This is a genomic window from Mesorhizobium sp. WSM4306 (assembly GCF_007003975.1).
Lineage (GTDB): Bacteria > Pseudomonadota > Alphaproteobacteria > Rhizobiales > Rhizobiaceae > Mesorhizobium.
Genome location: NZ_VFTC01000027.1, coordinates 1 through 57,671, shown reverse-complemented (window position 1 = coordinate 57,671; position 57,671 = coordinate 1). Strand labels below are relative to the sequence as shown.

Here is a 57,671-nt window from a genome sequence, read left to right as displayed (position 1 = left end):
ATCAGGTCGCCACCGTCCGGAGCCGCGCCGGGCGCGGCCTTGGCCGGCTCGGCGCCGCCATACTGCACGGACGTGGTGTACTGGCCGGAATTGCCGCCGAATTGGCCGCCAAACGGATTGTTGTTGTCGCTCATGTCGTCGCCCTTCCGGTCGCGCCCCTCGCCAGCGGAGCAGGCGCGACGTCCTTGCTAGAGCAATTCCAGGAAAAGTGTGAGACGGTTTTCCGCCCGGAATTGCGTTGAAACAAAAAGTCAGTTTTCGCCATCCATGTGGCGATCAAGCCGAGACTTTCAAGATAGCAGCATCATGGCCGGTTGCCTCGACGAATCTGATGAGGTCGGCGGAAGCGATCGATGTCGTCGCCTCATTGGTCAGCGGATGCGCATTGATGACGTCATGCGCCATCAAATCCTGGTCGAGCACCACCTTGACCTGTCTTTGGGTGTCGTTGATCAGACCGAACACGGTGACGGCGCCCGGAGTAACGCCGAGCAGCTCCATCAGCAGCTCCGGCTTGCCGAAGGAGACACGGCTGGCGGCGCCGATGATCGTGTGGATCTGCTTCAGGTCGACGACCGCATCCTCGCCGACGCTGACCAGGAAGAAATTGTCCTTCTTGTCCTTGAGGAACAGGTTTTTGGTGTGCCCACCCGGAATCTCGCCGCGCAGCGACTGCGAATCGGCCACCGTGTAGAGTGGCGGATGGCGCACGGTCGACACCGATATGCCGAGATCGGCAAGAAAGGCGAAAAGCTCGGCTTCTGTCTTCGGCATCGATGGTCTTCCCCTGTCTGGTCCAGTCTGGCCACGCGCAAAGCCGTTTATGGCCAATGATGCCGCCGAGACAAGAGCGTCATGCGGCAAGTCAATGAATCACCAGCGTGGCCGACGAGGTTCGACCAGGCGATTTGGCGCGACCAAAAAGCCCGTCATTTCCCTGTTGCAATCGCCGCGCTCTTCAGCCATATAGGCCCGGCTTGCGGCCCTAGGGCCATGTGAGCGGGTGTAGCTCAGGGGTAGAGCACAACCTTGCCAAGGTTGGGGTCGAGCGTTCGAATCGCTTCACCCGCTCCAAATCTTCTTTAGATTTGAAAAGCTTAAAGGGCCCGGGAAACCGGGCCTTTTTGCTGTCTGGCACCGGGGAGCGGAGTGGGGATTTCTGTTCTGCGGAGTCGCAGGGCCATCTGATTCAGTCGTGTCAGTGCCTTTCGTAGCGCGTCCGGCGCATCGGCATAGAAAAGCAACCTGGATTTTCGCGGTGGTGTTGAAAGATGACCCCGAGTGGACCACAGAGAAGTTCCTCACCGAGCGGTCAGTCGACGGGGAGCACGAGACCGAGCTGGTTGCAGAAGGTGCACGAAAGGCCGGACTCCGGGCCTGCGCGACCGCGGCGGACCTCGAGGACAACCCCAACATGATCCACGTGAAATCGTGCGTACCCCTCGATCACCTTCATCGCCGACGGCCAGTTGAGCACATGGCGCCTCGCTGCGACTTCGACTCGCGCACGACCTGGAACCCTATGGCTGCGCTGCGCAGAATGTATTAGAGTGGCCTTATACACGTCAATCTGTGGGCGAGCGGCGCCCGGAGGGTTAGGCGATGATGGTCCCCAGGCGATTGTTGCTGCCGAAGGCCTTCCCGATGCGGGTCAGGCGTTTCGGAACCGGCTGGGTTCGTATTGCCTGTCGGGCTCTCGTCGTTACTTTCATTTCCTGGTTTGCTGCCGGGCCGGCGATCGCGGGGCCTCTTCATGATGCTGCCGGAGGGGGCGACGCCGGCAAGGTCGCCGAACTCTTGGCACAAGGCGCCGATGTGAATGTTCGCGACGAAAGCCGACAGACCCCGCTGATCGATGCAGCACTTGCCGGCAAGACCGAGGTCGCCATTGTGTTGATCGAGGCCAAGGCCGACATTGAAGCCCGCAACGACCGCGGCTTCACTGCCCTTCATGCGGCAGCCTACTCAGGAAGCCTGGACATAGCCAAAATGCTGCTCGACCACGGGGCCGAGGTCGATGCGTTGAGCACGCACAAGATTACGCCGCTGCATGTGGCAGCAGAAGAGAACCAGACGGCCATTGCGGAGCTGTTGATCGCGCACGGAGCACAGGTCGAGGCAATCCAGGAATACGGCTACACGCCTCTCAGCCGCGCGACGTTCTTTCAGAGCGCCGATGTAATGGTCTTGCTCAAGAAGCACGGCGCAAAATGCCAACCCAAGGAAACGATGGGGTCGTCGTACAAGGTGTGCATTGCCCTCGGGAACTGACATCGAATAGGGTTACGGGAGAAAGAACATGACAGAGAACCGTTCCACGTTTGACAGTTTGCTTTGCGCGGGGGTAGCCGCCTCCATCCTGCTCTTCGGCACTAGCGCATCCTACGCCGGCGACGAGGTGAACACCGGATATTTCGGCAACGTCGCTATACTGGGCTACGATCCGGTGGCGTATTTCACGGATGGTCGCGCGACGATGGGTTCGCCCAAGATCTCGAAGAAATGGCTTGGGGCGACGTGGTACTTCGCCAGCGTCCAGCACCGCGATGCCTTTATTTCCGAGCCTGTGCGCTATGCTCCTCAATTCGGCGGCTTCTGCACCGGGGGAATGTCAGCGAAGGAGGCATCTGCGAACCTTGACCCGGAAGCGTTCCGCATCGTCGATGGCAAGCTCTTCCTTTTCTCCGGAAAGGGGGGCCTGGAGGAAGACTTCGATGCCAACCCAGCGCCTGTCATTGCGAAGGCGGAAGCCGAATGGCCCGCAGTGGAGGCGAAGGAATTCGAGGTTAGAGCGGCCGCCAACTAGCCGAGGCGCATGTCGCGAGCCCGCAAGTTGAATGGTGCCCGTCACCGAGACACTGAGAAATACCAGACGGTGACGGAGTCCGGCCAAACATATTCATCCTGCGTTTCGCTGCTTCCCTGGGGGTTGCGATAGACCGGGGCGCAGAACTTGCGGCCGAGCAAGGTCGCGGTGGATTGCGTGCAGAAGAGGTTACCATCCAGGCTGGACGCGCCGGTGATGATGCTGCTTTGCGAACTCAGGGCGAAATCTCCATTTGCACTCAGCTCCATGACGAACGGCGCACCATTGTGTTCACGTCCGACCCATGTCCGATCGCCTGTCAGGGCACGTAAGAGGGAGCCGTCCAGGCGGTCCTCTTCCCGCCCGCGAAAATCGAAGCTCCGCTCGGGAATTCCCGCGGCGCGAAGGGCGTCCAGCCGATGATCGAGGTCCTGTTGCCGCCGGTGGTGGGCATAGACGACACGATAAGCGGCGAGGTTCTGCTCGGGATTTTTCAGGATTGCTGCAACCGCATCGTGCGCCTCGGCCATTCGGCCCAGCCGCGCATTTGCCATTGCAAGGGTTTCGAGGCCGAGGTCGCTGCGCTCTTCCGGCTGGACCTGGCTTAGCGCCCGCAAGGCCTTCTCGTATTGGCGGTTCATGTAGAGCACGAAGCCGTAGTAGTCGAAGACCTGCGCTCGCGGCTTGGGATCGAGTTGCAACACGCGCTCCATCGAAGCCAGAGCCTCCGGGCCCTGTCCTGCGTAGGTGAGCACGATGGCCCGGTTGAGCTCTGCCTCCGCGCCGTTCGGATCCAGTCGGACGGCTTTCTGGACAGATGCGATCGCCTGGTCCCATTCGCCATCCAGCATCTGCAGGATGCCGAGCACAGCATATGCTCTCGATGACTGGGGATTGAGCTCCAGCGCCCGCCCTGCCGCTTCATAGGCGCGCTGGCGAGCGACGGCGCTGAGCATGAGCACCTGATAGTCGAAGCCGAGCACGTCCACCGTGGCGCGAGCATAGCCCGAGTAAGCATCCGCAAACGCAGGATCAAGCTTGATCGCCTTTTGATACAGGGACAGGGTCTCGCCGAGAGACCTTTTGTCGACCACATAAACCTTCTGCTCGGCTCGGGTGTAGAAATCGTATGCCTCCAGGCTTCGCGTAGGGAGACGAGCAATCTGTGCCCTTTCGCCTTCCGTCAGGCGTACCGAGAGTGCCTCGACGATGCGCCCGATCACCTCGTCCTGAAGCGCAAATATCCGGGAGTAGTCGCGGTCGTAGCGCTCGGCCCAGATGTTGCTCCCCGTTTTGGCATCGATGAGCTGAACGTTGATCCGGACTGCATCGCCCTCCCGGCGGACACTGCCCTCGACCACGTAGCGGACGTTCAACTGCGCCGCGATCTCGTCGACGTCGAGGGATCGATCTTTGAAGGAGAACGCGGAATTGCGGGCGATGACGAGGAGCCCGGAGATCTTGGACAGATCGGTTATGAGATCGTCTGCGAGCCCCTCAGCAAAGTAATCCTGCCCCGCTTTCTGGCCGAGATCGGTAAACGGCAACACGGCGATGGAAGGCTTGCCGGGCGTTGAAGCGACCGGGTGGGAACCGTGACCAGGCAGGAGGCCAATTACATGCGGCCAAAGCATCGGGGCAATCCCCGCTGCCAGAGCCAGAAGAAGCGCCGCCGCGCCGATCACAGGCCACCGCCGAGAGCGCGACTTCCTGGCTCCTCCGGTCTGTTCCAGCAGAACGCGATAGGCGCGGACCCGTTCTGGAATGTTCTTGAGGCGCTGTTCGCCGAGTGACTTGAAGATCAGGCCGAGCTTGTTATGGGCCTGATCGTAGGCCGTTCCCGAGATGACGATGCCGCCAGGATCGCTCAGCCCCTCCAGCCGGGCCGCGATGTTGACGCCGTCGCCGTAGACGTCGTCCTTGTCGATGATCACGTCACCAAGGTTGATCCCGATGCGGAACACGATCCGACTATCTTCGGGAAGACTGAGGTTCTGCTGCGTGGTGACCCGCTGGATTTCGACGGCGCAAGCCACCGCATCGACGACGCTGGCGAACTCGACCAAAGCCCCATCGCCCATGAGCTTGACGATGCGGCCATGGTACCCCTCGATCGACGGTTCGATGAATTCGCGGCGAAGCGACTTGAGCCGGGTGAGCGTGCCCGTCTCGTCCAGCCCCATCAGCCGACTGTACCCCACAACGTCGGCGGCGAGGATAGCGACTAGCTTCCGTTCGAGATGTTGAACCTGTTCCACCACGCATGACTATAGCGAAAGCCCTATGGCAAGACCATATGCGCGGCCAAGGACCGGAAAATGCGCGTCGCAGAGGTATGGCGTCCGCGCGCGGCGCTCGGGGACCGGCCTGGCCCCGGCATACTCCCAGCAAAGGTTGGGGTCGAGCGTTCGAATCGCTTCACCCCGCTCCAAATCTTCTTTAGATTTGAAAAGCATAAAGGGCCGGGTAACCGGGCCTTTTGCTTTCTGGCGCCGGGGAGCGGCCGGGGGAGTTTTGCGGCCTAATGGTCCACCCACTTCTCACACACGACGTTGGCCTGTTCCATCACGAGATCGATGGCCAATTGCTGTAGGTCAGGCGGATATCCGCAATCGGTGTGTCGCCCAAATGCGGCACAACGTGCAGGCGCAACACCCGCTCGACGTTGGGCCAGCTCGATATCGTCCTTGCCGCGTCCTGCCTTATGTGTCGCTCCAACACCGCCGAAAATGTATTCGCCCCGCGCTCTCGAACGCTAGACGCCAGCTCGGCTCGCGGGTCGGCGCCTGCACCGGACTTCGCTAGGATCGATCGGGCCCGCTCTCGCGCGTCTCCCAGGCTGACTACCGGCCATCGGCCGAGCGTGATCCTGTGTTGCTTGCCCGTCAGAGGGCGGCCTGTGTCGGTGATGCCGCCTTCGCCGAGAACCCTGTAGATCACGGAGAAGGATTTCGCCCCTTGTTCAGAGACCCGCAGGATCAAGCCGGGGCATAAATCGTCCCGATCTCCAGGCGTCCTGTTTTGGGCGACGTCATGCATTCAAGTTCCTGGTTCGTCAGTCGCTTCTTGGTTGTCGTAGCCATTTGCTCCCCCGCGCGTTCGGGTTTAATGAGTGAATCGTCCACCGGGCTTCCGACGGGAGCCGCAAAGGACAGCGTTCCGCTCCCTGGGGCGCTGGACAATCATTTTCTGGGCGAACAGGTTGCGGCTTGCGACGAGAAGTGTCGTGGAAACAATGGCTTGCCAAGGTTTTGGTCGAGCGCTCGAATCGCTTCACCAGGCGCGGGTAAGACGGCGTGGCGCATAATCCCTTGGTTTCCAGTTCGGCGAACGGCGGCACCGCTGCCGAAGCACTCGCGTGGCTCGCGCTGCGGAACGCCGCGTCGGATTGCGGCTCGGGTTTGCGCTCGATCGACCCGCAGTCCCTGCGCGCGCTCCCGGCAGGACGCAAGTGGGCGGGTGAGATCGCCAAGGTGATCGTCGATGGCCTTGTGGCGGGAAGCCTGTCGGCGCCGGCGCAATTGGCTGCCGGATGGGACAGGTTCGGCGGCGCCATCACCGAGCTGATCGTCGGACTCGGCAAGATCTGGGACAATCCTGCGGCAGCTCGCCGCATCCAGTATCAGCTTGAGCAAATGCTTCTCGACGCCGACGATCTTGCCGCGCCGCGCAGGCTGGCGCGGACGCTTGGAATTCGCGTCGACGCTCGAAACCCGACCGCAACCGACCTGCCTGAAGGGATCGATCAGATCCACGCCCATCTGATGATGGATGGCCGGATCGAGGCTGTCGCGCAGTTCGGCGTACTCGGGACAGTGACAAGGAATCATTGGATTGAATTGATCCGGAATGTCGTGCCCGCTGGGCGGCTTGGCCTTGCAGCCGAGGCATTGTCGACCTCAGCGGAAGGCGGGCCTGATCCGGACAGCCATTTCGGCAAACTCGCGCAATTGGCCGCGCAAGCGCGGGAGCTGGTTCGGTCGAGCGCCGAACCTGCACAGCCTCCCTCAGCGCCGCGCCGAGCACGGACCGCGGACAGGAATGATCGCACGGCGTTCTGGAACAGCTATTTCGCGACCGAGGATCCCTGGAACTACAGTTCGCTCTATGAGCAGGAAAAATATGAACGGCAGCTCGAAATTCTGCCTGCCGGTCCCATCGCGCGGGCGCTGGAGCTGGCCTGCGCGGAGGGTCACTTCACGCGGCAACTGGCGCCGCGCGTGGGCCATCTGACCGCAACCGACATCTCCGCCATAGCCATCGAGCGGGCTCGTGCGCGATGCGGCGATCAGCCGAATGTTGAGTTCGGCGTGCTGGATTTCGCTGCCGACACGTTGCCGGGTGATATGGATCTGATCTTCTGTTCGGAAGTGCTCTATTATCTGGACGATCTCGCCGAATTGCGGCGCATCGCCAAAAAATTCGCTGCGGCGTTGGCGCCCGGCGGCAGTTTCATCAGCGCACACGCATTCGTGCTGCGTGACAATGTCGAAAAGACGGGCTTCGACTGGAACACATTCGGTGCCCAGGCGATCTCCGAGACGCTGGCGGCGACCGAAGGCTTCGTGCTCGAGCAATCGATCCAGACCGAGCTCTACCGCATAGACCGCTTCCGCCGCCTGTCACCGGACGATGTGGCGACGGAACCGGTGATCGATCAGGTGCCGATCCGCGCGCCCATCGACATCGGGGTCGCGCGAAATATCATCTGGGGCGGGGCGCGGGCCTTGCGCCGCGACGTCGCACGCAGCGAGCGGCGCCAGCGCATCCCTGTTCTCATGTATCACGGCGTCGCCGATGAAGGTCCGGCAGCGCTCGCCCGTTTTCGGATGACGCCCGCCGCATTCGCCAGCCAGATGGCATGGCTGCGCGCCAATGGCTTTCACGCGATCGGGTCCGAGCAGTTGGAAGGCTTCATCGCCAACCGTCAGCCTTTCGCTGGCCGCCCGGTGGTCATCACCTTCGATGACGGCTTCCAGAATTTCGCCGACCACGCCTGGCCGATCTTGCGCGCCAACGACCTGACCGCGGAAGTGTTCCTGGTGACGGACCTGGTGGGTGAAACTGCAGGATGGGACGCCGACAGCGGTCCGCCGGCGCAGCTTATGGGCGCCGGGACGGTGCGACGCCTCGCCGCCGAAGGCGCGTTCTTCGGCAGCCATATGGCGACGCATCGCGCGATCGATGGTCTGTCGAGCGCTGACCTGGCCGCCGAACTCTTGCGCTCTCGCCTGTTCATCGAACGGTGGACAGGCCGGCCAACCACTGCGTTCGCGGCACCCTTCTCTGTCACCGACCGACGGCTCGGCCGGCTGGCCAGGGAGTGCGGCTATCGAGTGGGCTTCGGCCGCAAACACGGGCCGGCGGACCTCGATAGCGATCCCATCGACCTTCCGCGCATCGAGATACGCGGGGACCGCACGCTCGATGACTTTGTTGCCAGTGTCGAGGGCGTGCTCGGATGAACGCTGAGCTTGTCAGTCCCCGTTGGAATGGCGCCTGGTCGCGAGGCCGCGAGCAACAGATCATGTCGAACATCTTATCCCGGACCCACGCCTCCACATGAAACCCTGCAGCTCGGTGCGTGCAAAAGTCGGCTAATGACCACCCGACGCCGCCATTCACAGCGTCAGAACCGGTGTGGCGCGTGCCGCCTCAAGTCCTGAGACACGCGAAGGATTTCCAGCCATTCGCATCGAGCAGGATTTTCTAGTAGGTTGCCGCAAGGCAAATCGGGGATTTCGGCGTGATGGTGGTCAACGATCGCCTTCTCGAAGGCAAGATGACCGAGATCGAGCAAGCGCGAGCATGGAGCCCGCGCGTCATCTCGAAATTCGAAACGCTTATCAGGAGCGGCGACGACCAGGCGCTCTATCGCGTCAATCCGCTGGCCTTCGCCCGCGACCGCGCAATCGCCGAGCCTGAAGCAATCGACCTTTTCCTTTACGCGGCCCGCTGCGGCCTGTTCGATATGAGCTGGGACGTGCTCTGTCCCCAGTCCGGGATGGTGCTCGACAGTTTCGGCGCCCTGCGCACGCTGCAGACGCATTACGTCTGTGGCCTGTGCGACGTATCGGGCGATACCGACCTCGACGACTTCATCGAGGTCTCCTTCTCCGTGTCGCCCCATCTGCGGCGCCTTCCGTTCCACGAGCCCCAGACGCTCTCTGTCGAGGATTTTCACTGGAAGCTGCGCTTCGGCAATGACGGGCGGCTGCCCGGGCAAGACATACGCTTTCTGGATGTTCTGCGAGGCTTCGTGCGGGGCATGACCTTCCTGCCGCCGGGCACCACAACCATGCTGCGCGCCGATCTCGGTCCGGGCTCCCTGTCGGGCGTCAACGTGCAGACACAGGCGGCATTCGCTGTACCCATATCAGGCGATCCGGTGTTGGAGCCGACACTTCTCAAGATCAACTATGACGGCAAGCGTTTCCTGCCGTCATTGCCGGTCGTGCCGCCCGGTCCGGTCGTCATTGAGGTTGCGAATACTGGACCCGGTCGTGGCGCGTTGCTTCTCATCAACTGGCCGCCCGAACTTGTCGCGTTGACGACCAAACCGACGCTCGATTTCGACCCATACGTTTCCGGCGGGGCGCTGCTTGCGCGGCAAACCTTCCGCCACCTTTTCCGTTCCGAGCGTGTCGACGAGAAGGAGGGGCTCGGCATTCGGCAGATCACCTTCCTGTTCACGGACCTCAAGGGGTCCACCGCCATGTATGAGCGGCTTGGCGACCTCAACGCCTATGCCCTGGTCCGCGAGCATTTCGCTCTGGTCAACGCGGCGGTTCAGCAACATTCCGGAGCGGTGGTCAAGACTATTGGAGATGCGGTGATGGCAGTATTTTCGCGGCCATCGGATGCAATCTCGGCCGCCCTTAACATTTTTGAAGAAATCGATCGCTTCAACGGCGACCACGACGGGCCGGGGATCATCCTCAAGATCGGCGCCCACTGTGGACCGTCGATTGCCGTGACGCTCAACGACAACCTCGACTATTTCGGCCAGACCGTGAATGTCGCCGCGCGCGTGCAGTCGCTAGCGGAAGCCGGACAGGTCTGCATCTCAGAGGCGTTCTATTGTGCGCCCGGCGTGAGCGACCTGCTTGCGGGCCGAAGCGTCGTCGCGTTTGATGCGCCTCTCCGAGGTGTAGAGGGCGATGCAACTGTCTATCGCATCATGCGAGGATAGACTGCGTGCCGCAACCATTGCCTCGGGCCCAGTAACCTGCCTGTTTGCCTCGTTCACAAGCCTATTGGGCGACCTGCGACACGGCTGTCATCAGCTCCTTCGGGTTTGGCGCCGCAAACATGTATCGCCCACCCTCTGGGACCTCCGTGAAGCTCCAGCGGACGATGCCCTGCCGGTCCAGCAGGAACTGACCGATCAGTTGTCCGTGTCCCGTCGCCATCATCTGTTCGTCGGCTTCGGTCACTTCGTAATGGTCCCTCTTGTCGAGGAATTCGCTGGCCGCAAATGGATCCATAGGACCGGGCAACTCGCCTGGTATGTCGACCCGCATTCCCTTTGCCGCTGCCATCGAGACCTTGTACGGCCAGTTCGTCTCGTCTTGGGTGAATTCGAGATTGGGCAGTCCAAAAGCACGATGTGAAGCGCGTTCCGGGTCGGAGGCCGCAAGCAGGTTCGGCATCGGGTGGTAGCGGAAATAGAGACGCGCCCGTTCGATCGGCGTGTTGACCACCGTCAGGCTCCCCACGCCCTTTTCGCGCAGCTCCGGATCAAGCCGCGCCTGGGCGGCGATATGGCGCCGGCAAAACGCACAATGCAGGCCTCGAAACAGGCCGACCAGCACCGGTCTTTCTCCGCGAAAGTCGTCAAGCGCGATCTTGCCTTCCTGGGTAATGGCGTCGAGGACCAGGTTCGGCGCACGGTCGCCCGGCTGAAGCGGCAACAAGTCACTATGCGCGGACATTTCCAACCTCCCACCCCGGCTAGTCGAGAAACGGCAGCACCACAAGCCCTTCCGGGTCGAGCCCGTGCTGGGCGCATATACCCTGCGCCAGGGAAAAGTACCGTTCGGCCTCGGCCAGATTGTCGAGGTCGAGATTAAGCGTTGCAAGACCATCATAGCACGGAAACAGCAGTTGCGGTTCGCCCGTTTCGCGGGCTACGTCCAGTGCTTCGTGGAACAAGCCAACCGCCAGGTCCGGACGGCCGTTGCACTGGTGGATCTGCCCAAGCACGATCAACGGCACCGCCAGGTGTTCGCGCTGGTCTAGCGCCCGGTCGATCTCGATGGCCTTCTCGGCAGCAGGCACGCCCTCCGTTGGGCAGCGATCCGTGAAAGTACAACAAGCCACCGCCAGATTGACGAGGAGGCGCGCCTGGAAGCCCAGATCACCAATACGGCGCGCCACTTCAAGACCGCGCCGACAGACCTCCATCGCCTTGGCCGGGTCGATGGTCGTGTAAAGCACGCCGAGATTGGTGTAGCCGCGGCAGGCCGCGCCCAGCAGACCGGCGGCTTCGGCCAATTCAATGCTGCGCTCAACCTCCCGCACGGCTTCATGGTTGCGCCCAAGGCGAGCCAGCGCAACACCCTTTGTATTGAGTGCCTCGGCGGTCACGAGAGTGGCATCCTCGGGGACATGCTCGGTTGTCAGAGTGCGTAGGCAATCCAGCGCCGCGTCTGCCCATTTTGCAGCGAGCGCGTGATCTCCGCTACGGAACGCCTGTCGGCCACGTTCTTGCCACAGATGCGCCTGCTCGACCGGGGCGTCCGCTCCATCGAGGAGCGCTGCCGCTTCGGCATAGCGGGTTTCTGCGTCGGCCCGCTTGCCGACGTCCCAGAGCAGCCGACCTATCTTGCGCAAAACGCGCGCCGCAGCAACGCGATCGGCTGACGCTCGGTATGCCTGCAGCACCGTCTCGTAGTGCTGGTGCGCGATCTCGCGACGGCCTGCCGGGCCGCTCAAATCGGCAATGCGCTCTGCAATTGCCAGTTTGAGCGGTGTTTGTGCCTTCTCGCCCAACGCGGTCAGCGCGCGCTCGTAGAAACGAAGGGCGTCGTCATTGGCGTATATCATGCGAGCGCGATCGCCCGCCGCCTGCAGGTAATGCGCCCCTCTCTCGCGCTCGGCGCTCAGTGCGAAATGGTGACCGAGCACGGTCAAATCCTCGAGCCGTTCCGGCTTGTCGGCGCACAATCGCTCCAGGGCGGCGCCGACCCGCCCATGGATGTCGGTCCGGCGTTGCAGGAGCAAATTCTGGTAGATCACATCCTGCAGCAATGTTTGCGTAAAGCAGTAGCTTTGCGACGAGACAGAACCCGATCCGGCAACTTCCTCGATGATTTCCGCATCGCAAAGCAGTTCGCAGCCGGCCTCCAGGCGGCCGGGGTCGGCCGTCACGGCCTTCAGAAGGGTTGCATCGAAGCGTGGGCCGATTACCGCGGCCTCTTGGGCCAACCGACGCACCTCCTGGGGCAGGCGGTCGATGCGAGCAAGCAACATTGCCTGGATCGTGGCGGGGATGCCGGTTGCGACTTCGCCTGCCACGGTCCGCCATTGCTGACCCTCGCGCGTCAACACACCGCGATCGATAAGGCCGCGAACGATCTCCTCGATAAAAAGCGGGTTGCCGCCAGCGCGCTCGAGGATCTGGTCGAGAAGCCCTCCCGCGGAGTTTACCCAGCTCTCACCGAAAAGCGCCGCCACAAGGCTGCGTCCGTCATCCCTGTTGAGCGGCGAAAGCCTGAGCGCGGTGTGACTGACCCGACTTGAGTCGAGCTGGTCGTTGTCCGGCGCCGGACGATGCGTGACCAGCAACATCAACCGCGTGCGTTCGAGCCTGTCCATCACGAAACGCAGTGCCTCGAGCGACACGGCGTCGGCCCAGTGAAGGTCTTCCACGACAATCAACAGCGGCGACAACGCAAGCCGCCGTTCGACGATTGTGCGGACTGCGTAGAGAATTTGCCGCCGCAGCTGCTCAGGCTCGACATGCTGCAAGGTCGCATCGGGGTCGCCAAGGCCAAGCACATGGTAGAGCAAAGGCATCAGCCGCTTCGCCTCCTCGCCCTGCAGGCCGAGATCGGTCAGCAAGGCTGCGAGCTTGTCCCGCATTTCGTCGCCATTGTCGTTTTGCATCATCCCGGCGGCGCTGCGCACCACAGCGCCCAGGGCGCCGAATGATTGTTCGCCCAGGGGTGAGCACGTCGCCTGCCGCACGGCGACATTGCGAAAACGATCCTCGTCGCCGACGCGGGCGACGAACTCCTTCACCAGCCGCGACTTCCCGATACCGGCTTCTCCGACAAGGCGGACAAGCTGGGCCGAGCCGCCGCACGCCTGGTCAAGGCTCGCCAGCATTCTGTTGAGCTCCGCATCACGGCCTATTATCGGCGCACTGAGGCCGAGCGCCTCGAGCCCACGCGCCGCACGCGGCGCGGCCAGCGGCGCATCCAGTCGATGGACGAGCACACTGCCGGCCTTGCCGCGCAAGACGACATCGCCCAGCGGCTCGTAAGAGAAGGCATGCCGGGTCAACCTGTGCGTGAGCTCGCCCACCAGCACCTCACCCGGTGCGGCCAGCGATTGCAGGCGCTGCGCCGTGTTCACTGTGTCGCCGGTCACCGAATAGGATTTGGCGGTGCCGATGCCCAATCCGCCGGTAACGACCGGACCCGTGTTTATGCCGATATGGAGCAACAGAGGCGAACCGGAGTGGGCTGTGCTTTTACCGAGCCGCGCCGTCCGGGCGATCATGTCGAGAGCGGCGCGAAGCGCGCGTTCCGGATCGTCCTCATGCGCGACCGGCGCACCGAACAAGGCGAGCAGTGCATCGCCGATGAATTTGTCGACGAAGCCACCAAAGTTTCGCACGGCCGCCGTCAATTCCTTGAACAGTTCGTTCTGCAGCGCCTGCATGACCTCGGGGTCGAGCTGCTCGCTGAGTGTCGTGAAGCCGCAGAGGTCGGCGAACAGGACCGTTACCGTCCGTCGATCGGCGTCGGAGACGGGAGGCTGCCCTTCTTCACTTTCGATGTTCGGCGGCGGAGTTCGAGAGGGTGGCGCAAAGGTCCGGCCTGGTGTCGGAGCAGGCCGTTCGGCGGCTTTTGCGGACGCACCGACGCTTGCCCCACATTTCGGACAGAACTCGAAATCAGGTGCGCAGGCGTAGCCGCAACTGGCGCAAGGCACCGGTTGGCGCCTGCCACACTTCGGACAGAAGGCGTAACCGCCCTCAATCTCGAAACCGCAGCCCGAGCAGTCCATGGACACCTCACCAGAGCATGATGCCGAAAAGTGTGAAGCGGTTTTCGGACGACATCATGCTCTATCTCTTTGGCCGGGTTGTTGACGCGTGATCTCGCCACGCTCGTCACGGCCAGCACAAGGATGAACCGATCGCCGTCAACCGGCAAGCGGCAGTGTAAATCACCATCCGTGCGGCAGAGCGCTGCCGATTCGGGCGGCTGCGTGGCAGTCGTTGCGAAACTTTCCTCCTTCCCCGTCTTCCTGCTATCGTGGAGATGAGGAGGCGGACCCATGAGCGAGAACCGCAAGCTAGCCGCAATCCTGGCTGCAGATGTGGTCGGATACAGCCGGCTCGCGAGCGCGGACGAAGATCGTACTTTGGCGAGGTTGCGGGCACTGCGCAGCGACCTGATCGATCCGACCATCGCAGTGCACAACGGGCGGGTGATCAAGCGCACCGGGGATGGGGCACTGGTTGAGTTCCGCAGTGTCGTGGATGCCGTGCGCTGCGCCGTTGAGGTCCAGAATGGCATGGCTGAGCGCAATGCCGGCGTGCCGCAGGACCGCCGCATCGAGTTCAGGATCGGCATCCATCTGGGGGACGTGGTCGAGGAAAGCGATGGCGACCTGATGGGCGACGGCGTCAACATCGCCGAGCCGATCCGGGTCTATTCGCTGCAGGTCGGCGCCGGGACCAAGGCGGCCGTGACCTCGCAAACCGCGATAAGCCCTCCGGCTGCTGCAGCGCCGCCGAAACTGTCGATCGCCGTGCTGCCGTTCGCCAACATGAGCGGTGACGCCGAACAGGACTACTTCGCCGACGGCATCTCCGAAGACATCATCACGGCGCTGTCCAAACTGTCGCAGCTCTTCGTCATCGCACGCAATTCGTCGTTCACCTTCAAAGGCCAGAACGTCCATGTGCAGGACGTGGGCACGAAGCTCGGCGTGCGGCACGTACTCGAGGGCAGCGTACGCAAGTCGGGGAACAGGGTGCGCATCACCGCGCAGCTCATCGATGCAACCACGGGCGGCCATCTCTGGGCGGAGCGGTTCGATCGCGACCTGACCGATATATTCGCGGTGCAGGACGACGTGACGCAGCAGATCGTCGGTGCGCTGGCGCTCAATCTGACTGAGAGTGACCGTCAGCGGCTGGCGCCCGAGCACCCGCGCAACACGGAGGCGTATGACTGTTTGCTGCGAGGCCGGGAGCTATGGCACCGGCTTACGAAGGAGACGAACGTCGCAGCTCGCGCCCTCTTGCAACGTGCCGTCGAACTGGACCCGAAGTTTGCCTCCGCCTACGCTTTCCTCGCCCTCACGCACGGACTCGATTACCTGAACAGGTGGAGTGCATCGCCGCCGGAATCGATGGCGCAAGCGGAAGAGGTCGCAACGCGAGCAGTAACGCTGGATGACAGCGATCCATGGGCGCACTGGGCGCTGGCTATGGCCAAGCTGTACACACGACGGCACGATGGGGCCATCGACGAGGCCGAGCGCGCGATAGCCCTCAATCCGAACTTCGCCGAAGGGCACTTCAGCCTCGGCGAAGCGTTGTACTATTCGGGCAGATCCGAGGAGGCCCTCGAGAGTTTCGCCCGGGGAAAGACCCTGAACCCATACTTTCCGGATGTGCTTTTGCACTTCCAGGCTTTGGCGTTGTTTCAGCTGGGAAGGTACGACGAGGCCGTTGACCTCCTGCTGCAACGGCTGGCTCGCAACGCCGTCACCGACGTCTCGCGCGCGCTTCTTGCCGCCAGCTACGGCCATCTGGGCCGTTTGGAAGAGGCCCGCGCGGCATGGCAGGAGGTGCTTCGCGTCAATCCCGACTTTTCGCTGGAATACCGTCGCAAAGTCTTGCCTTACAAGAACCCTGCCGATTTCGAACTCATGGTCGACGGCCTCCGCAAGGCCGGTGTGGTGCAATGATCGGGTAGCGGCCCGCTCAGACGCCAAAGGCCCGGCCGATCTTGCGCCATCGGGCGTTTTCGCGAACCAGTTTCAAGTCGTCGGTCGTCTCCGCAAATGTCCGCAAACGGTATTGCCGGAGCAGATCCGCAAAGAGCGCCCCTTCCGGCAGGCCGGCAAGCTGCTCGCGGACCGAGATCTGTTCATCGATGACCCGCATGCCCCAGGCATTTTCCCGAACCTGCAGTTCCGCAGCCAGATCGCGCTCCTCCGGCGCGTTTTCGTCCAGCGCTGCCAGCAGGATCGAGTGGAAAAGCGCGACATAGCCAATCTGTCTCAGGCCACCCACAACCCGCACCCGCGGCAAAATGGCGAGCACAAGGAACATCAGGAACAAGTTGGGCAAAAGCACGCCGTCCAGCAGCGCCTGCCTGAGATGCAGCCGCTCGAACGGGATGGAAACACCATGCGGCCGGTCGGGCTCGATCAGGCGCCCGTTCTCCAGCACAAGCTTGCGCACGCGCTCTTCGCGAATGCCCCAGAAATAGTCAGTGGCATTGGGCAGGAATCTGCCGAATGGGCCCGATGCGGCCTCTTGCAAGGCATGGTCGAGACGCTGGCGCCTTGCGGGCTCAAAGAGCAGCCTGGAAAGAAGGCTGCCATCATCGTCCAGGTGCCGCGCCATGGCGGAAGCGGCGAGCCGATCGTCGATGAAAACCGGCCGGGCCATGCCGGTACGATCCCAATCGGCGACCAGGTCTTCGTTGAGTTCTGTCAGCGCATCGGCGGCGGTTGCAAACACCTTGTCCTGGCTGGCGAGCAGTGTACCCAGCCAGCGGCTGGCATCCCTCTCATCGCCCACCGCTTCGAGCGCGCGCTTGTTGAGGGAGACGGGACCAGCCGCGCAGACGCTTTTGCGGCACAGTTTGTGGCGCCCCATGCCAAACAAATTGATCTTGTCGTCGCCGACATCGAGCCATCCCGGTCCCTCCTGGCCGACGGTCTCCATGGTCATCGTCGTTCCCATGAAGCCGAAGAAGGCCGACAGCCCGTTTTCGACCGCGCCGAGCCAGGCAAGCAGCAGGGCATCGAAGGTGATCCGGTCCATCAGAAGCAGGCAGTGCAGGCCGGACTGGATCACTGGTCTGTGCTCGAATTCGTCGAGCGCCTTACCGACCTCTTCGGGCTGCATGATCGCAGCAAGGCGCTGATGCAGAACGTCGCGCAGGATCGAGCGGGCAGCGATCGACGGGCCCGATGCAGGCCTTGCCACCGGTCGCCACAGATGGCGGGCGTAGTCGGAAACCGGTGCATTCCAGTTCTGCTCGATGTCATGCACCACTTCCGGGCAGAGCAGCGACAGCACGGCCAGAATTTCCGCCGGAGGCGCAGGGGCTGGGGCAAGGATGGCGGTCATCAGAACCGCAGCCGCGCCATGCTCAGGAGGTCGTGGTACTGCCCGTCGGTAAAGCCGGCCTTCACATGCCGGCCTTCGACCTCGAAGCCGTGGCTCGTGTAGAGGCGGATGGCCGGTTCGTTGTCGGCATAAACGGTCAATTCGACCCGCTTCAGGGCGCGCCAGTTGTCGGCCACATCAAGCAGCGCGGCGAGTATGGCAGAGCCGATGCCCTTGCCGACAAAGCCATCGTCAAGGCCGATATTGATCTCGCCAATATGCGAACGGCGCGGCGAACCCTGCACGACCAGGCTGCCATGGCCGACCACCTTGCCGTCCATCTCGGCAACGATCCAGGTGGTTTCCGGACCGGACTTGGCGATGCGCCGCTCCACCTGCTCCACCATCTCGAACGGCATCCTGAGCGTGCCCCAGCGGAAGCCCGGCATGTTGAAGATGGCGCAAAGCGCCTCCGCATCGCTTGGCCGTACGGCCCGGAGCTGCGGCTGGATCTTCTCTAGGGATGGCGAAGTCATGGTTTTCCTGGCGAAGGCTATCAGCCCCGCACGATGCACCGGACATCACCTGAAAATCCAGCCGTCTCTGCAGCCTATGATGCCGATTGCGCGCCGAAATGCCGGGAGGCGGCGGTGAGTTTGAAGACACCGCTGATGCCGATCCAGCCGAAAAGGGCGAGCCAGCACAATGTTTTGGTCGCCGTCCAGTCGATCCGGTGCACCGCAGCGTCGGTGATGATAAGGCCAAGAATGGCAAGCAGGCCAACCAGAAACTGCGCCAAGCCGAGCACCAGCAGCTCCTCGCGCGGTGCACTTTTCCAGATGAGTGATGCGCCGCCAGCGCCGGCGAGGAAGATGGCGCTGTAGACTTGGGCGTGAAAGGGATCGACCGGCCATGGCCAGGTGCTGCTGACCATCAGGGGAAACAGCAACATGCCGACGCCATAGAGCCCAAGGATCGCCGTTTCTGCCAACATGTAGCCGCGCCATGCGGGGCTCAAGGTCACGCCTTTTGCTGAAGGACGGGCCCTGGCCCGCCACAGGAACAGCCCGGATACCGCGGCCGAGGCAAGATAGACCAGGAACCATAGCCAGGCCGCTTTTCGCCCGAAGTTGAAATAGCCGAGATTGATCAACGAAACCGCCGACACGATGACGGTGAAGATGAAGGCCATGACGAGCACCAGCCTGCCGGGCGACCAGCGATTCCAGAACAAGAGCGCCGCCATCACCGCCATTTCGGCGGTGTAGAAGCCGCCGAGGAAGCGGGCACTGAATGGCGTGACAGGCCAGGGCCAACGCGGCTTGACCAGTGCCGGCGCGAAAAACAGGCCGGCGCCCACGATCAGGACGATGATGACCCCTAAGGAGAAAATGCGCAGGGCCGCCGGAAATGGCGGGTTGTCGGATGTCGGCATGGAGAAAGCCCCCAAAATGCATGCCCAATGTACCATCATAATGCCGCTTGCGGCCGGTGAAAATCGGCGGACGGAAATTGAAATGTCACCAGGCTTGTCTATTCGAATGGCCGTACGGCCCGTTTCGGCGTAAAATGGTGGACTCGGACCAAGGAGCGGTCCGGCCAACACGCCTAGAGCCGGATGATTTCAGCTCTGTCCGACCTGAAATCTGAATCCGGCGCTACATCAAGAGATTAGAGCATGATGTCGTCCGAAAAACCGCTTCACACTTTTCGGCATCATGCTCTAGTGGCGCATTTTCCGGAGCCTGCACGATGAACGAAGCTCAGGATCTGTTCTCGCTTCTGCGGCAATCGACCGATGTCGATCCGCAGGCAATCGACGCGATCCGGCGAACCATCGCGGAAGGCAAGGACCGCGAACTTTGCCGAATCAACGCGCTGGCCTTCGCCAGCAAGCATGGCCTCGACGAGGAACGCACCATCAGCGCCTTTCTCCATGCGGCGCGGGTGGGCATCTTTGACATTTCCTGGAATGTTCTGTGCCCCGGCTGTGGTGGCGTGCTCGACACCAACGCCACGCTGAAAACGATGCAGAGGGACGAATACACCTGCGCCCTGTGCTCCCAGGACTATTCGCCGACCCTCGACGAGATGGTCGAGGTAACATTCACCGTCAGTCCCCGCGTGCGCAGGATTGCCGCCCACAATCCGCACGAACTGCCGTTGGTGGAATATTACCGCCAGATCTACTGGGGGTCCGGCGCCGATCTTCCGGAAGAGGATCTGGCGAAACAGATGGCATCGTTCTCGCTGGAGGATCTCGCGCTTGCGCCCGGTGAAAAGGCGGTTCTGCACATACAGCTTCCGTCCCAATTCGTCATCGTCTTCGAGCCTGTCACCCATTCGGCACAGTTCATCGACGTGAAGGGCGAACCTGCGACAGAGCGCCGAACTCTCTCTCTGGTCTTCGACCGCGACCATGTCCAGAACCAGACGCTGGAGATGCAACCCGGCCCGTTGCGCATTTCGCTGGAAAACAGGACCGATACCCGCGTGCTGCCGACGGTCTTCATCGCCGACCACGCATTGCATGATCTCCTGGGCAAACGCCGGCCCTTCGTGACCGCCAAGCGCCTGCTCACCAACCAGACGTTCCGCGATCTCTATCGCACGGATACGCTCGACATCAACCAACGACTGCAGATCACCAGCCTGACCTTCCTGTTCACCGACCTGCGCGGATCGACCGAGCTCTACGAGCGGGTGGGCGATCTTTCAGCCTTCGATCTCGTGCGCGAGCACTTCCAGGTTCTGCACGAGATCGTCGCGGCGGAGGCAGGCGCGGTTGTGAAGACGATCGGTGATGCGGTGATGGCGACCTTCGCGACGCCAGATCGTGCGATTGCCGCAGCCCTCAGGATGCGCGATGCCATGCGTGCGCTCAATGACAAGAGCGGGCGCGAGGACCTTCTGCTCAAGATCGGAGTCCATGCCGGGCCCTGCATCGCCGTGTCCATGAACGAGCGGCAGGACTATTTCGGCCAGACGGTCAACATTGCTTCACGGGTCCAGAACCTTGCCAAGGCACAGGCGATCTTCGCCACGCGTGCGGTGGTCGACGACAATCTCACCGCCGATCTGTTGCAAAGGAAGGCGCTGACGCCCGTGCCTCATGAGGTCTCGCTGCGCGGCATTGAGCGGGAGATAGCAGTCTATGCGATCCCTTGAAGACTTGGTCCCTAAAGACCCGTCTCCACCCTCACACGCGCTTGCAGAGAAAATAACGATCGGCGGGCTCCGAAGTCGGCGCCGGCAGGCGTTGCAGTTGCGGGTGATCGAGCGGCGTGCCGCTTACCGCGAAGCCGCCGACGCGAAGCATGCCCGCAATCAGATCGGGAAGCCAGGTGGCAGTCACGGCATCGCGATCGTCATAGCCGGTGCCTATGTCGGCATGGACGAGAGCGGCGTCGATGCCGATGAATCTCCTCGCCGTCTCGCGTATATCGCCGAGCACGAGATTTTCAGCGTCGGGAATTGAGCTGGCGTGTGCGCCAACTTCGCGGTCGAACACCACGATCCGGCGTCCGGGCAGGCGCTCGCGCAGATGGTGGAACGTCCGGCCATTGCCGAGGCCAAGTTCGAGCACAAGCCCCTCCATCTTCGCCACCTCGGGGCAGATTTGATTGAGAATGTCGCGCTGTGCGGTCATCCGGCTGATGAAATTGTCGAGGCGACTCATATGCGATTGTATGTCCTGAACAGCAGCCCGATCGGCGCTTGCCGCATATAGAGGCGAACGACGAACCCTGCAATAACGCACCGGCCGCCGACAAGCGTCATTCCGGGTGGAGCCGTCGGCAGGCCGCGCGGCGGAACAACGATCTCACTTGTAGGGGTCCGCGGCGTCCCGCAAGCCGTCGCCGAGGAAGTTGAACGCCATGATGACGAGGACAACGGGCAGCATCGGCAATAGCAGCCATGGATAGAACGCGATCACGCTGACGCTGCGCGCCTCGGTGAGCAGGATGCCCCAGCTGGTGATCGGCGCCCTCAGGCCGAGCCCGAGGAAGCTCAGCGCCGTCTCGCCCAGGATCATGCCGGGTATGGAGAGCGTCGCCGTCGCAATCAGATGCGACATGAAGCCGGGAATGAGATGCCGCCGGATGATGCGGCTGCTCCCGGCGCCCATCAGCTGCGCGGCCAGAACGTAATCCTCCTCGCGCAAGGCCAGAAGCTTTGAACGCACCGCCCGCGCCAGCCCGGTCCAGTCGAGCAACCCGAGGATGACGGTGATGCCGAAATAGATCAGGATCGGACTCCAGGTTATCGGCATGATCGCCGCCAGAGCCAGCCATAGCGGAATGCTGGGGATCGATTGCAGAACTTCGATTATCCGTTGAACGATCAGGTCGAAGATACCGCCGTGGTAGCCGGCCAGTCCGCCGATGACGATGCCGAGCAGGAAGCTGAAACTGATGCCGACGAGGCCGATTGTCAGAGAAATGCGTGCGCCATAGATCATGCGCGAGAGCACATCGCGCCCCAGCCTGTCAGTGCCGGCCAGAAAGAGCTGGCCGTTTTCGGCAGGGCAGACAAAATGCCTGTCACCTTCGATCAGGCCCCAGTACAGGTAACTGTCGCCCTTGCAGAAGAAATGGAGCCGCTGAACATCGTCGTGGTTCTCGATGTAGTTCCGCTTGAGCGTGTCCATATCCAGCGTCATCTTGCGGCCATAGACGAACGGCCCGACGAACTCGCCGTTGTGGAACAGGTGAACCTGCTGCGGCGGCGAATAGATGTAGTCCATGTTGCGCGTGTGCAGATTGTAGGGCGCCAGGAACTCGCAGATCAGTATCCCGAAATACAGCACTGCCAGGAATATGCCGGATATAAGCGCAAGCCGGTGCTTGCGGAATTTCCACCACATCAGCCGTAACTGCGACGCCTGAAAGACCTTCGACTGCTCCGGCGTCATCGCCTCGACCGACTGCAGGTCAAAGGGCTCGATGGAAATGTAGTGCTGCAGGGGGGCGCCGGGAGCCGGCAGCGGCGATTGCGTGTTCATTTGGTGCTGCCGCCCTGCAAACGAATTCGTGGATCAAGCAGCGCCAGCGCCAGGTCGGAAATCAGTACGCCGATGACCGTCAGGAAGGCGAGGAACATCAGGAACGACCCAGCCAGATACATGTCCTGGCTTTGCAGCGCCTTGATCAGCATCGGCCCGGTCGTTTCCAAAGACAGCACGATCGCCGTGATTTCGGCGCCGGAGATGATGGCCGGCAGGATGGAGCCGATGTCGGAAATGAAGAAATTGAGCGCCATGCGCAGCGGATATTTGACCAGCGTCTTGAACGGATGAAGGCCTTTGGCGCGCGCGGTCACGACATATTGCTTGTGTAGCTCATCGAGCAGATTGGCGCGCAGCCGCCGGATCATGCTTGCCGTGCCCCCGGTGCCGATGATCAGGACCGGGATCCAGAGATGGGCGAGGATCGACTTCGCTTTGGCCCAGCTCATCGCCTCGCCGAGATATTGCTGGTCCATGAGATGGCCGATGGACGTGCCAAACCAGATGTTGGCGAAATACATCAGGATCAGCGCCAGCATGAAATTCGGAATGGCAAGGCCGAGAAGGCCGAAGAAAGTCAGGCCGTAGTCGCCCCAGCTGTATTGATGCGTGGCGGAGTACATGCCGATCGGAAAGGCAATGAGCCAGGTGAACATGATCGTGACGAAGGAAACCAGCACGGTCAGCCACATTCGGTCCCCGACGACGTCGCGAACCGGCAGCTCATATTCGAAGGAATAGCCGAAATCGCCATGCAGCATCCCGCCGACCCAGTAGAAGTAGCGAATGACCGGCGGCTGGTCGAAACCATATTCCTTGCGCATCATCTCGATGCGATCGGAATCCACCGCTTCGCCTTGGGCACGAAGCTCGGCGACATAGCTGTCGAAATAGTCGCCCGGCGGAAGTTCGATGATCGTGAACACCAGTGCCGATATGACCAGCAGCGTTGGAACCATCACGGCGATGCGCCAGACAAGATATCGAAGCACGCTCAGGAGCCTCCAAGCCAGAATGTATCCGGCATGTAGACACCGAAATAGGAGGTCGGGTCGTAGCCGTAGAGCGCCTTGTCAGGCAGATTGCGCAGCCGCGAGGACACCAGAATCGGCTGATGCGTTCCGTTCACGGTGCCTATCGAAAACACCTGATCGGTGTAGATCGACAACATCGAATTCCAGATTTCGGCGCGCTCCGTGGTTGCGGTCGATGCGTTCCAGCGTTCGAGCAAAGCCATCAGCTCGACCACTTCAGGAAGATCGGGCGCCTCGCCCATCTTGCCATGAGATAGGTAGTACGCACCCCAGAGCGGCCATTGCAGCTGGTCGTCGATGGTGGGAGCCAGCTGATACGGGTTCATGTCGGCGGTCGCCACGCCATTGTCGATGCCCGACCACATCGACATCATGATCTGGCCGCCAAGCGCGCGGCTGCGGAAGATGTCGCGCTGCGAAGTCCGGATGAACAAGGCGATGCCGATCTTGCGCCAGTGATCGGTGATGAGTTCGAGCGCGTCGGTTTCCAGCGTGCTTTCGCCGGCCGTTTCCACGATGATCTTGGCAGAACGTCCATCGGGAAGCATCCGCAGGCCATCATCGTCACGTGCCTGAAGCCCGGCCTCGTCGAGCAGGGCATTGGCCTGGTCGGGATCATGGGCGACCCATGCTTTCGCGAATTCCGGCCGGTAGAGCGGGCTCTCCGGAAGGACCGTATCTGCACTTTCCTGCGCCAATCCGTAGAACACGGCCAAATTGATCTCGCGCCTGTCCACAGCGAGCGAAAGGGCGCGGCGCACGCGCACGTCACGCAAAAGGCCACGCCACACCTGGTCGGCACAGTTCAGATTGGGCAGCAGCGCCAGCCGCGAACCCTGAGTGCGTTTCCACAGATGCATCTTCACCGGGTAGCGCTTCTCCGCGTCCTTCAGGAAAGCGTAATCAGTGAAGTCAATTCCCAGGCCTTGCAGGTCGCTCTCGCCCGCACCGGTCTTGGCGGCGATGATCGCCGATGAGCTGACATTCATGATGATCCGGTCGACATAGGGCAGTTGCCGGCCATTCTCGTCTATTCGATGGAAGAACGGGTTGCGTTCGAAGATGAACTGCTCGGCCGGCGGCTTGGTCCGGTTCTGCCAGGGATCGAGCGTCGGCAGATCAGGGTTCTCCGGGCGATACTGCCGCGACATACGGATATGCAGGAGCGTCCATTTCTTGGCCCGGTTCTCCTTCATCAGGCCGGCGAGCCGGAATGGATCCTGGTATTTCTTGTGGAACTGCTTGAGATAGGCGGCCGGCAGAACCAGCGATAGCGGCGCAGCGGCAGCGAGCTTGGGCAGGAAGTCGGGATTGGGCGCATCCCAACTGTAGCGCACCGTCAACGGATCGACGATCTCGAAGCGTGGCGGCTTGCCATCCGCCATCAGGGCCGGAGCGAGCCCGCCTTGCGAAAGCTCATCGTTCAGCCAGACATCTTCCCAGCAATAGCGAAAATCCTCCGGCGTCAGCAGGCTGCCGTCGGACCATTTATGTCCTTCCCTTATCTTGAACGTGAAGATGCGATCATCCGCTACGTCGAAACTTTCAAGAATGTCGGCTTGCAAGCTAAGCTTTTCGTCATAGCCGACCAGCCGAGAATACCCGTAGATCGTCATCATCCGGATATCTTTCTGGCTGCCGATGATCGTCCGCAGCGTGCCGCCATACTCGCCGGGTTGCCGGCCCATGGCGGCAAGATTCAATGCGCGCGGGCTCTTGGGCAAGCGCTCAGCGAGTGCCGGCAGCGCCTTGGCCGTCAGCTGCGGCTGAAGAAAATCCGGCTCCAGATCGCCGGCGCGCGACGTGCCCGGCAGGAATGCCGAAGCCATGAGGCCAAGGAGGGTGCGACGGCTGATCAATGGCGCAACTCGCTGACGTCGGCGGAACGTCTGGCCAGCACGAGATGGCCGCCGCCAAGATCGAGCGGCGACAGCATATCCTCTTCGCCCTCGTCGCGGAATTGCGGTCCCCATGCGCTGGTGTCGGAAGCGCCGCCGAGCTTCAGCGTCTTGAAATCCATCGGCCGGTCGAGATCGGGGAAAGGGACTGCGGCGAGCAGTGAGCGCGTGTAGGGGTGGATCGGTTTCCTGAGCAGAATTTGGCGCGGCGCAAGCTCGACGATACGCCCGCCGCACATCACCGCGATGCGGTCCGCCATGTAGTCCACCACCGCCAGATTGTGGGAGATGAACAGGTAGGTCAGACCCAGTTCTTTCTGCAGGTCCTTCAGAAGGTTCAGGATCTGCGCCTGGACAGAGACATCGAGCGCCGAGACCGGCTCGTCGCAGATCAGGAGCTCAGGCCCCAGCGCCAACGCGCGCGCGATGCCGATACGCTGACGCTGCCCGCCGGAGAAACTGTGGGGATAGCGCTGGATGAAGCGCGGATCGAGCCCGATTGCCTGCATCAGGCTCTTGACCGTGGCCAGTCGGGACGCGGCATTGCCACGTTGATGGATTTCCAACGGCTCGCTCAAGATGTTCTCCACCGTCATGCGAGGTGAGAGCGACGAAACCGGATCCTGGAAGACCATCTGGATTTTCGCGCGCAGCAACTGCAGGGCGTCTCCCTCGGCGTCCAGGACGTCGATCGGTCCTTCGCGGCCGTTGAAGACCACGGAGCCGCCGCTGGGGGTGACAGCCCGCATCAGGATCTTGCTGACGGTGGTTTTGCCGCAGCCGCTTTCGCCGACCAGACCCAGGCACTCACCCCGCCTGATGTCGAAGCTCACGCCGTCCACGGCGCGAACAGAGATTTGATGGCTCCCGCCGAACCATGCGGACTTGCGGGTGGTGTAGACCTTTTTCAGATCCCTGACCGAGAGCAGGATGTCGTCCGGCCCCTTCGATTCCGGCGCCGTCTGTTTGCCCAGCAGGTTGCCGACATTCACCGGCACCTCGCGGAGCGCCTTTAGCCTCTCGCCGGGCTTCAGGTCGAAATGCGGAACGGCTGCCATCAGGCCCTTCAGGTAAGGGTGACCTGGCCGGCGGAATATCGCCTCCACAGGTCCCGCTTCCATGATCTCGCCATGGTACATGACCACCACCTCGTCGGCGACATTGGCGACAACGCCGAGGTCGTGTGTGATCAACAGCATCGCCATGTTCAGCTTGGTCTGCAGCCCGCGCAGCAATTGCAGGATTTGCGCCTGGATGGTGACGTCCAACGCCGTCGTCGGCTCATCGGCGATCAACAAAGCGGGCCGGCAGATAAGAGCCATGGCGATCATGGCGCGTTGCCGCAATCCTCCCGAAAGTTCAAACGGATACATGTCATAGGCGCGCTTGGGATTGGGAAAGCCGACAAGGCTGAGCATTTCCTCGGTCCGCGCCTTGCGCTCCGCTCGAGCCATGGGCGTATGGATCTGCAGGGATTCGCTGACCTGATTGCCGATCGTGTGCAGCGGCGACAGGGACGTCATCGGCTCCTGAAAGATCTTGCCGATGCGGCTGCCTCTCAACGCCCGGATTTCGGGTCCATCACGCGGCATCGTCAGGATATCCTGCGTCGTGCCGGGCTTTTCGGGATCGGAAAACAGGATACGGCCGCGAACATGGGCTGTGTTCGGCAAAATGCCCATCACCGCCTGGCTGAGAACCGATTTTCCGGAACCGGACTCGCCAACAAGCGCGGTAACCTTGCCCGGCAGGACGCGAAGATTTGCGCGCCTGACGGCATGCAACGGTCCCCCGACAATGGCAAAAGAGATGCCAACGTCCTCGATCCGCAGCAGATCAACGCCTGAATTCATTCTCACCCCAGCCCCCACCCTGGCGGCCTGCCGGCCGGCAGGCCCTGAGCAAGACTAGCGTATTGCCAGCCTAGAGCAACTTGGATTCTAAACGAATTCCCCGGCGGAGCCGCCGACCGGACTTACAAAGGCGTTGAGATCATCGTGGCGGTCATTGGAGCTTCCTCCGGTCGCCCGCCGACAGCCGCGCGGCATCGCGATGAAGCAGCATGACCTGCTCGGCGTCCGATATCCGGTCGTGAAAAGGCTCCAGCGCAGCGTCTTCATCGAGTGCGAGAGCGCCCGACAGGTCGGGTGAAAGCACCGTCAGCTTCTGCTTGCTGCCCGCCAGTTCCTCCTTGCCGAGCGTCAGCCAGCTGTTGGCGCCGCAGTAGCCGGCGAATTCTTTGCTGGCGAGAACGCTGTGCGGATATTTCTTGGTCAGGGTCTGGAGGCGCTGGACCTCGTTTACAGCCGAGCCGAAGACGGAGAATGTGAGCCGGTCGGTAAGCCCGACATTGCCGAACATCACATTGCCGACATGCAGGCCGATGCCAAATTTTATGTCGCCCAACCCCTTCTCTTTCCTGCGCAGATTGAGCTCCATCATGCGCGTGCTGGCCTTGTGCGCTGCCGCAAGGGCAGCCTGGCAGGCGATCTCGGACTGCGCGCGGTGCCTTTCGCAGGGATAGACGGCAATGAAGCCATCCCCCAGGAAGCTCATGATCTGCCCGCCTTTGCGATTGAAAGGTGCAGCAATGGCATCGAAAAACTGGTTCAACGTATCGATATAGAGCTCGCGGCCGGAGGTTTCGGCAAGCCTCGTCGACCCGCGCATATCGCCCATGACCAGTGCGGCCCGGATTGTGTCGCCCTCGCCGCGCTTGATCTGGCCGTCCAGCACGCGCCTGCCGGCGTCGCCACCGAGATAAGTGGTCATCATGTTGTCGGCGAGCTTGGTGAGCACCGCCATCTTGGCTGCGATAGCGAGATGGTTCTGGACGCGCAGCAGCGCCGAAATCATGCTGTCGCTGAAACCTGAAGCACTGTCGGTCGACCAGGACCCCATCATGCCCTGACTGGTGTCGCCGTTGAAGGGATGGACGAAAGCCATGTAATCGGTGACGCCCATAAGCCTGAGGTCATCGAAAACAGGAAACTCCGACCGCACCGACGGGTCGAGCCGGCGGCGCAAATGGTCGAGCTTGTTGCTGAGCAGATGGTAGTATGGGCTGGTCAGGAATCTGTCGGAATGAACGCCGTTCTCACTGCGGAAGCCTTCCACTTCCAGGCCCTGGCCGCGAAGCCACGTAAAGCCAAGCGCGTCATAAAGCGGATGAAGCATTGAAAAGCTCAAATGCACCCGCTTCAGCGGCACGCCGGCAGCAGCCAGCCGTTCACAAAAGCCTTTTACCAAGGCTTCCAGGTCGTCGCCGGCCAGCGCCGATTGGGTCAGCCAATCGGCAACCTTATCCATGAGAATGCTGGAAATTTCTGCTTGGGTTGTGCTCATGCTATCCCGAAACCCGTCGAAGACGAGCCATCTCCTTTGATCTGCCAAATCCTCGAAGTCAATGAAACCGGCTTCGGGGGCAAAAGCCGGCGAAGAATTTCCCGAATGACTGTCCTTGCAGGAAGGAAACAGGCGTAACTGCGTTCACTTCGCGAAACATTATGTGGCGAGGCTGCCCTCGGAGTGCAATCCCAATCCTGACATCGGGCAAAGAATTCGCCGGCTCAGCCGCCGTCAGGCCTTCACTACCGTCTCTCGGGCGAGTCCAAGGCGGCCAAAAACATTGCGTGTGTCGACGATCAAAAGAGCGTGATCAGCGATCGCCTGGTAGTCGATCGCGTCGTGGTCGGTTGCAATGACGACCGCATCGAACTCCTTCAAGGCCGCCTCGGTCAGCTCGACCGAGCGTCGCCCCTTGATCGCCATATGCTCGCGCGTGGTCGGAATCTCGGTAACATGCGGATCGTGGAATTCCGCCTTGCCGCCCCATTCCTCGATGAGTTCAATGAGCCGCAGTGAGGGGCTTTCGCGGATGTCGGGCACATTTTTCTTGTAGGCGAGCCCGATGATGAGAATGCGCGAGCGGCTGAGCGCCTTGCCGCAGCGCCGGTCCAGCGCCTTTGCCAGTTCATCTACCACATGACGCGGCATGGCCGTGTTGATTTCCGCCGCCAGCTCGATGAAGCGGGTTGGCAGTTCGTATTCGCGCGCCTTCCACGTCAGATAGAAGGGATCGATTGGAACGCAGTGCCCGCCAAGGCCTGGGCCGGGATAGAAAGGCATGTAGCCGAAGGGCTTGCTCTTTGCCGCCTCGATCACCTCCCAGATGTCGATACCCATTGCACCGAGCACGACCTTCAACTCGTTGACGAGGGCTATGTTGACCGAGCGGAAGATGTTTTCCGTCAGCTTGACCGCCTCGGCGGTCGCCGTGCTGGAAACCGGAACGACGGTTTTGACCACGCTTTGATAGAAAGCCTGCACAAGCGTCGCTGCTTCAACGCCGTCGCCTGCCACGACCTTGGGGATCGTCGCGACTTCAAAGCTGCGGTTGCCGGGATCTTCGCGTTCGGGCGAGAAGCCGAGGAAGAAGTCCGTCTTCGAATGCAAGCCGGTTTCTTCCAGTATGGGCTTGATCACGTCGTCGGTGGTGCCGGGATAAGTGGTCGACTCCAGCACGATCAGCTGGCCGAGGCGCAGATGCTTGGCGATGGTTGCTGCCGTGTTCCTGACAAAGGAGAGGTCCGGCTCACGGTGTTTCGTCAGCGGTGTCGGAACGCAGATGATGATGACATCGCAGACGGCCAGTTCGGCAAAATCCGCGGTGGCGCGGAACCGTCCGCTCGCCACATGACCGGCAAGGGCCGTCGACGTCACGGCCTCGATGTAGGATTGGCCGCTGTTCAGGCTCTCGACCTTCCGGGCTTCGATGTCGAAGCCGGCAACCGGGAAGCCGGCGCGTGCGATCGCAACCGACAGCGGCAACCCGACATAGCCCAGTCCGATCACACCGACTTGCGCGGCACGCGTCGAAATCCGGTTCAGAAGGCGGTCATATGTCGATCGTGAGGCGTCCAAAAATCTGCTTTCCCGTCAATTCGGACAGACTATCCGCTCCATGGCGAGGCTCACCTGGTCCCGAGAACCGTGGCCGAGGCATATTGCGGAAAACCGATTTCCGCAAGCCGTCATCAAGCCGGCGCCTTCGCCTTCAGGCTCGCGGCAGCCATCGCATAGCCGCCGTCGGCGCCATCGATGAAATGAACGTGATCGGGCTGCAGCGGCGAGATGACGAGGCATGTCATCAAGGCCGATTTCTGGCGGTGCAGGCCATAGCTGCAGATGCCCGCTTCCTCCGCCTGTTTCAGCCGGCTCTCGATCCGTTGCAACACATCCGCGTCAACGTCGATGGTCATCTTCAAGCCGTCGTCGAACTTGCGGAAATCCGAATTGCTGGCGACTTCGCGCTTGTACACCTTCGGATCGAAACGGCCGATCGTCCAGCCAACTCTGTCGGTGACGGCCGTAAGCGTCATCAGGAATATCACCCACAGCTTCGTCAGCCACCGCCGCCCTGGCGGCGCCGTGGCCCGCGCCTCGACATCGAGGCCGGCGGGCAGCAGACTGTAGGCCGGTCCGTCCACCGGCACCGGGTGGCCATCGCGTTCCTGCCTGCCGGCAAGGGCGATGATGTCGGACGCCAGAAACTGAAAACCGCGCAAATCTCGCGAAGCCCCTGGTATGGCTATGATCGAGACAATTTCGCCGTGCCGGGCTTCAATCGGGTTCCAGCGGCAGGAGAGGCCGGTCAGATCCGGCCGCGCGCCGGCCGGCGCGGGGTCGATGCGGTAGCGCCCCGCTTTCATCTCGGCTTCCGCCCAACTGCCGCCGCCGCCGGCGAACATGGCATAGAAGGCCGCTTCGGAGGCCTGGAACCTCGCCACGCGAACGTCGAAGCCTTGCGCTCTTATGTCCTTTATCGGCACGATTGCCGCACGCAAGGTCAGGTCCAGTTCGTCCGCCACCCATCTCTGGACAGAAGCCAGCGCGTTGCGGGCGATCTCCAGCGCCGGGCCGGGAAACGCCACGAGTGCGCCGTCGCCGCCGAAGACATAGGGAAGATCTTGCCGGCCCAGCGCATTGAGCAGCGCCGAAATGACACTGGCGCCGGCCATATTGACGGTTTTATAGCGCCCGGCCCCGATCGCCTTGGTCGAGCCGACGATGTCGGCGGTGGCCAGCGCCCAGCCATCGGGGAGCGGCCGATAGTTATCGATATCGGCAACGCTTTCGAACTTTGCGAAGACCGGCAAAGAAGCGACAAACGGGTCGGACGCGACAGCTGTTTCCATGAGCATCAGATAGCACATTCCAGGGCTTGAAGGTGAAGTCGATCATGCGTCGAAATTGACTTGGCACAGCTTTGCGATGATAGGATCGCGCAATGCGAATTGCCTTCTACGCGCCGCTGAAGTCGCCCAATGATCCCGTTGTCTCCGGCGACCGCCAGATGGCACGGATGCTGGTCAAGGCGCTGCAGCACGGCGGGCATAGCGTCGAACTGGCATCGGAGTTGCGCTTCTATCTACGCCAGCCGGAGCCGAAAAGTTTCGATGCGCTCAAGATCGAGGCCCGGGACGAGGCCGCACGGCTGACAAGGCTTTGGCAGCGTGACGGCAAGCCCGATCTCTGGTTCTGCTATCATCCCTACTACAAGGCGCCCGACCTGATCGGGCCCGAGCTGGCGTCGACCTTTGCCGTCCTCTATGTGACGGCGGAAGCCTCCTATTCCAGGCGGCGCAATGCCGGCTTGTGGGCCGATAGCCAGGCGTTGGTGGCGCGAGCCATCGAACAGGCGGCGCTGAACATCTGCTTCACGCAAAGGGATCGTCAAGGACTGGCGGATGTGGTTCCTGACGCCGCTCTCGGCATGCTTTCGCCCTTCATCGACACGTCGGCATTCCGGGAAATGCCGGCACGGGGTCGTCCGACGCGCCTCGTCACCGTCGCCATGATGCGCCCGGGCGACAAAGTCGACAGCTATCGCATGCTGGCGCAAGCGCTCGGTTCGATCGGCCACCTGCCCTGGACCATGTCGGTCGTCGGCGACGGGCCTGCCCGTGACGAGGTCAAAGCGCAATTCGCCGGCTTGCCCGCCGACCGTATCGAATGGCTTGGCGCGATCGAGCCGTCCGCCGTGCCGGATGTCCTTTACACCAAGGGAATTTACGTCTGGCCGGGTTACGGCGAGGCCTATGGCGTTGCCTATCTTGAAGCCCAGGCCGCCGGCCTGCCGGTGGTGGCTCAGGACATTGCCGGCGTGCCGGAGGTCGTGCGGGATGGCGAGACCGGGTTTCTCACCCCGCCGGGCGATGTGGCGGCGTTCGCTTCCGCCATTGCAAGGCTTCTGGCCGATAACGACGAAAGAACCATCATGGCAGCACAAGCCAGGCGTTTCGTCCTCGAAGAGCGCTCGCTGGGTGGTGCGGCGGCGCGTCTGGCTGAACTCCTCAAGAAGATCCCGGTCTCATGACACCCAATCCGATCTGGCAGCCCTTGGTGGAAGAACTGACGCGCCGGCAACGGGCGGGCCGCAGGGCGGAGTTCTGGCTGCGCGACGATGACGCCGTGGATCCGACGCCTGCGCTTGATCGGCTGCTCGGCCTCACCGGTGAATTCGCGGTTCCGGTCACTCTGGCGGTCATTCCGGCCGAGACCGACGGCAAGCTTGTCGTCCGGCTTGACAAGGCGCCGCATGCCACGGTCGCCATCCATGGCTGGGCGCACCGAAATCATGCCCCCGCGGACCAGAAAAAGCAGGAGCTCGGCGCGCATCGGCCACGCGAGGCGATGCTCGACGATCTGGCTCGCGGGCTGTCGCACCTAACCGGCCTGCACGCCGCACGTGCCGTTCCCATGCTGGTGCCACCCTGGAACCGGATCGACGCCGGTTTGGTATCCGACCTTGGATCCATAGGATTTGCGGCATTGTCGGTCTACGGGCCGCCGAAGCCGGCTCCCCTGGCCGTCATCAACAGCAATGTCGACATCATGGATTGGCATGGCACGCGCGGCTGCCGCGACCATGGCCTGTTGATTCAGGCCATCATCGCGCAATTGCAGCATGCATTCGATGGCGGCGAACCGGTCGGCCTGCTCACCCACCACCTCGTCCATGATGAATCGGCCTGGCTTTTCCTCGAACGGCTGTTCGCAGTCACCGCTCGGACTGAAGCATGCACATGGCTCCCGATCCGGACATTGATCGGGCGCAGCGCCGGAAAATAGCTCAACGCTTTTTGTGCAATGCGACCGGGAATTGGAGCGTCTGGCCATCCCGCGCGGCAAAAGCGCCGGCAAACCTGTCCTTGGCCAGTTTCTCCATCTCGTCCAGTTGCCCGTCAGTGCGTGTCGGATCGTGGTGAAACAGCGCAAGCCCCCGCGCACCGGCCGCCTCACAGAGCTTGACTCCCTGTTGCCATGTCGAGTGCCCGTTACCGCGGCGGCGTTCCATTTCCTTCTCGGTGTAGGTGCAATCGTAAATGACGAGGTCGGCATGGTCGATCAGGTCGAGCACCGCCTGATCGAGTTTGCCCGGCTCGTGCTCGGTGTCCGTGATCACCGCCACGACGCGGCCGGCCCATTCGACCCGGTAGCCTATGCAGCCGCCCGGATGGGTAAGGCTGCCGGTTCGCACCACCACCCCTTCGCGCGGCCGAAGCACATCTCCGGACACGAAATCGCGGCAGTCGAGCTTTGCCTTGCAGACGTCCATTTTTACCGGAAACCACGGCGGCCGTATGAACTCATCGATCATCTGCCGGGTCGTCATGCGTCCTGCAAGATGCCCGGACCAAACCGTAAGTTTGACGCTCGGGTCAAAGATCGGCGCAAAAGCCGGCAGCCCGATGATGTGATCGTAGTGGCAATGGGTGAAAAACAGGTCGAAATCGGTCACATCCGCCGCCTGAAACGCCCTGCCGGCAGACCGCAGGCCCGAGCCAGCATCGAACAGAAGCGTATGCTTGCCGCATCGCATCTCAATGCAGTTTGTGTTGCCGCCATAGCGAACGAATTCCGGTCCGGACACCGCAATGCTGCCGCGCACGCCCCAAAACCTGACCAGGAAAAAATCGTCGTCCATGCTACCTTTTGCCTACCGTAGCTTCAGCCGTTTCGTGCATCGATCAGATCCGCGGTCGTATGGCTTAGCCGATCGGCAAGAACCCGCAATATCTCGATGGTCATTTCCGGGAACTCCTTCATAAGCCTCAGGAAATGATCCTTGCGGATTCTCAAGGCCTCCAGATCACTCGCCGCTCTGACGGTGGCGGTGCGGGAGCTGTTGCACAATATGGCGATCTCGCCGACGATCGAATTTGGCAGCAGTTCGGCAACTTTTATCGGCCCGCTGTCGGAATCGACCAGAATATCCGCCCTGCCTGAAAGGATGACATAAGCGGCGTCTGCCTCGTCGCCCTGCCGGAAAAGAATCTGGCCGGCGCTGTAGTTCACGCGATCGGATGTGAACGCAAGCAGCTTGAGCTTTGCCGGCTCAATGCCGGAGAACAAGGGAACGCGTTGCAGCATTCCAACTTCATCCTTGAGCAGCATTGTCGCAAACCTTCCTAAATTCGCGTCTGCCAGACTATGACAGAAGTTCCTTGAAGATACCGTTCTCTGCCAAAAGTGTCTCGTGTGTACCGTCTTCCACCAATTGGCCTGAGTCAAAGACGATAACGCGATCGAACATCATCGCCATTGCCGGACTCGTCACCACCCACACAATTGCCGGCGAATGGTCGTCGCGTTCGGCTTGCTCGAGCACGTTTCGCAGCACCTTGTCCTGAATGCGCTGGTCGAGCGCCGACAGCGGCCGGTTGAGAATGAGAAAATCGGGACGCTTGAGCAGGGCCCGGGCAACGTCGAGCTTCTGTCGCTGTCCACCGGTCAGCCGCCTGCCGCCGGCGCCCACGTTGAAGTCCAGGCCGACATCCAGAAGCTCGGCATAAAGCCCCAGCTCGTCAAGAATGTCATAGACGATGGAGCGTATGCGGTCCGGCGCGTCGGGATGGTTGTTGCCCACACGCCCGAACAGGACATTGTCCATGACGGTGGCCGCGGCATTGTATTTGGCGGGATCATACCGTTCGATCGCGTTTTGCAGCTCGGGCGGCAGGTTTTCATAGAACTGGTTGCGTGCGGCAACGATCTTGCTCATCAGCTCGTCGCTCAGCAGGCCGAAGCGGTGCCGGGGCTCGATATAGGCAAAGCTCAAGGTGATGATCATGGCGCGGTCGGCCTCCGAAACCGTCTCGTAGGGACGGTTCTTGAGCCGCTGCAGCAAGGTCTCGTAGGCAGGGATCTCCTCGGCGCTCATGAAGGCGAGCTGCTGGAAGAACTGGTGATCGGGCGGCAGGTCGGCAAACAGCTCGATCGCCTGTTCGGCGATCTCCATGCCCATTTCGTAGAGCCTCCGGTCGAGGCCGGCCTGCTTGAGCACGGAAGCAAAATAGGGATTGGCTGCCAGTGCCTTGTCGGCCAGTTCGGGGCCCGCGGCAGCGCCGAAAAGCAGGTTCTGGCCGATCGTCGCTTCCATATTGTAGGCGCCCGGCTCGAAAGGAACCACCAGTTCGCGCAGCCCTTCCTGTTCCAGCCGGGTTCGCAGCGCTGCACGCAGTTCGACGATCCGCCCGGCAAGCTTCGTGTGACGCGTGAGGTCGGCCGAAGAGCGCAGGCCAAGATCCAGAATGTCGCGCGACAGAAGAACCGCGTCGAGCACCCGGCGCACGGCTTCAAAGAGGTCGTGCGGGCCGGTAGCGCCGGCGGAAGCATAGTCGATCCAGTCGCTGTGGATATCGAGATCCGGATTGCCCGACCGGCGTGCCTCGTCAATGTTCCAGCGCTGCTGGTCTGCCGCGGCGCCGTCATAAGTCACCGATGTGAGCGGCGCATGCTTCAACCCGTAGAGCAGGTTATCGCGCAGGCTTGCCTGGAAAAGGAAAACATCAGACGAGGCGTAGGACATGCGCCGGCCGGTCACAGCTTCGGGGAGTTCAAGCAGGTCATCGGCGCCCGAAGCGACCTTTCCGCTTTCCGGCCAGTTCAGCCGCGCGAAGGCTTCTGCTAGCGCCTCCGCTCCACCTGTTGCGGTGCTGACCAGCGCCACCGTCTCACCCGGCTGGACCTGCATGGAGATACGGTTGAGGAGCATTGCGCCGCCATCGTCTGCTATGGACAGACCTATCGCCGCCAGCGGGTTTGTCATCCGACCGGGATCGTCGATCGTCAATGCCCCGATGCTGGGTGCAATGATATCCTCGGCGCTGAACTGTTCGACGACCTGCTGATATTTGACCTGGACATCCTGCCGATCCTGATCCCAGTCGATCAGTTCCTTCATCGGTCCGGGCAGGTCCTTGTAGGCGCCGATCACAGCCACCAGCTGGCCGACGTCCAGCCGGCCCGCGATGACCAGATAGCCGCCGATCATGTAGAACAGAAAGGGCGTGAGCTGTGCGAGAAAATTGTTGAGGAACTTTACCATGAATTTCCATTGGTAAAGATCGAAGCGGATCTTGAAGATGAGCCCGAGCCGGGCAGCTATGTCGGCGCGCTCATAGTTTGACGTGTCGTGGACGTGAACCGCGCCGATGCCGTCGACGATTTCGCCAACCCGGCCCGAAAGCGCGCGCGCCGTCAATTGCCGTTGGCGCCCGAGCACGAGCAGCCGCCGTCGCATGCGCGGGATGAGCACGATCTGGATCGCCACGATCACGAACGCTATCATTCCGAGCCAGACGTTCTGGACCATGATGAACAGCATCGCTGTCAGTGCCTGGCCGCCGAGCAGCACCGGCTGCAGGAAGGCATCGCCGATGAAGCCGCCCAGCGGCTCCACCTCGTCCTTCACCATGGTCGCCACTTCGGCGGATTTCACCCGCTTGAAGTAGGTCGGCGGAAAACGCAGTACACGATCGATCAGATCGAAGCGGATACGCCGCAGCATGCGTTCGCCGAGGCGGCCCTTGTAGGTGTTGATGTAGAGTTTGAACAGGCCGTTGATGACGACCAGCAACAGGAACACAAGGCTCAGGGCAAGCAGCGTCTCCGTGCGGTCGAGTTGAAAACCGGAGAAGAACTGGACCTCGCCGATGAACGGCAGGTTATAGTGCAGCCGCATGAAGGGCAGGGTCGCGCCCGGTTGCTCGAACCCCTTGCCCTGGATCGGCCCGTTGACGATAAGCTTCGGCAGGTCGAAGGACATGAAATACGGGATCATCGAAAGCAAGACGATCATCAATATCCAGATCTGCTGCTTCCTGGTGTGCTTCCAGATATAGCGGGCTAGGCTGGGTTCCATATGCGACCGTGGGTCCTTCAGTTGGAAGGATGCAGGCAGCCAAATGGCTGGCGGCTTGCGTGGGATTTTGGCGAATAGCCTAACAGCAAGGGGCCGCCGCTGCGCGACTTGTGCCGGCGGATGGACGCCAATGGTCCGAACAGATGCAATAGGTCCCCTCCGGCATCGGGCAATGGCAAAACGACTTGCGGCATAGTCACGTCCGCAAGTCGAACAGCCTCGCGGGAGGCAAGATTGCGTTGTGTCGCCCGAAATCCCAACATAGAAGACGAATATGATGGATGTCACGCAACCACGCAATGCCGGCATGGAAGGGCACGAGCAAGCCCTGGACCTCACGCGGGGAATTGCGGCCTACGTCAACCACCCTCTCGTGGCCGCGCTGGCGCGCGTCATCGCCAAGCATCCGCAGGCCGATATCGCCAACGCCTTCAACCACAAGCAGGTCGCCTGCAAGATGTGGGCGCTCGACAAGCTGTTCGAAAGCCGCGGCGGCCGGTTCGGGCGCATATGGGTTCTGGGTGGATGGTACGGCGTGTTGCCGGCGATGCTTTTCAACGACGCCCGTTTTGACATAGCGGCGGTCGACAGCATCGACATCGATCCCGAAGTCGGCGCGGTCGCCCGGACACTCAACCGGGAAGCAGGCGACCGCTTCCGGGCGCTGACAGAAGATATGTACGCACTCGACTATGCGGCCGGGCGGCCCGACCTGGTGGTCAACACGAGCTGCGAACACATAGCCGATCTGCCCGCCTGGCTTGCCCTGCTTCCGCGGGGCACGACTGTGCTGCTGCAATCGAATGATTATTTCAGCGAGCCGACGCACATCAACTGCGTGCCTTCGCTTGCAGCTTTCGAAGCAATGGCGGCGCTGCGCGAGATCAGGTTCTCCGGCGAACTGCCGACAAAAAAATATACGCGCTTCATGCTGATCGGAACTGTTTGAAGCGCGTCGCCTGAATCCAGACGCGATCAGGTTTTCGGGGACCAGGTTCGATATCGCTCGCGCAGGATTTGCGCCGAGCGGCGCGCGCCTTCCAGATCGAGACGATGCGCGGCCGGCGCCGGTCCCGCAAGCGCCTGTTCGATCGCTTGCGCCAGACCTTCAGGCGTCAGGTCCTTTTCCGTCAGCACCGTTGCCAGGCCGAGTTCTTCGAGCATCAGGGCGCGAACCGTCTGTTCGGTTTCGCCGCCGGCCGCAAAGGGAACGAGCAAGGAGCGACACCCAGCGCCCAGGACATCGCAGACCGTGTTGTAACCCGCCTGCGAGACCGACAGCCGGGCGCCGGTCAGCAAGCTGGCGAAATCCGCGCGAAACCGGAAGATGGACAGGCCCGGTGTGGCATCGCGTGCAAGCGCGTCAAACTCGTCCTTCGGCAGGTTTGGGCCGGTGATCAGACACCATTTCCAGGCGTTTTTGGCATTCCGCGCCGCTGCGATTGTGGACCTGACAAGGCCCTTTCCCGCAGCCCCGCCGCCAACCGACACCAGAACGTCGAAACGCTCGGAGGCCGCAGGCGCCGGCGACGCGGCAACGAGCCCTGTGTAGGCAACCTCGGCCCTGATCGCTCCCGCCAGTGGAAATGTCTTGTCGATGGTTGCGAACGCCGGATCGCCATGGACCATGACGAGGTCGAAACGCCTGTTGACGAGATCGACCGTTTCCTCGTTTCGGCCCGGCTTGACGCGCTCCTGAAGTATGTCGCGCACCGACGTCGCCAGAAGCGGTCTGGGCGACGTCGCATCGATGGCTTCGATCAGCGGCAAGAGTTCGAAACGCATCTGCCGCCGTCCAAAGGGAAACGCTTCGACAATGACGATGTCTGGCCTGCAATCCCTAAATGCCTGCAGCAGCATCTCGGAACGAGATTTCTTGAAATCATCGTCGATGGGTTTGCCTTGCAGGTCGACAAGCCCGGAAAATCCTTCATCGCCGGAGGTGACGGGCGGCAGGGTTACAGATTTCACAGCAGGTCCCGGAAAACCTGCGACCGGCGTTCCGCCGGTTACGACGGTGACGTCAAACCCGTCATCGGCCAGAGCCGCCGCAATGCGGCTGGCGCGCGCGAGATGGCCGATGCCGAGCAGGTGCTGGACATAGAAGAAAGCGCGCAGCCGCTTCATTCGGCGGCCCGCCACTCCCGCTCGAACAGGTCCTTGAGCTGTCCAATGCTTGCCGTATGATCGAAATTGCCGCGCACGCGCCGCTCCGCGGCGTCGCCGAGGCGGGCGCGCAGCGCGGGATCACGGATCAGGCGCTCCAGCGCCTGTGCCAGGGCAATCGGATTTTCCGTCGGGACCAGCAGCCCGGTTTCATCCGACGACAAAAGCTCCGGCACGCCGGAAATATCGGTCGACACGCAGGCAAGCCGCTGGCTGGCTGCCTCCACCAGAACATTGGGCAGACCGTCCCGGTCGCCATCCGCGGTGATCCTGCAAGCGAGCGCAAAGATGTCGGCGCTGCGATAGTGCTCGAGCACCTCCTTCTGCGCCATCGCACCTTTCCACGAGACGCGACCCTCCAGTCCGAGCTTTCGCGTCAGCGCCTTGAGCCGATCCAGTTCCTCACCGCCGCCGATATGCTCGAACCGCCACGCCAGATCGCCAGGCAAGAGGGCGAGAGCCTCCAGCAACGTGTCGTAACCTTTCTTTGCAACGGCGCGCCCGACACTCAAGATGAGGACCGGTTCGTCCGGCGCCGAGCCGTCATGCTGTTTTCGCGCCGCGTCGAAACTGCCGAAGCGATCGAGGTCGAGCCCATGATAGCTCAGATGCACGGACGAGTTGCCGTTGGCGAGTTTTTTCAGGTGGTCGAAGCCGGTTTTGGTGCAAGTGACCGTCCAGCGCGCCGAGGAAAGCTTGCCGGCCAGATCCCAGTCCGCCGACGTCCAGATGTCCTTGGCATGGGCCGAGCAGCTCCAGGGCTGGCCACGAAGCTGGCTGGCATAGCGCGTCACCGATGCCGGCGTGTGCACGAAATGGGCATGCAGCCAACCCGCGTCTTGCGGCCATTCGGCCGCCAGCACGAGCGCTTGCCCGAAGCGGCGCACGCGATTGCGCGTAAAGTCGCGGGGAATATCTGCAGCCAGCGATTTGAGCGCGCGCCAGAAGCCCGGCCGCGGCACGGAGGCAAACAGCGAGCGAAGCACGCGCAACGGCTCCCTATGCAGATATTCCGGCAGATAATGGACGGGCGCCTTGATCTCGTCATGCACGGGGTGGCGTTTTGCGTCCGTCGGCCGCCTAAGCGCGAAAAGTATGAGGTCGAACCCCGCACGCTCGAGACCGAGCAATTCCTGCGCGATGAAGGTCTCCGACAACCGCGGATAGCCCTTCAGAACCACGACGATCTTGCGGTTTTGCAACTCAGTTCGTGCCTTCAATGACCGAAAGGTGATGGCCGGCCCGTCGGTCGAGCAGTTCAGCGACGATTTCGGAGATATGAGGCAGCCCTTCCAGCGTCAGATGTGGGTTGCTCTGCGATGGCCGCGGCCGGTCCGCCAGCACCTTCAGCGCATCGGCAAACCGTTGGGAATCCTTGGCTTCTTCCGGCAAAAGCATCTCGACGAGGCCAAGCTCGGCTGCGCGCCGGGCGCGGATCAGCTGTTCCTCGCGGGGCGTGACGCGCGGCACGATCAGCGCCGGCTTGTCGAACGACAATATCTCGCAATAGGTGTTGTAGCCGCCCATCGCCACCACCGCCTTGGCGCCGGCAATCAGGTCTTCCATGCGGTTGTCGAACTCGATGATCTTGACGTAGGGGATCTTGGCCCCCTTCCTGAGTAGCTTGTTGCGCTTGCGCGCCGGCATGTATGGCCCCAGCACGATCAACGCCCTATGCTGCAATTGCGGATCCTGCTGATAGGCATCGATGACGTCGTGGATCAGTTCAGCGCCGTCACCGCCGCCGCCGGTGGTAACGAGGATATAGTCGCCTTCGGGCCGGTGGCCGGGCAATTCATTCCGCTGCAGGCTCCGTTGCAGGAAACCGAGGAACCTCATTTTTGCCCTGACAGCCGGCGGCACATCCAGGCCGGTCAACGGATCGTAGAAATCCGGCGGGCCATAGACCCAGACCTTGTCGTAGAACAGGCCGATCTTGCGCATCACATCCCTGCGTGCCCACTCCGCTTCGAGCAGATGCGGCGCGTCCATCACCTCGCGCAGACCAAGCACGAGCGTGGTGCCCCGCGTCTTGAGGTAGGACAGCGTGTCCTCGATCTCACCGCGAAGACCGAGCGGCTCCTTGTCGACGATGAAGATATCCGGCCGGAAGCTCTCGGCGGTGTGGCGGATGATCGACTGACGCATCCTCAGCGTCTCATGCAGATCGATATCCTTTTCCAGCGAGGTGTATTCGCCGTTGCGCAGCTTGATGACGCTGGGGATCTTCACGAAGTCGACACGGGCGCGGTAGTCGAAGGCACCGGCGATGGTCGCACCCGAAATGATAAGCACCTGAAGCCCGCGGAAGTCCCCGACCAGCGAATGCGCGATCGTTCGGCACCGCTGCAAATGGCCGAGCCCGAACGTGTCGTGGCTGTACATCAGAATTCGGGCGTCTTTTGCGTGCTGTGTCATGTTGAACGTCTTTTAGAATTCTCGCCGGACGGTGGGCAACCCCGCAAGCTTCGAAATCAGCCACGGATCTAGCGATCCGTTTTGAGACATGAGGGGCGCGAGGCAGGCAACGGCATTCTTTACTTGGGCACGAATGCCAAGGAGCGCTGATTGTGGCGCGATGCCTTGTCTCCGCAGACGAAATACGACCCGAGCACAAATCTCTCTCATGAGGCTTGACCCCGTGGAATTACAGGCCTGCTGCCTGAGGCAGGCAGAGCGCATATTGCGAAAAGTTGAGGCGACAAAGGGAAACGAGGTTGCCGCACATTGTGAGGAGAACCCCGCACCTTGGGAAAATGCTTCATAATCCATTGAAACGCAACGACCGCCAGAGGCCGCACGTTGCGGCCTTTTATCCTGCCATCACCCTTGGCCGGTAGCAAGCCTCCAGTCCCTGACCGGTTCAACCCGATGCAATGGCAACGCAAATTGACCTGACCAAGGTTGGGGTCGAGCGCTCGAGTCGCTTCACCCGCTCCAGCTTCCTCCAGCGGAATCAAGCATCGAAAAGCCGCGGTCCGCCACCGCTTTTCGCATTCCCGGCCGATCGACGCGCATTCTCGAAAAGCTCGGTAACCACCAGACAGATCAGCCATCCACGGGACTTGATGCTTGCATCATAGTTCCGCCCCCAAAGCATCAGGTCGTCGTTGAAAGAAAACCGGGATGCGATACTATCCCATAAGATGTTTGCGACTGCTTGACCGGGGGGTGCAGTGGATTCGTCTTCTTTCAAGCGTTGGCCGGCAACACTGGGGGTGCGCGATCCTGCGGTCTTCCAGACTGTTTCGCGCCGTATCTTCGGGGATTTGCCATGACAGCTGAAGCCAATACTGATCAGCTTACCAGGGAAGGCGTCGAGGCGATCGTTGCGGCGATCACGGCGCGGGTCAGGGATCGTGAGGCGCTGATCTGGCTGTGGCCGCAGCTCGAAAAGCAGCTGACGTCCTATGACGGCCATCTGCAGACGACATTGTTTCCCGGTTTCGAGGCGCCTGCCGTGACGGCGTTGCCGCGGGCGCTCAGCCGGCGCGAACTGGCCGCCACGCTAAGGCTGGCGCTGCTGACGACCCTGGACAGGATCAGCCCTCTCGAGGCCGCCGCGACCACAAGTGCTGCCGACATACTGGCGGAATGGAACAAGCTTTCGGCCTTCGTCAGAAACAACATCAGCGATGGTTTTTCCGGATTTCAGAATATTCGAACCCGGCTCTATACCCAGTTCGGCGCGCCCAGCAATCCGGCCAAGGCGATCGACCGCGTCAACGCCTATTACGGCCAGCTCTCGGGTGCCGGCTTCCCCAAGGCGAGCTTCAAGTCGCCGGTGCATCCCGTGCTCAAGGCCCGGCTGGCGAACACGGTGGCGCTGCTGACGGCAAAGGGCGCCACGGCCGCGCTGACCACGATCAAGAGCGTCGGCGGGTTCAACATCAGGCCCAATGTCAATTCGCCCGCGCGGCTCAGCAATCATTCCTTCGGCTGGGCGGTGGACATCGATCCGGCGATCAACCCTAATGTCGATAAGGATAATTTGCCATTGGCCATCATCGCCGCCTTCACCGGTGTCGACCTCTACGGCGCCGAGAGCGCCACGCTGCGCGCCGGTGGTCCTTATGACACGTTGCTGCCGGCGGCTATTGTGCTGTCGAAGGCCAACGCCGCTGTCGTTGCCGCATTCGCCAATGCCGATGGCCTCAAGGCCGCCATGGGCAACGCCATAACGCGGCTGGCCGGCGTGACCCTGCCAGCGGCGAAACTCACCACGGCCCATGCGCTGGCAACCGCCGTGCCGGCCAAGCAGACCGATCTCGCCACGCTGCTTCGGGGTGCCGGCGCCACGCCTGCCAAGGCCAGGTCGACCGCGAAGCTGCTGGGCGATGCCGCCGACCTCTCCCGCCGGGCGGCCAAAGTCGCCACGCCAAAGATCATCGGCACCGACGCTTCGGTTGCCCGCTTCGGCTTCTTCAATCTGGCCCCGCAAGCCGCAGCCGGGCTCGCCGCCAGCGACGGCGGCGGCCTGCGCTGGCTGGGCGCCGCCACCGGCACCAAGGACTACATGCATTTCGAGCTTGCGCAGGCCGATCAGCCGAAGCTGTTCTGACAGTACGTAGCGTTTTCAGTTTCTCGATATTTCATTCATTAATCGAGTTTTATCGATTGTGGGCGGAACGGTCCGCCGCCTCAAAATTTAAGTGCGCTGACAAGAGGAGCGCCAATGCGATTCGCAGCCATGCAAGATCCATGTTACCACTGGCTTGTCTACGATTTGATGTCCGCCCTGCCGGCGGAGGTAGAAGGACGATTGCTGATGGGGCTGACGCGGCGCGAAGCCGAGCAGCTTGCCGCGCAGGCCAATGCGAGCTTCGTCAGGCAGGCGACCCGTTCGCCAGTTCCGCACCCCAGCTTCGCGTAGACATGCCGGCCTGACTACGCCAGCCTTGCCCTGGTCGTTCGCGGTGTCGCCAGCAGAAGGCTGGTCTCGCTGCCGGTTATGCCGGGGATGAGCCGTATCCGCCTCAGCACCGCGTCGAAATCGGTGAGTGAGGCCGTGCCGAGCTCGACCACCAGGTCCCAGCGGCCATTGGTGGTGTGAATGGTCGAAACCTCGGCGAGGCCGCCGAGCGCCCGGACCACGCGGTCGGCGGCATGGCCTTCGATCTCGATCATCATCACCCCGCGTATCCGCTGGTCGACGGCGTCGGCGCGCAGCACCACGGTGTAGCCGATGATCTCGCCCGACTTTTCCAGCCGCTCCATGCGCGCCCGGACCGTGGCGCGCGACACCCCGAGATCGACCGCGAGATCGGAGATGCTGCGCCGCGCATCGTGCCTGAGCAGCCTGACCAGCCTTTCGTCGAGCGCGTCCATGAAGACTATCCATTTTGGTCAACTTGACTGATCGGAATGATAAATCAATCTTCTCGAAATGCCAATTTCACCTGTTCAAACTGCCGGGCGAGAATGGTTCATTCCACGCATCAATCGCCCAATCAATTGCAAGGACAAAAAGAATCATGCGCTGCAGGATCGTTGGCGCGCCGGTGCAGGACGGCGCGGGCAGGATGGGATGCGAGATGGGGCCGAGTGCGCTGCGCACGGCAGGGCTTGTCTCGGTTCTCTCGGAACTCGGCCATGAGGTCGAGGACTGGGGCGCGGTGCAGCCGGCTGCGGCGCGCGCCATCGTCCACGGCAACCTTGCGCTGAAGGCGCTGCCGGAGATTTCCGCCTGGACCGCGGCGATCGCCGAGACCGCCTATGCGGCCTCGAAGGAGGCCATGCCGATCTTCCTTGGCGGCGACCATGCGATATCAGCCGGAACCGTGTCAGGCATAGCGCGCCGGGCGGACGAACGCGGCCGGCCGCTCTTCGTGTTGTGGCTCGACGCGCATCCGGATTTTCACACGCTTGACACCACCGTCAGCGGTAATCTGCACGGCGTTCCGCTTGCCTATGCCAGCGGCCGGCCGGGCTTCAACGGCTATTTCCCGGACCTGCCCGTCGCCGTCGATCCCGCCCGCATCTGCGTCATGGGCCTGCGCAGCGTCGATCCGGCCGAGCGCCGGGCGCTGAACGAAGCGGGCGTGACCGTGCATGACATGCGCACCATCGACGAGCACGGCGTTGCGCCTTTGCTGCGCGCCTTCCTCGCCCTTATCGAAGAGGCCAATGGCCTGCTGCATGTCAGCCTCGACGTCGACTTCCTCGACCCCTCGATCGCCCCGGCCGTGGGCACCACCGTGCCCGGCGGCGCCACCTTCCGCGAGGCGCATCTGGTGATGGAGATGCTGTCCGACAGCGGCCTGGTCTCCAGCCTCGACCTGGTCGAGCTCAACCCGTTCCTCGACGAGCGCGGCCGCACCGCGACCCTCATGGTCGACCTTGCCGCCAGCCTTATGGGCCGCCGCATCATGGACCGCCCAACCCGCAGCCATTCCGGAAGCATCGCATGACCCAGCCTTCCCGCCTTGCCATCGTCCCCTTCGTCAGCGTCGACCGCATGATGAAGCTGGTGCTGACCATCGGCGTCGAGCGGTTCCTGACCGAACTCGCCGCCTATATCGAGGAGGATTTCCGCCGCTGGGAGCTGTTCGACAAGACGCCACGCATCGCCTCGCACAGCCATGACGGCGTCATCGAGCTGATGCCGACCAGCGACGGAAGGCTCTACGGCTTCAAATATGTCAACGGCCACCCGAAGAACATGCGCGAGGGCCGTCAGACAGTCACCGCCTTCGGCGTGCTCGCCGATGTCGGTTCAGGCTATCCGATGCTGCTAACCGAAATGACGATCCTGACGGCGCTGCGCACTGCGGCCACTTCCGCTGTCGCCGCCAAATACCTGGCGCCCAAGGGCGCGCGCTCTATGGCCATCATCGGCAACGGCGCCCAGTCCGAATTCCAGGCCGTCGCCTTCAAGGCGCTGCTCGGCGTCGACCGGCTGCGGCTCTACGACATCGACCGCTCCGCTTCGGAAAAATGCGCCCGCAACCTCGCCGGCAAGGGATTTGACATCACCATCTGCACGACCGGCCAGGATGCCGTGGAAGGCGTCGACATCATCACCACGGTGACCGCAGACAAGCAGTACGCCACCATCCTCACCGACAACATGGTCGGCTCCGGCGTCCATATAAACGCGGTCGGCGGCGACTGCCCAGGCAAGACCGAGCTGCATCGCGCCATCCTGCTGCGCTCTGACATCTTCGTCGAGTTCCCGCCGCAGACGCGCATCGAGGGCGAGATCCAGCAGCTCGACGCCGACCATCCGGTGACCGAGCTCTGGCAGGTGATGACCGGCCAGGCGGAGGGTCGTACGTCAGCGAAGCAGATCACGCTGTTCGATTCCGTCGGCTTCGCCACGGAGGATTTCTCGGCACTGCGCTATGTCCGCGACCAGCTCCAGGCCACCGGCCTCTACGAAGAGCTCGACCTGCTCGCCGATCCCGACGAGCCGCGCGACCTGTTCGGCATGCTGCTCAGGGCAGGCTTGCAGCCGGCCGCGTGAAGACGCCTAGAAGGCTGGCTCTACTGCCGAAGCGGTGCGCAGCTCTCCCGTTCGACAAGCATTGGGGTGAGCACTTCGCGGCGTGAATGCGCCGCCGGCTCGGCAACACGCGCGAGCAGCAGGCTCACGGCCCTGGTGCCGATCTTCTCGACCGGCTGCGCGATCGTCGTCAGCGGCGGCCAGGTGGTGACGGCGTAGGGGATGTCGTCGAAGCCGATCATCGACATATCGTCGGGAACGTGCAATCCGCGCGAGCGCAGCGCGGTGACTGCGCCCATCGCCATCAGGTCGTTGCAGGCGAACACCGCGGTGATGCCGGGAGCCTGCGCCATCAACTGATCCATCGCCAGGCGGCCGCCGGCGAAATGATAGTCGGAATCGACAATCGACGACGCCGGCAACTCCACGCCTGCTTCGCCAAGCGCGCGGGCAAAACCGCGCAGGCGGGCCGGGCTGGAGCTCGAATCGCGCGGACCGCCGATGACGCCGATCTTCCTGTGGCCGAGCCCGGCCAGATATTTGCCGGCGAGATAGCCGCCATGATCGTGATCGACCAGCACGGAATCGACATTTACCGAATGGATCTCACGGTCGAGCAGCACCGCCGGCACCCCGGGCAGCACGTTGGCGAACACCCTCGCATGGTCGGACGAGCCGGCAAAGATCAGACCGTCGATCTGCTTGGCCATCAGCACCTGGAGATAGCGCTCCTCCTTCTCGGCGCTGCCGTCGGAATTGCACAGGATCACCGTGTAGCCGGCAAGGAAGCCGGCATCCTCGATCTGGCGCGCCACGCTGGCGAAGAACGGGTTGGAATTGTCCGGCAAAAGCAGGCCGATGGTCTTGGTCTCGCCGCGCCTCAGGCTGCGCGCGAGCGTGTTCGGCCTGTAGCGCAGAGCGGCGATGGCCGAATGCACGCGCTCGGCCGTCTCCGGCTCGACATGGCGCGTGCGGTTCATCACATGCGAGACGGTTGCGACCGACACTCCGGCATGGCGCGCGACATCGGCAATCGTCGTCATTGTTTTTCTTCCCCTAGCGGATGACCCGCAAAAGCCGCTCCCTGTAGGCGTCTAGGATGACGGCGAGCACAATGACAAGCCCAATCACGATCGGCTTGAAATTGTCGCCGACGCCGAGCAACTGCAATCCGGTCGACAATACCTGCAGAATGCAGGCGCCGACCAGCGTGCCGATGATCGAGCCCTTGCCGCCGCTGAGGCTGGTGCCGCCGATGATGACGGCGGCAATGGCGTTGAGCTCGTAGCCGACGCCGGCGATCGGGCTGCCGATGTTGAGGCGCAGCAGATAGACCATGGCGGCGATACCAGCGGTCAGGCCGCTGATGGTGAAGGCCGCAACCTTGTAAAAATCCGGATTGTGGCCGGACAGCCGCACCGCCTCGTCATTGGTGCCGACGGCAAAGATCATGCGGCCGAAGACGGTGAAGCGCAGCACGAACCAGCCGGCGGCGATCACCAGCACCGCGATCAGGAAGATCGACGGCAGGAAGCCGCCAATGATGAGATTGCCGAAGTCGACAAAGCTTTGCGGCAGGCCGGTGATGGTGGAATTGTCGCTGACCACGCGCGCAGCACCTGCCGCCATGTTGAGCATGCCGAGCGTGACGATGAAGGACGGGATCTTCCAGCGCGTCGATATCCAGCCATTGAGGAAGCCGCAGACGGCGCCGGTGGCCATGCAGGCAAGCAGCGCCAGCAGGATCGCCACCCCCGGCGACAGGCTTTCGTCGATCATGACGGTGGCGCCGACCACAGTGCACAGCGCCAGCACCGATCCGACCGAAAGGTCGATGCCGCCGCTGAGGATGACGAAGGTCATGCCGGCGGCGAGCACCGTGTTGATGGCGATCTGCACAAAGATCTTCAGCGCATTGCCCGATGTGGCGAAGTAGGGCGCCGTGGCCGAGAAGAACACGGTGATCAGCACCAGCGCCAAAAGCACGCCGGCGTCGCGCACCAGAAAGCGCAGGAATTTCGCCCGGCCCGGGGAAACGGGCGCCGAAATAGTCGCTTGCGACGTCTCGCTCATGGTCGCACATACTCCTGATAGGCGAGCGACAGGATGTGCTCCTGGTCGAACGCGGCGCGCGGCACGTCGCCGACGATCTTGTTCTTGGAAAAGACGATGATGCGGTGGCACATGCCCATCAGCTCGGGCAGGTCGGACGACACCATGATGATGCCCTTTTTCGCCGCAGCGAGCATCCACAGCAGCTGGTAGATCTCGCGTCGGGCGCCAATGTCGACTCCGCGCGTCGGTTCGTCGAGGATCAGCGTCGAGGTACCCCTGAACAGCCACTTCGCCAGCACCACCTTTTGCTGGTTGCCGCCCGAGAGATTGCGCACCGCTTGCTCGATCGAGCTCGCCTTGACCCTGAGCTGGCCGACGAGATCATTTGCTGCCGCACTCTCCGCCCGGCGGTTGATGAGCCCGTTGCGCGAGATTTTGCTGAGATCGGTGATGGTGATGTTCTTGTCCACCGCCATGTCGAGCAGCAGGCCCTGGCCCTTGCGGTCTTCGGTGAGCAGGCTCAAGCCGTGCCGCACCGCATCCTTGGGTGCGGTGATCGCCACCGGCTTGCCGTCGATCTCGACCACACCGTCGAGTTTCGGGTCGGCCCCGAAAAGCGCCCGCATGGCTTCGGTCCGGCCGCTGCCGACCAGCCCAGCGACACCCAGGATCTCGCCATGGCGGACGGCGAAGGAAATCTCCGGTGTCTCGGCGCTGCGTTTGAGGTTGGCGACGCTGAGCGCGACGGTGCCCGGCACGATCGAAGCATCGAAGCCATATTCGTCGGCAATGTCGCGGCCGATCATCATGCGCACCAGATGCGGCACGGTGAGGCCCTGCAAGTCGTGCGTCGCGACCAGTTTGCCGTTGCGCAGCACCGTCACCCGGTCGCCGATCTCGAACACCTCGTGCAGGCGGTGCGAGATGTAGATGATGGTGACGCCCTTGGCTTTCAGCCGCTTGATGATGGCAAACAGCCGCTCGATCTCCGGCGGCGTCAGCGTCGCCGTCGGTTCGTCGAGGACCAGCAGCTTTGAATCATTGCTCAGCGCCTTGGCGATCTCGACCAGCTGCATCTGCGCGACGCCGAGCGCCTCGACACGGGTGCGCGGGTCGATGTCGAGGCCGACCTCCTTCAGCAGCGCCAATGCGCGGCTATTGAGCGCCTTGCCGTCGACGATGCCGAAAGCGCGGCGCGGCAGCTTCTCCAGCATCAGATTCTCGGCGATGCTGAGATAGGGCAAAAGGTTGAGTTCCTGATGCACAATGCGGATGCCGCTGAGCTGCGCATCATGGGGCGTCTTCGGCCGATAGGCCTGGCCGTTGAAGGCGATCGAGCCTGAGTCCGGCTGGTAGATGCCGGCCAGCAGCTTGATCAGCGTCGACTTGCCGGCGCCGTTCTCGCCCAGGATGATGTGGGTTTCGCCGCGCGCGATCGACAGCGACACCTCGCTCAGCGCGACGGCGCCGGGAAAAATCTTTCCGACCCCTTCAAGGGAGAGAATCGCATCCATGGGCAGCGGAATCCTAAACTGCGCTCTCAAGCAATTCCAGGAAAAGTGCGCAGCGGTTTTCCGTCCGGAATTGCGTAAAAAACAAATAGTTAGAGCCCGCGAAAGCGGCGCGGGCGCGTCATCACCGCCGCCGACAGTTTGCCGGCGGCGGTGAAAAGACAAGCGGAGCGCCGGAGGGAGTCCCAGCGCGGTGCCTGCCTAGCCGGTGATCAGCTTTATGTCGGTCTTGACCCAGCCGGAGAACTTCTCGCCGGCCATTTCGCGCAGGCCGTAGTCGATGCCCATGGCGGCCATCTGCGCGCCATACTGCTCGACCGTGGCGAGCATTTTGCCTGCCTTGAGCAACGGCCCTACGGCCGGGATGTTGTCGAAGCCGACGACCTTGATCTGGCCGGACTTGCCGGCGGCGTCCAGCGCCTTGACGACCCCGAGCGCCATCGAATCATTGGCCGCCATCACGCCCTGAATGTCCTGATACTGGGTGAGGAAGTTGGTCATCAGCGTGTTGGCTTCCTCGGTCTCCCAATGCGCCGTCTTGGAGTCGAGCAGCTCGAGGCCGTTCTCCTTGATCGCGTCATCGAAGCCGAGCTTGCGCTCCTTGGCGTTGTCGGCTTCCGGGTTGCCTTCGAGGATGACGACCTTGCCGCCCTTGCCCAGCGCCTTGCCCAGTGCGTCGCCGGCAAGCTTGGCGCCGCCGCGATTGTCCGGGCCGAAGAAAGCGAGGTCGATGCCGGCCTTCTTCTTGGCTTCGGTATCGAGCGCGACGTCGATGTTGATGACCTTGATGCCGGCCTGCAGCGCCTTGGCGATCGGCGTCACCATGGCCTTCGAATCGGCCGGCGCGACGACGATGATGTTGTAGTTCTGGGTGATGAAGTTCTCGATGGCGTCAACCTGTGCGGCAAAGTCGCGCTCGTCCTTCATGCCGACGGCGGCGAAATCGAACTTGTCCTTGTTCTTGGCGGCATACTCCTCGGCGCCGGCCTGCATCTGCTTGAAGAACTCGTTGGCGAGCGACTTCATGACCAGCCCGACCTTCGGCTTGTCGGCGGCAAAGACCGGCCCGAGCGGCAACGCCAGCGCACCGACTGCCAGCGCACTGGTCTTCAGGAACTGACGGCGCGAAAATGGGCCGAGCCCATCCGTATTTGTTTTCTTGCTCATGATCTCCTCCTCTGCGGTCCCTAGTAATCGGTTACGTAACCGATTACGCCACAGGTTAGTGCTTGGCTTCGCCAGGTGTCAATATCGGCGGCGGGCAACTTCCAGCGCCGGCGATCGGACTCACACCACAGCGTATCCGTATCGACTGCCGCAGGAGCGCTGTATCGTTCCCAATGCCCAATGATTCCCGGCCTGGTGATTCTCGACTTGGTGACCCGGCAGACAGGAAGCCTTCATGCATGGCCTGACTCCCATACTTTCCACCGTGACCGCCTCGTTCCTCGCCTCTTTCGTCGAAGTGGTCGAGGCCTTCACCATCGTGCTGGCGGTCGGCGTCACCCGCAGTTGGCGGCCGGCGCTGACGGGCGCCGCCCTTGCGCTGGCGCTGCTGGCGGCTTTGGTGCTGGCCTTCGGACCGCTGCTGGCGCTGGTGCCCATCACCGTGCTGCAGTTCGTCGTCGGCGTGCTCCTGATCCTGTTTGGCATGCGCTGGCTCCGCAAAGCCATCTTGCGCGGCGTCGGCATCATTGCCCTGCATGACGAGGACGCCGCCTTTTCCAAGGAGACCGCCGCCTTGCGGCAACAGGCCAACGATCGCCGCGCCGATTACCTGGCCGGGCTCGCGGCTTTCAAGGCGGTGCTGCTCGAAGGTGTCGAGGTGGTGTTCATCGTCATTGCCGTGGGCGCCGCGCATGCGCAGACCTTCTATGCCAGCCTTGGCGCGCTGGCAGCATTTATGCTGGTGACGATCATCGGCCTTGCAGTGCACCGGCCGATGGCCCGAGTGCCGGAAAATGCGCTCAAATTCGCCGTTGGCCTGATGTTGACCAGCTTCGGCATTTTCTGGACCGGCGAAGGCCTTGGCGCCGACTGGCCGGGCGCCGATCTGGCTCTGCTGGCCATCTTCGCCATCATCGCCGTCGCGTCCTTCACCATCGTGCACTGGTTGCGCGACCCCGAGGCTGCACAAGGAGCTACCCGTTGAGTATCATCCGCCTCATTCTGAAGGAGTTCGTCGGCATGTTCATCGACGACGGCAGTTTGGCGACGCTGGCGCTGCTGCTGATCGTGGCGATCACCGCGGCGGTGAAGCTGCTGGCGCTGCCGCCGCTTGCCGGTGGCGTCCTGCTTCTGCTCGGCTGCCTCGCCATCCTGCTTTACAGCGTGCGCCGCGCGGCGCGACGTTCCGGTCGGTAGAGGGGCTCCGGTCAGTAGAGGGTGAAAAACACCGGCAGCACGCCGCTGATCCGCAACTGCTCGATCGTCTCGACGACCGGGAACAGCGCCAGGAAATAGAGACCGTCGACGAATGTCCGCCGCAAGGCCTTGGTTGAAAACCGGCGTTCGGCCTGATCGTGAAACAGCAGCGGATTCGGCCAGAAAGGCGGCGTGCGCTCGGCATAGGCGCTGTAGGCGGGGCCGAACTTTCCAAACAGGAACTCGGCTTCCTTGCGCGCCGTCACCAGGAACACAAGGTAGCTCACCAGAGCGAGCGCCGCTGCCACCAGCACCGAGCCATACATCAACCCGATGCCCGCTGCGCCGACCGTGGAAAAGAAATAGAGCGGGTTCCGGCTCATCGAAAACGGACCGATGGTGACCAGTTCGTCGTTCTTCCTGCCGCCGACATAAAGAATGCTCCACAGCCGGCCGAGAATGCAGACCAGCACGAAGCCGATTCCGAGCGCTTCTATGTATTCATGCCCGTCCGAGCCTTCGACGAGAAAGGGTTTTGTGAACAGCAGCGGCGCAATGGCGAGGACTGCGGCCACCTGCACGACAAACAGGCGCTTGTGCTGGTTGAAGGCTTTCGCCGCCGGCTTGGGGGGAGCGTCGCTCATCACAGTTCCTGCCCTCCGGCAGGGGCCATCGCCCCGGTGTCTCGCCATCCACTATCTCTTCCGTGCGGCGATGGCGAGGCGTCAACCGATGATTCCAGGAAAAAGCATGAAACGGCTTTTCGGCCGGAATTGCGCCAAAACAGGGCATTAGAGCGGGCTCCAATGGCCAGCGATTGGAGCAACAATGCGCCTTCTTCTCGTCGAGGACGACCCACGCACGGCCGACTATGTCGTCAAGGGCCTGAGTGAAGCCGGCCATATCTGCGACCTGCTGCGCGATGGCCGCGACGGGCTGTTTGCGGCGACCCGCGATGCCTATGACGTGATCGTCGCCGACCGCATGCTGCCCGGCCTCGACGGCCTGTCGATGATCAAGGCGGTGCGCGCGGCTGGCGTGCGCACGCCGGCGATCTTTCTGACCTCGGTCGGCGGTGTCGACGACCGCGTCGAGGGGCTCGAGGCCGGCGGCGACGATTACCTGGTCAAGCCCTTCGCCTTCTCCGAACTGCTCGCCCGCATCAATGCGCTCGGCCGCCGCCCGGCGGCGCAGGAGCAGAAAACCACGCTGCGCATCGCCGATCTCGAAATGGACCTGATCCAGCGCCGGGTCACCAGGCAGGGCCAGGCGATCGACCTGCAGCCGCGCGAATTCAGCCTGCTCGAAGTGCTGATGCGCGGCGAAGGCCGCGTCATCACCCGCACCATGCTTCTGGAACGGGTGTGGGATTTCCATTTCGACCCCAAGACCAGCGTCGTCGAAACCCATATCAGCCGGCTGCGCGCCAAGATCGACCGGCCGTTCGAGGTGCCGCTGATCCACACCGTGCGCAACACCGGCTACAGTGTGCACGCGCCGAGTTGAATGGGCCATGCTCGATCGCACCTCGCGCGTCCAACTGGCTGTCCGTATATAAGCGAAATGTCGATGCTGGACTCTGCAAAGCGATGGGCGCGCGGCATCAAGCGCGACACGGTGGCATTGTGGCTTGCCGCCCGCGACCCTCGTGTGCCCTGGTACGCAAAGGCCGTTGCCGGAGCGGTTGCGGCCTATGCTCTGAGCCCTATCGACCTCATTCCTGATTTTATCCCGGTCATCGGCTATCTGGATGATCTGCTGATCGTCCCGCTCGGCATCATGCTTGCGGTCAAGCTGGTGCCAGCCGGTCTCATGCAGGAATTCCGTGATGCGGCCACGCGCCGCGCTAGGCCGGTTGGCAAGGCCGGACTGGTCTTCATGATTGCAGTCTGGATTTTGGGAGCGCTGGCGCTGCTATGGCTATTCTGGCCGAAGTCCGCCTAGGGCGATGAAGGAAACAAGCGCCAGCCTGCTGCGCAGCACGCCGTTCCGGCTGGCGCTGACCTTTGCCTTGCTGTTCGTGCTCGCTTTCATTCTGTCCGGCGCCATCGTCTACCAGTTGATGAGTGCCGACCTCGCCGAGCAGCTCGACCAGTCGGTCAAGGAGACCTATTCGGTTGTGGCGATCACCTATTCGCAAAGCGAACAGGAGGATCTGGTCCTGTCGGTCGACAGCCACGCCGCGCTCAGCCCCAAGAAGGAGCAGCTGTTTTCGCTGACCGACAGCAATGGCAATCGCCTGGCCGGGAACTTCACCGCGGCCGACCTTCCCGACGGCTTTTCGGATTTTGCCGCTTCCCTGCCCGGCGTCGCGCCCGGCACCCTGTACCGCGCCTGGTCCGGTTCGGTCGGGCCAAACAGCCTGACCGTTGCCTTCTCGCTCTCCGAAACCGAAGAGCTGGAGAGGATCGTGCTGATGAGCTTCGGCTGGGCAACCTTGATTATCTCGGGCCTTGGGGTGGCCGGCGGCGCCTTGCTGGCGGCGCGGGTGCAACGCCGCCTCGACGGCATTGCCGCCACCATGGACGATGTCTCCAACGGCCGGCTCGACGCCCGCATTCCGCTGCTTGGCAATGGCGACGACATTGACGGCGTGTCGCGCCAAGTCAACGCGGCGCTCGAACGGCTGGCATCCCTTGTCGACGGCATGCGCCAGGTCAGCGCCGACATTGCGCATGATCTGAAGACGCCGCTCAACCGGTTGCAGATGATTTTGGAAGCGGCCGCCGACAAGACCGCGCGGGGCGAGGCCGTTGCCGGCGAGCTTGCGGAGGCGCGCGAAGAAAGCCTGCAGATCAACAAGACCTTCGATGCGCTGTTGCGCATTGCCCAGATCGAGGCCGGCGCGCGCAAGGCGCGCTTTGTCGATCTCGACCTTAATGGCGTCGTCAAAGCCATTGCCGAAATCTATGCCGATGTCGCCGATGACGACGGCAAGTCGCTGTCATCCGCCCCATTGCAGGGCGCGCCATGCCTGATCCACGGCGATCGTGATTTGCTGACGCAATTGTTCGCCAATCTGGTCGAAAACGCGCTGCGGCATTGCCCGGAGGGCACAGCCATTCGGATATCGGTGAAGCGACAGGCCGATCGCATTCTGGCCGAGGTCGCCGACAATGGCCCCGGCATCCCGGCGCAGGAGCGCGAAAAGGTGTTCCAGCGGCTCTACCGGCTGGACACGAGTCGCACCACGCCCGGCAGCGGGCTAGGGCTCAGCCTGGTCCGGGCCATCGCCGACCTGCATGGCGCATCCATCGCGCTCGAGGACCGCCAGCCCGGCTTGGCGGTCATCGTCGGTTTCCCGGCAGCAAAGGCATCGCTGGGCTGAGAGAGAGGCGTCAGCCCAGATCCTGAACGTCCCACCAGGCGTCCCACTTCGGCGCAAAGGGTGGCCGACTGAAGCGCTGGTCTTTCGGGAGTGCGGTGACAGCGGCGCGATCCTTGTCATCGCCGATTGCCGCTGCTAGGGGCGCCAGAAGGGGTGCCCGCCGCAGGGGGACAGCAGCGGGCACCCTAGGTTCGCGCCGGCGAAGGCACTAACGCTCGGCCGCGCATCTCCAATGAATCAGCAAGGCGTTGGTTGCCGCACCCAGCCCTCTGCCTTTGACGTTAAGACTTCAGTCGGATGCCTCCTGGGACCGTAGTCCACAGGCGGAACGATCGCACCGGGGCGCCGTTCTGCTTCCAGTAAAGTCGGCTAGCAGGGAGCGAAGGCAATGGATGATCGAAACACCAGCGTCATGGAAGCTCGGTGGCTTCTTGCTGTGCCCGCCTCGCTTATCTTGACGGTTCTTTTCGCTGGTTTCTGGCTTGCGTAATTGCCCAGTCGGCCGCTCAGAGGCCCGATTGTGAGGGGTGCTCGACGAACGATCGGGCGGGCACCCCAACGGTGGCGATTAGTTGCCGGGGCACAGAACTAATAATTAGCAAGCTTACGGAACAATAGATATCTGACAGAGTTTGATGTTTTGGGCAGTCAATACGCAGCTCTTGAAACAGCCCTTAACATCGGAAGGTTTGTCATGAGAAAGTATCTTGTCACTATCGCCGCAGGTCTTGCACTGGTCGCCGGAACTGGCGCAGCCGTAGCGGACGACGTCATCGTTCTCAAGCCTGAGCAGCAGACGGTGGTTCGCGAATACATCCACAAGCATAAGCTCGCATCTGTCAGCCTGCTCGGTGTGGAACTCAACGTCGGCACTGCTCTGCCGGATACGGTCGAGCTTCACGCAATCGAGGTCCCCGACGTCAAGTACAAGTATACGGTCGTCGGAGACCACGCGGTCCTCGTTGACCCGGATACGCGCAAGATCGTTCAGATCATCGAGTAGCAGCTTCGGCTGGATGTCCCTCAACGTCCAGCCGCTGACGGCCCGCTCCCAGAGTTGTTCTTTGGGAGCGGGTTTTTTCGCGTTTAATGCCGGCGCCGTCGCCCTGCGAGCGGTACGGCCGAATACGGATGTACACATCCATCGAGATGTTTCCTTTTTACGCTCGGAGCTCGGCTTGAAAGGCCGAGCCAGGTCGACCCCCACTCCGTCGAGCTGCGCTCGACACCTTGCCGGGGCGAGGGTAGTGTACTGAGAGTTCTGCAAATTCGCTGAGAGAGGGCGGTCATGGCAGGCTGGTGATTGTTCACGTCACCTG

The 57,671-nt window shown here is 62.2% G+C and carries 48 protein-coding genes and 1 tRNA gene (1 of these 49 running past the window's edge); 20 read left to right on the top strand and 29 right to left on the bottom strand.

The window, feature by feature from the left end; all coding sequences use genetic code 11:
- Both trxA and FJV77_RS25740 read right to left on the bottom strand, forming a co-directional pair.
- A protein-coding gene (gene trxA, locus FJV77_RS25745; RefSeq protein WP_142869398.1) for a thioredoxin crosses the window boundary here: on the bottom strand, positions 1-134 show its beginning. It extends 862 nt beyond the left edge of the window; 134 of the gene's 996 nt are visible here — the first part of the coding sequence; the start codon lies at positions 132-134; its stop codon lies off the left edge, out of view.
- A gap of 142 nt (positions 135-276) precedes the next feature.
- Positions 277-774: a prolyl-tRNA synthetase associated domain-containing protein gene (locus FJV77_RS25740; RefSeq protein ID WP_142869397.1), complete on the bottom strand. Its 498-nt coding sequence runs from the start codon at positions 772-774 to the stop codon at positions 277-279.
- Between the two features lie 225 nt (positions 775-999).
- On the opposite strand from FJV77_RS25740, the gene FJV77_RS25735 reads away from it, so the two are divergent.
- The 3 genes from FJV77_RS25735 to FJV77_RS25725 all read left to right on the top strand — a co-directional run bounded on the left by FJV77_RS25735 (position 1,000) and on the right by FJV77_RS25725 (position 2,806).
- Positions 1,000-1,074 (top strand) — tRNA-Gly (locus FJV77_RS25735).
- 528 nt (positions 1,075-1,602) lie between these two features.
- Complete coding sequence (locus FJV77_RS25730; protein WP_246691387.1) at positions 1,603-2,271, top strand: ankyrin repeat domain-containing protein; 669 nt, start codon at positions 1,603-1,605, stop codon at positions 2,269-2,271.
- 28 nt (positions 2,272-2,299) lie between these two features.
- A complete protein-coding gene (locus tag FJV77_RS25725; RefSeq protein ID WP_246691386.1) occupies positions 2,300-2,806 on the top strand; it encodes a YHS domain-containing (seleno)protein in 507 nt (168 codons plus the stop codon).
- Between the two features lie 41 nt (positions 2,807-2,847).
- On the opposite strand, the gene FJV77_RS25720 is transcribed toward FJV77_RS25725, so the two are convergent.
- Both FJV77_RS25720 and FJV77_RS25715 read right to left on the bottom strand, forming a co-directional pair.
- Positions 2,848-5,064, bottom strand: coding sequence for an adenylate/guanylate cyclase domain-containing protein (locus FJV77_RS25720; protein ID WP_142869396.1), 2,217 nt, complete (start codon positions 5,062-5,064; stop codon positions 2,848-2,850).
- Positions 5,065-5,371: 307 nt separating this feature from the next.
- Positions 5,372-5,845, bottom strand: a complete 474-nt coding sequence (locus FJV77_RS25715) for an integrase arm-type DNA-binding domain-containing protein (protein ID WP_142869395.1) — start codon at positions 5,843-5,845, stop codon at positions 5,372-5,374.
- Between the two features lie 257 nt (positions 5,846-6,102).
- On the opposite strand from FJV77_RS25715, the gene FJV77_RS25710 reads away from it, so the two are divergent.
- Positions 6,103-8,271, top strand: coding sequence for an SAM-dependent methyltransferase (locus FJV77_RS25710; RefSeq protein ID WP_246691384.1), 2,169 nt, complete (start codon positions 6,103-6,105; stop codon positions 8,269-8,271).
- Positions 8,272-8,552: 281 nt separating this feature from the next.
- Positions 8,553-9,998, top strand: coding sequence for an adenylate/guanylate cyclase domain-containing protein (locus tag FJV77_RS25705; protein ID WP_142869394.1), 1,446 nt, complete (start codon positions 8,553-8,555; stop codon positions 9,996-9,998).
- Between the two features lie 61 nt (positions 9,999-10,059).
- Here the strand turns inward: FJV77_RS25705 and FJV77_RS25700 are convergent, their stop codons facing one another.
- Together FJV77_RS25700 and FJV77_RS25695 are read right to left on the bottom strand one after the other, a co-directional pair.
- Positions 10,060-10,740: a redoxin domain-containing protein gene (locus tag FJV77_RS25700; protein WP_142869393.1), complete on the bottom strand. Its 681-nt coding sequence runs from the start codon at positions 10,738-10,740 to the stop codon at positions 10,060-10,062.
- A gap of 19 nt (positions 10,741-10,759) precedes the next feature.
- Complete coding sequence (locus tag FJV77_RS25695) at positions 10,760-14,044, bottom strand: adenylate/guanylate cyclase domain-containing protein (RefSeq protein ID WP_142869392.1); 3,285 nt, start codon at positions 14,042-14,044, stop codon at positions 10,760-10,762.
- Between the two features lie 273 nt (positions 14,045-14,317).
- Here FJV77_RS25695 and FJV77_RS25690 point away from each other — a divergent pair, with 273 nt between their 5' ends.
- Complete coding sequence (locus FJV77_RS25690; protein ID WP_142869391.1) at positions 14,318-15,961, top strand: adenylate/guanylate cyclase domain-containing protein; 1,644 nt, start codon at positions 14,318-14,320, stop codon at positions 15,959-15,961.
- Between the two features lie 16 nt (positions 15,962-15,977).
- Here the strand turns inward: FJV77_RS25690 and FJV77_RS25685 are convergent, their stop codons facing one another.
- The 3 genes from FJV77_RS25685 to FJV77_RS25675 form a co-directional block, all read right to left on the bottom strand.
- Positions 15,978-17,357, bottom strand: coding sequence for a hypothetical protein (locus tag FJV77_RS25685; protein WP_142869390.1), 1,380 nt, complete (start codon positions 17,355-17,357; stop codon positions 15,978-15,980).
- On the bottom strand, positions 17,357-17,872 hold the full coding sequence (locus FJV77_RS25680) for a GNAT family N-acetyltransferase (RefSeq protein WP_185970427.1): 516 nt from the start codon (positions 17,870-17,872) through the stop codon (positions 17,357-17,359). Before FJV77_RS25680 ends, FJV77_RS25685 begins: the two co-directional genes overlap by 1 nt.
- A 74-nt stretch (positions 17,873-17,946) precedes the next feature.
- Positions 17,947-18,771: a hypothetical protein gene (locus tag FJV77_RS25675; RefSeq protein ID WP_142869388.1), complete on the bottom strand. Its 825-nt coding sequence runs from the start codon at positions 18,769-18,771 to the stop codon at positions 17,947-17,949.
- Between the two features lie 317 nt (positions 18,772-19,088).
- On the opposite strand from FJV77_RS25675, the gene FJV77_RS25670 reads away from it, so the two are divergent.
- Entirely contained in the window at positions 19,089-20,504 is a 1,416-nt protein-coding gene (locus tag FJV77_RS25670; protein WP_142869387.1) for an adenylate/guanylate cyclase domain-containing protein, read from the top strand.
- 31 nt (positions 20,505-20,535) lie between these two features.
- Here the strand turns inward: FJV77_RS25670 and FJV77_RS25665 are convergent, their stop codons facing one another.
- From FJV77_RS25665 to FJV77_RS25630, 8 genes are all read right to left on the bottom strand, one after another.
- Positions 20,536-21,015: a class I SAM-dependent methyltransferase gene (locus FJV77_RS25665; RefSeq protein WP_142869386.1), complete on the bottom strand. Its 480-nt coding sequence runs from the start codon at positions 21,013-21,015 to the stop codon at positions 20,536-20,538.
- A gap of 144 nt (positions 21,016-21,159) precedes the next feature.
- Positions 21,160-22,341 carry an ABC transporter permease gene (locus tag FJV77_RS25660; protein ID WP_142869385.1) on the bottom strand — a complete coding sequence of 394 codons (1,182 nt, stop codon included), beginning with the start codon at positions 22,339-22,341 and terminating at the stop codon, positions 21,160-21,162.
- Positions 22,338-23,336 (bottom strand): ABC transporter permease, encoded by a 999-nt coding sequence (locus tag FJV77_RS25655; protein WP_142869384.1) that lies wholly within the window; start codon positions 23,334-23,336, stop codon positions 22,338-22,340. The genes FJV77_RS25660 and FJV77_RS25655 overlap by 4 nt, the downstream gene beginning before the upstream one ends.
- Positions 23,337-23,338: 2 nt before the next feature.
- Entirely contained in the window at positions 23,339-25,237 is a 1,899-nt protein-coding gene (locus FJV77_RS25650) for an ABC transporter substrate-binding protein (RefSeq protein ID WP_142869383.1), read from the bottom strand.
- The gene (locus FJV77_RS25645) at positions 25,234-27,129 is read right to left on the bottom strand and encodes an ABC transporter ATP-binding protein (RefSeq protein ID WP_142869382.1); all 1,896 of its coding nucleotides are present in this window, start codon (positions 27,127-27,129) and stop codon (positions 25,234-25,236) included. Before FJV77_RS25645 ends, FJV77_RS25650 begins: the two co-directional genes overlap by 4 nt.
- Before the next feature lie 151 nt (positions 27,130-27,280).
- On the bottom strand, positions 27,281-28,621 hold the full coding sequence (locus FJV77_RS25640) for an adenylate/guanylate cyclase domain-containing protein (protein WP_142869381.1): 1,341 nt from the start codon (positions 28,619-28,621) through the stop codon (positions 27,281-27,283).
- Positions 28,622-28,855: 234 nt separating this feature from the next.
- A complete protein-coding gene (locus tag FJV77_RS25635) occupies positions 28,856-30,199 on the bottom strand; it encodes a nucleotide sugar dehydrogenase (RefSeq protein WP_142869380.1) in 1,344 nt (447 codons plus the stop codon).
- Between the two features lie 113 nt (positions 30,200-30,312).
- On the bottom strand, positions 30,313-31,491 hold the full coding sequence (locus FJV77_RS25630) for a DUF3095 domain-containing protein (protein WP_142869379.1): 1,179 nt from the start codon (positions 31,489-31,491) through the stop codon (positions 30,313-30,315).
- 74 nt (positions 31,492-31,565) lie between these two features.
- On the opposite strand from FJV77_RS25630, the gene FJV77_RS25625 reads away from it, so the two are divergent.
- Entirely contained in the window at positions 31,566-32,654 is a 1,089-nt protein-coding gene (locus FJV77_RS25625) for a glycosyltransferase family 4 protein (RefSeq protein WP_142869378.1), read from the top strand.
- Positions 32,651-33,409 carry a polysaccharide deacetylase family protein gene (locus tag FJV77_RS25620; protein WP_142869377.1) on the top strand — a complete coding sequence of 253 codons (759 nt, stop codon included), beginning with the start codon at positions 32,651-32,653 and terminating at the stop codon, positions 33,407-33,409. The genes FJV77_RS25625 and FJV77_RS25620 overlap by 4 nt, the downstream gene beginning before the upstream one ends.
- A gap of 1 nt (position 33,410) precedes the next feature.
- Here the strand turns inward: FJV77_RS25620 and FJV77_RS25615 are convergent, their stop codons facing one another.
- The 3 genes from FJV77_RS25615 to FJV77_RS25605 are packed head-to-tail and all read right to left on the bottom strand — an operon-like array spanning position 33,411 to position 37,484.
- Complete coding sequence (locus tag FJV77_RS25615) at positions 33,411-34,265, bottom strand: MBL fold metallo-hydrolase (protein ID WP_142869376.1); 855 nt, start codon at positions 34,263-34,265, stop codon at positions 33,411-33,413.
- Positions 34,266-34,288: 23 nt separating this feature from the next.
- A complete protein-coding gene (locus FJV77_RS25610; protein WP_142869375.1) occupies positions 34,289-34,735 on the bottom strand; it encodes a cyclic nucleotide-binding domain-containing protein in 447 nt (148 codons plus the stop codon).
- A 34-nt stretch (positions 34,736-34,769) separates the two neighbouring features.
- Positions 34,770-37,484 carry an ABC transporter ATP-binding protein gene (locus FJV77_RS25605; RefSeq protein ID WP_142869374.1) on the bottom strand — a complete coding sequence of 905 codons (2,715 nt, stop codon included), beginning with the start codon at positions 37,482-37,484 and terminating at the stop codon, positions 34,770-34,772.
- Between the two features lie 277 nt (positions 37,485-37,761).
- On the opposite strand from FJV77_RS25605, the gene FJV77_RS25600 reads away from it, so the two are divergent.
- Complete coding sequence (locus FJV77_RS25600) at positions 37,762-38,433, top strand: class I SAM-dependent methyltransferase (RefSeq protein WP_142869418.1); 672 nt, start codon at positions 37,762-37,764, stop codon at positions 38,431-38,433.
- A 26-nt stretch (positions 38,434-38,459) separates the two neighbouring features.
- Here FJV77_RS25600 and FJV77_RS25595 read toward each other — a convergent pair whose 3' ends face one another.
- From FJV77_RS25595 to FJV77_RS25585, 3 genes are read right to left on the bottom strand one after another with little or no spacing between them, the layout of a single operon-like run.
- Positions 38,460-39,611 (bottom strand): glycosyltransferase family protein, encoded by a 1,152-nt coding sequence (locus tag FJV77_RS25595; RefSeq protein WP_142869373.1) that lies wholly within the window; start codon positions 39,609-39,611, stop codon positions 38,460-38,462.
- Positions 39,608-40,852, bottom strand: coding sequence for a glycosyltransferase family 4 protein (locus FJV77_RS25590; RefSeq protein WP_142869372.1), 1,245 nt, complete (start codon positions 40,850-40,852; stop codon positions 39,608-39,610). The genes FJV77_RS25595 and FJV77_RS25590 overlap by 4 nt, the downstream gene beginning before the upstream one ends.
- Before the next feature lies 1 nt (position 40,853).
- A complete protein-coding gene (locus FJV77_RS25585; protein WP_142869371.1) occupies positions 40,854-42,068 on the bottom strand; it encodes a glycosyltransferase family protein in 1,215 nt (404 codons plus the stop codon).
- 856 nt (positions 42,069-42,924) lie between these two features.
- Here FJV77_RS25585 and FJV77_RS25580 point away from each other — a divergent pair.
- Together FJV77_RS25580 and FJV77_RS25575 are read left to right on the top strand one after the other, a co-directional pair.
- A complete protein-coding gene (locus FJV77_RS25580; RefSeq protein ID WP_142869370.1) occupies positions 42,925-44,211 on the top strand; it encodes a M15 family metallopeptidase in 1,287 nt (428 codons plus the stop codon).
- Positions 44,212-44,325: 114 nt separating this feature from the next.
- Positions 44,326-44,523: a hypothetical protein gene (locus FJV77_RS25575; RefSeq protein ID WP_142869369.1), complete on the top strand. Its 198-nt coding sequence runs from the start codon at positions 44,326-44,328 to the stop codon at positions 44,521-44,523.
- Positions 44,524-44,537: 14 nt separating this feature from the next.
- Here the strand turns inward: FJV77_RS25575 and FJV77_RS25570 are convergent, their stop codons facing one another.
- On the bottom strand, positions 44,538-44,978 hold the full coding sequence (locus FJV77_RS25570; protein ID WP_142869368.1) for an Lrp/AsnC family transcriptional regulator: 441 nt from the start codon (positions 44,976-44,978) through the stop codon (positions 44,538-44,540).
- Between the two features lie 146 nt (positions 44,979-45,124).
- On the opposite strand from FJV77_RS25570, the gene rocF reads away from it, so the two are divergent.
- Positions 45,125-46,060 carry an arginase gene (rocF, locus tag FJV77_RS25565; RefSeq protein WP_142869367.1) on the top strand — a complete coding sequence of 312 codons (936 nt, stop codon included), beginning with the start codon at positions 45,125-45,127 and terminating at the stop codon, positions 46,058-46,060.
- Positions 46,057-47,115, top strand: coding sequence for an ornithine cyclodeaminase (locus FJV77_RS25560; RefSeq protein WP_142869366.1), 1,059 nt, complete (start codon positions 46,057-46,059; stop codon positions 47,113-47,115). Before rocF ends, FJV77_RS25560 begins: the two co-directional genes overlap by 4 nt.
- Positions 47,116-47,135: 20 nt before the next feature.
- Here the strand turns inward: FJV77_RS25560 and FJV77_RS25555 are convergent, their stop codons facing one another.
- The 4 genes from FJV77_RS25555 to FJV77_RS25540 form a co-directional block, all read right to left on the bottom strand.
- The gene (locus tag FJV77_RS25555) at positions 47,136-48,137 is read right to left on the bottom strand and encodes a substrate-binding domain-containing protein (RefSeq protein ID WP_142869365.1); all 1,002 of its coding nucleotides are present in this window, start codon (positions 48,135-48,137) and stop codon (positions 47,136-47,138) included.
- A gap of 13 nt (positions 48,138-48,150) precedes the next feature.
- The gene (locus tag FJV77_RS25550; protein WP_142869364.1) at positions 48,151-49,167 is read right to left on the bottom strand and encodes an ABC transporter permease; all 1,017 of its coding nucleotides are present in this window, start codon (positions 49,165-49,167) and stop codon (positions 48,151-48,153) included.
- Positions 49,164-50,663: a sugar ABC transporter ATP-binding protein gene (locus FJV77_RS25545; RefSeq protein WP_142869363.1), complete on the bottom strand. Its 1,500-nt coding sequence runs from the start codon at positions 50,661-50,663 to the stop codon at positions 49,164-49,166. The genes FJV77_RS25550 and FJV77_RS25545 overlap by 4 nt, the downstream gene beginning before the upstream one ends.
- Before the next feature lie 198 nt (positions 50,664-50,861).
- Positions 50,862-51,827, bottom strand: coding sequence for a sugar ABC transporter substrate-binding protein (locus FJV77_RS25540; RefSeq protein WP_142869362.1), 966 nt, complete (start codon positions 51,825-51,827; stop codon positions 50,862-50,864).
- A 235-nt stretch (positions 51,828-52,062) separates the two neighbouring features.
- Between FJV77_RS25540 and FJV77_RS25535 the strand changes: the two genes are divergently transcribed.
- Positions 52,063-52,812: a COG4280 domain-containing protein gene (locus FJV77_RS25535; RefSeq protein ID WP_142869361.1), complete on the top strand. Its 750-nt coding sequence runs from the start codon at positions 52,063-52,065 to the stop codon at positions 52,810-52,812.
- Positions 52,809-53,024: a hypothetical protein gene (locus FJV77_RS25530; RefSeq protein WP_142869360.1), complete on the top strand. Its 216-nt coding sequence runs from the start codon at positions 52,809-52,811 to the stop codon at positions 53,022-53,024. Before FJV77_RS25535 ends, FJV77_RS25530 begins: the two co-directional genes overlap by 4 nt.
- Positions 53,025-53,035: 11 nt before the next feature.
- Here FJV77_RS25530 and FJV77_RS25525 read toward each other — a convergent pair whose 3' ends face one another.
- The gene (locus FJV77_RS25525) at positions 53,036-53,668 is read right to left on the bottom strand and encodes an isoprenylcysteine carboxylmethyltransferase family protein (protein WP_142869359.1); all 633 of its coding nucleotides are present in this window, start codon (positions 53,666-53,668) and stop codon (positions 53,036-53,038) included.
- A 184-nt stretch (positions 53,669-53,852) separates the two neighbouring features.
- Here FJV77_RS25525 and FJV77_RS25520 point away from each other — a divergent pair, with 184 nt between their 5' ends.
- The 4 genes from FJV77_RS25520 to FJV77_RS25505 all read left to right on the top strand — a co-directional run bounded on the left by FJV77_RS25520 (position 53,853) and on the right by FJV77_RS25505 (position 57,355).
- On the top strand, positions 53,853-54,530 hold the full coding sequence (locus tag FJV77_RS25520) for a winged helix-turn-helix domain-containing protein (protein ID WP_142869358.1): 678 nt from the start codon (positions 53,853-53,855) through the stop codon (positions 54,528-54,530).
- Between the two features lie 57 nt (positions 54,531-54,587).
- Positions 54,588-54,968 carry a YkvA family protein gene (locus FJV77_RS25515; protein WP_142869357.1) on the top strand — a complete coding sequence of 127 codons (381 nt, stop codon included), beginning with the start codon at positions 54,588-54,590 and terminating at the stop codon, positions 54,966-54,968.
- A gap of 4 nt (positions 54,969-54,972) precedes the next feature.
- Entirely contained in the window at positions 54,973-56,352 is a 1,380-nt protein-coding gene (locus tag FJV77_RS25510; RefSeq protein ID WP_142869356.1) for an ATP-binding protein, read from the top strand.
- A 694-nt stretch (positions 56,353-57,046) separates the two neighbouring features.
- A complete protein-coding gene (locus FJV77_RS25505; RefSeq protein WP_142869355.1) occupies positions 57,047-57,355 on the top strand; it encodes a DUF1236 domain-containing protein in 309 nt (102 codons plus the stop codon).
- Positions 57,356-57,671 lie beyond the last annotated feature (316 nt).

What these genes read in the sequence shown, in the direction of transcription:
- FJV77_RS25740 (WP_142869397.1), bottom strand. Translation starts at nt 774, where the DNA reads ATGCCGAAGACAGAAGCCGAGCTTTTCGCCTTTCTTGCCGATCTCGGC.
- FJV77_RS25585 (WP_142869371.1), bottom strand. Translation starts at nt 42,068, where the DNA reads ATGACACAGCACGCAAAAGACGCCCGAATTCTGATGTACAGCCACGAC.
- FJV77_RS25700 (WP_142869393.1), bottom strand. Translation starts at nt 10,740, where the DNA reads ATGTCCGCGCATAGTGACTTGTTGCCGCTTCAGCCGGGCGACCGTGCG.
- FJV77_RS25625 (WP_142869378.1), top strand. Translation starts at nt 31,566, where the DNA reads ATGCGAATTGCCTTCTACGCGCCGCTGAAGTCGCCCAATGATCCCGTT.
- FJV77_RS25525 (WP_142869359.1), bottom strand. Translation starts at nt 53,668, where the DNA reads ATGAGCGACGCTCCCCCCAAGCCGGCGGCGAAAGCCTTCAACCAGCAC.
- FJV77_RS25520 (WP_142869358.1), top strand. Translation starts at nt 53,853, where the DNA reads ATGCGCCTTCTTCTCGTCGAGGACGACCCACGCACGGCCGACTATGTC.
- FJV77_RS25575 (WP_142869369.1), top strand. Translation starts at nt 44,326, where the DNA reads ATGCGATTCGCAGCCATGCAAGATCCATGTTACCACTGGCTTGTCTAC.
- FJV77_RS25690 (WP_142869391.1), top strand. Translation starts at nt 14,318, where the DNA reads ATGAGCGAGAACCGCAAGCTAGCCGCAATCCTGGCTGCAGATGTGGTC.
- FJV77_RS25685 (WP_142869390.1), bottom strand. Translation starts at nt 17,357, where the DNA reads ATGACCGCCATCCTTGCCCCAGCCCCTGCGCCTCCGGCGGAAATTCTG.
- FJV77_RS25505 (WP_142869355.1), top strand. Translation starts at nt 57,047, where the DNA reads ATGAGAAAGTATCTTGTCACTATCGCCGCAGGTCTTGCACTGGTCGCC.
- FJV77_RS25595 (WP_142869373.1), bottom strand. Translation starts at nt 39,611, where the DNA reads ATGAAGCGGCTGCGCGCTTTCTTCTATGTCCAGCACCTGCTCGGCATC.
- FJV77_RS25560 (WP_142869366.1), top strand. Translation starts at nt 46,057, where the DNA reads ATGACCCAGCCTTCCCGCCTTGCCATCGTCCCCTTCGTCAGCGTCGAC.
- FJV77_RS25600 (WP_142869418.1), top strand. Translation starts at nt 37,762, where the DNA reads ATGGATGTCACGCAACCACGCAATGCCGGCATGGAAGGGCACGAGCAA.
- FJV77_RS25615 (WP_142869376.1), bottom strand. Translation starts at nt 34,265, where the DNA reads ATGGACGACGATTTTTTCCTGGTCAGGTTTTGGGGCGTGCGCGGCAGC.
- rocF (WP_142869367.1), top strand. Translation starts at nt 45,125, where the DNA reads ATGCGCTGCAGGATCGTTGGCGCGCCGGTGCAGGACGGCGCGGGCAGG.
- FJV77_RS25605 (WP_142869374.1), bottom strand. Translation starts at nt 37,484, where the DNA reads ATGGAACCCAGCCTAGCCCGCTATATCTGGAAGCACACCAGGAAGCAG.
- FJV77_RS25515 (WP_142869357.1), top strand. Translation starts at nt 54,588, where the DNA reads ATGTCGATGCTGGACTCTGCAAAGCGATGGGCGCGCGGCATCAAGCGC.
- FJV77_RS25695 (WP_142869392.1), bottom strand. Translation starts at nt 14,044, where the DNA reads ATGGACTGCTCGGGCTGCGGTTTCGAGATTGAGGGCGGTTACGCCTTC.
- FJV77_RS25550 (WP_142869364.1), bottom strand. Translation starts at nt 49,167, where the DNA reads ATGAGCGAGACGTCGCAAGCGACTATTTCGGCGCCCGTTTCCCCGGGC.
- FJV77_RS25660 (WP_142869385.1), bottom strand. Translation starts at nt 22,341, where the DNA reads ATGAACACGCAATCGCCGCTGCCGGCTCCCGGCGCCCCCCTGCAGCAC.
- FJV77_RS25555 (WP_142869365.1), bottom strand. Translation starts at nt 48,137, where the DNA reads ATGACGACGATTGCCGATGTCGCGCGCCATGCCGGAGTGTCGGTCGCA.
- FJV77_RS25665 (WP_142869386.1), bottom strand. Translation starts at nt 21,015, where the DNA reads ATGAGTCGCCTCGACAATTTCATCAGCCGGATGACCGCACAGCGCGAC.
- FJV77_RS25675 (WP_142869388.1), bottom strand. Translation starts at nt 18,771, where the DNA reads ATGCCGACATCCGACAACCCGCCATTTCCGGCGGCCCTGCGCATTTTC.
- FJV77_RS25630 (WP_142869379.1), bottom strand. Translation starts at nt 31,491, where the DNA reads ATGTGCTATCTGATGCTCATGGAAACAGCTGTCGCGTCCGACCCGTTT.
- FJV77_RS25535 (WP_142869361.1), top strand. Translation starts at nt 52,063, where the DNA reads ATGCATGGCCTGACTCCCATACTTTCCACCGTGACCGCCTCGTTCCTC.
- FJV77_RS25680 (WP_185970427.1), bottom strand. Translation starts at nt 17,872, where the DNA reads ATGACTTCGCCATCCCTAGAGAAGATCCAGCCGCAGCTCCGGGCCGTA.
- FJV77_RS25715 (WP_142869395.1), bottom strand. Translation starts at nt 5,845, where the DNA reads ATGCATGACGTCGCCCAAAACAGGACGCCTGGAGATCGGGACGATTTA.
- FJV77_RS25645 (WP_142869382.1), bottom strand. Translation starts at nt 27,129, where the DNA reads ATGAATTCAGGCGTTGATCTGCTGCGGATCGAGGACGTTGGCATCTCT.
- FJV77_RS25620 (WP_142869377.1), top strand. Translation starts at nt 32,651, where the DNA reads ATGACACCCAATCCGATCTGGCAGCCCTTGGTGGAAGAACTGACGCGC.
- FJV77_RS25570 (WP_142869368.1), bottom strand. Translation starts at nt 44,978, where the DNA reads ATGGACGCGCTCGACGAAAGGCTGGTCAGGCTGCTCAGGCACGATGCG.
- FJV77_RS25580 (WP_142869370.1), top strand. Translation starts at nt 42,925, where the DNA reads ATGACAGCTGAAGCCAATACTGATCAGCTTACCAGGGAAGGCGTCGAG.
- FJV77_RS25730 (WP_246691387.1), top strand. Translation starts at nt 1,603, where the DNA reads ATGATGGTCCCCAGGCGATTGTTGCTGCCGAAGGCCTTCCCGATGCGG.
- FJV77_RS25670 (WP_142869387.1), top strand. Translation starts at nt 19,089, where the DNA reads ATGAACGAAGCTCAGGATCTGTTCTCGCTTCTGCGGCAATCGACCGAT.
- FJV77_RS25610 (WP_142869375.1), bottom strand. Translation starts at nt 34,735, where the DNA reads ATGCTGCTCAAGGATGAAGTTGGAATGCTGCAACGCGTTCCCTTGTTC.
- FJV77_RS25725 (WP_246691386.1), top strand. Translation starts at nt 2,300, where the DNA reads ATGACAGAGAACCGTTCCACGTTTGACAGTTTGCTTTGCGCGGGGGTA.
- FJV77_RS25510 (WP_142869356.1), top strand. Translation starts at nt 54,973, where the DNA reads ATGAAGGAAACAAGCGCCAGCCTGCTGCGCAGCACGCCGTTCCGGCTG.
- FJV77_RS25640 (WP_142869381.1), bottom strand. Translation starts at nt 28,621, where the DNA reads ATGAGCACAACCCAAGCAGAAATTTCCAGCATTCTCATGGATAAGGTT.
- FJV77_RS25540 (WP_142869362.1), bottom strand. Translation starts at nt 51,827, where the DNA reads ATGAGCAAGAAAACAAATACGGATGGGCTCGGCCCATTTTCGCGCCGT.
- FJV77_RS25545 (WP_142869363.1), bottom strand. Translation starts at nt 50,663, where the DNA reads ATGGATGCGATTCTCTCCCTTGAAGGGGTCGGAAAGATTTTTCCCGGC.